This window comes from Dactylosporangium sp. NPDC006015 (assembly GCF_040614215.1).
Classification (GTDB): domain Bacteria; phylum Actinomycetota; class Actinomycetes; order Mycobacteriales; family Micromonosporaceae; genus Dactylosporangium; species Dactylosporangium maewongense.
The window spans coordinates 15,608-73,278 of the sequence record NZ_JBEXUD010000024.1 but is presented as its reverse complement, the minus strand read 5'-3'; the positions used below and the strand labels follow the sequence as shown (position 1 = coordinate 73,278).

The window sequence follows — 57,671 nt, the reverse complement described above, 5'->3', positions numbered from 1 at the left end:
CTCGCGCAGCTCGGCGCCGCGCAGGTCACGCTGGGCCTCGCGGAGCTGCCCGCCCAGCTCCAGCAGCTCCTCGACCAGGTCGGGCCGCTCGTGGGCGAGCAGGTTGACCAGCCACGCGGCGACGGTCGGCTTGCGCAGCGCCCCGATCTCCTTCGCCAGGCGGGTGTCGCGCGCCTTGCGGGCCTTCGCGACCTCCTCGGACCGGATCGCGACGAAATCCTCCGGCGGCGCCGAGTACAGCCTGGCCACCGCGGCGGCGAGCGCATCGTCCACCATCCGATCGTAGGATCAGCGGATGCGCGCGGACGTCTATTTCTCCCTCGATGTCGAGGCCGACGGCCCGATCCCGGGTCCGTACTCGATGGTGAGCGTCGGCCTGGCCGTCGCCGGGCGGTCCGACGGGGAGTTCAGGGCCGCGGACCCGGCCGCCGAGACCTTCTACCGGGAGCTGCGCCCGATCAGCGACGACTTCGTCCCCGAGGCGCTCGCCGTGTCCGGCCTCGACCGGGCGGCGCTGCTGCGCGACGGCGCCGACCCGGCCGCGGCGATGGGCGAGCTCAGCGACTGGGTGACCCGCACGGCGGGCAAGGGGCGGCCGGTGATCGTGGCCTATCCGGCCGTGTTCGACTGGATGTTCCTCTACTGGTACCTGCTGCGCTTCACCGGCAGCAGCGTCTTCGGCCACTCCGGCTGCCTGGACATCAAGACGCTCTACGCAGTCCGCGCGGGCGTCCCGATCGGCGCGGCCGTGAAGAGCCGCATGCCGGCGCACCTGCTGTCGAAGCGCCGGCACACCCACCACGCGCTCGACGACGCGATCGAGCAGGCGGAGCTCTTCGCCAACCTCATGAACTGGGAGCCTTAGATCGACGTGCCGGGTTCCAGCCTGGTGTACCGGGTGCCGGACAGCCTCGTCATGTGCCCGGTGACCATCTGCTGACCGGCGTCCACGAGCAGGCTGTCGTGCAGCGCGTAGGCCCGCTCCGGCGCGACCGCCCGGGTGAAGTCGATCGCCTCGGCGAGCTTCAGCCACGGCGCCGACACCGGCACGAAGAGCGTCGCGATCCGCTCGTCGGGCACGTGGAACGCGTCGCCCGGGTGGTACAGCGGGCCGTCTGGGGTGTCGATCACGAAGCCGATGTTGGCGATCCGGGGGATGTCGGCGTGGATGACGGCGTGCCGCCCGCCGTGCGCGCGGACCGTCATCCCGGCCGCGACGAACGTGTCACCCGGCTCGACCGCGTAGATGTCGGCGTCGAGGTCGCTCAGCTGCGCCTCGACGTCGGCGTGGGTGTGCACGGTCAGCTCGGGCCGCTTCAGGGCCCGCAGCGCGTCGATGTCGACGTGGTCCATGTGCTCGTGGGTGATGAGCACGGCGTCGGCGCCGTCGAGGGCCTCCGCCTCGGTGAAGACGCCCGGGTCGATCACCAGCACCCCGCCGTCGTGCTCGATCCGCAGGCAGGCATGGGTGAACTTGGTGATGAGCATCGGTCCGTCTCCCGTCGGTCTCCGTGCTTTGTCGTTGCTTCGCTGTGTCACAACCGTGACTGTCCGCCCGGGAACCGGAGCGGCGCCCGGCTGCGTCCCAGGGTGCAGTTCGATCCCTCCGATCGACCCTACCCAGGAGGCGTCATGTCAGTCAGGCGCACCAGACTGTTCCTCACGGCGGCGGGTGCCGCGCTACTCGTCGCGGTGAGCGGCTGCGCGGCCGACAAGAGCGACTCCGCCAGCACGAGCTCGGCGGACCGCGCGGTCGCACCCGCGGCCGGCGGCATGGCGCAGGAGGGCGGCGGGCCCGGTGCCGGCCCCGCGAAGCAGCCCGTCCAGGACCCCAACGCCAACAAGGCCCCCGACAACATCGACGTCGAGGACCGTTCGATCATCTACGCCGGCACGATGACCGTCCGCGTCGACAACGTCGACGACGCGGCCGCGAAGGCGATCGCGCTCGCCACCGCAGCGGGCGGCTTCGTCGGCGGCGACAACCGGCGCAGCGACGACCGCCGCTCCACGGGCACGCTGGTCCTGCGCGTCCCGGCGCCGAAGTTCACCACGACGCTGGAGCAGCTCAAGGAACTCGGCGACGAGGAGAGCCGCACCGTCAACGCGCAGGACGTGACCGACCAGGTCGTGGACGTCCAGGCGCGGCTGGACAACGCCTCGGCGAGCGTCGACCGCATCCGGGCGCTCCTGGCGAAGGCGACCACGATCGGCGAGATCACGTCGCTGGAGTCGGAGCTGTCGCGCCGCCTGTCCGACCTGGAGTCCCTGCAGGCCCGCAAGCGCAAGCTCGACGGGCTGACCGCGCTGTCCACCATCACGCTGCAGCTGCTCGGGCCCGAGGCGGCGATCACCCGCGACAAGGACGAGATCGGGATCGTGGCGGGCTTCAAGGAGGGCATGAAGGCGTTCCTGGCCTCGCTGCAGGTCGCGCTGACGGTGCTGGGCTGGCTGGCGCCGTGGGTCCTGCTGCTGGGGGTGCCGCTGTTCCTGCTGGTGCGGCTGGTCCGCCGGTTCCGTCCGAAGCGGCCGGCGCTCGCGCTCGCCCAGCAGGGTGGCCCGCTGCCGGGCTGGAGCCCGCCGGCGCCGGCCTTCCCGGTCGCGCCGCGGCCGGCGCCTGGGCCCGCCTCCGCCTCCGGGGCGCCCGGTGGCGCGGTCGTGACGGGTCGTGGTCCGGTCTCCGCGCCGCCCGCCGCCGGTCCCGTGCCCGCGCCGCGCGCCGCCAGCCCTGTCACCGCGGCGCCGGCCGCCGGTCCTGATTCGGTGTCGCCCGCCGCCGGTCCCGTGTCCGGGCCGCCTGCGGCTGGTGCCTCCTCTGGCGCGGAGTCCGGGTCGCCGTCAGGGTCGCCGGTGCCGCCGTTCCCGGCGCTGTCGAAGCGGGACGAGGACGACCCGAAGGACAGCTGAACGTCCTTCGCCAGGTCTCAGGACGCGGACACCGGCGGGTTGGCGACCGTCGGTGTCTCGTCCGAGCCCTCCGACAGGACCGCGACGAGCCCGGTGACCGCGGCGCCGAAGGCGGGGCGCAACTGGTAGCCGGAGTGGCCGTCGACCTTGGGGAACACCGTGTCACCCGCGGCGATGTCGAATCCCGGCGGGTCGGCCAGCCGCACATCCCGTGCGGTGGGCGACTGCACCGGGCCGCCGATCGGATCGGTGTCCCGCCAGAGGTTGACCCAACGGGGGCTGTGCTGACCCGCATCGAGGACGCCATCCTCCGCGCGGGCCAGCACCGCGCCGATCCGTCCCAGCACCGCGTCGTTGACGTAGGCGGGGAAGAACCTCGCGTACAGGCGGCGCAGCGGCGAACCGTAGGTCAGCAGCGTGGTCCTCGCCTGCGCCTCCGGGGGCAGCTGCAGGACGGTCGCGGCGGCCAGGACGCTGCCCTGGCTGTGCCCGGACAGGATGACCCCGCCCTGCTCGGCGGCGAGCCACCCGGCGCGGCGGGCGAGCTCCGGCACGACCCGCTCGGCGTAGCAGGGCGGCGCGAGGGGGTGCGCGGACCGGGGCCAGAACGTGCCGAGGTCCCAGAGCACGCCGACGATCCGGCGGAAGCGCTGATACCGGTACGCCAGCACACCGATGAACACGAGCGCGAACGCGGCCAGGCCGATGAGGTAGGTGCCCAGGTTGACGACGGCCGACATCACCTCGGCGGCCACGGACCCTGAGTCCGCGAGCCGGATCGGCCGCCTTCCGAGCAGCGCGAACCCGGTCGCGACGACCGCGGCCGCGGCGGTCGGGACGAACACCCAGACGAGCATGCGGCCGACGTGGTCGGTGACGAGGGCGTCGGCGACGGCGGTGTCGATGTGCCTCGCCCGCTCCGGGTCGCGCTGCCGCCCGCCACGGAAGTCGGCGTCGGTGACGACACGGGCGTACCGGCGCAGGCGGCGCACCAGCGGCACCCCCATGACCAGCCCGACGAGCACCGCCAGCACGAGCAGCAGGACGAAGCCGGCGGCGGCCCACTCGTACGCGGGCGGCGGCTCCAGCAGCAAGGGTGTCTCGGCGTAGTCGGCGGTGGTGGCGAGGGCGCGCCGGTTGAGCAGGTCGGCGACCCGGTAGGCCATGGCGGCCGCGAACGCGGCGGCGACACCAAGGCCGGTGCTCGCGATCAACGGCCCCGCGAGCCCCTGCAGGAACGTGCCCCGTGGCCGCGTCGCGAGGACGACCCCGCCGAGCACGAGCATGAGCAGGACCTGCACGGCGAAGAGCACGGTGACGGTGCCGCTGAACACCGGCATCCGGCCGCTCGCCTGCCACGGGTCGCGTCCGAGGCAGCTGTACGCGAGGACGAGGCCGGTCAGCACGACCGCGGCGTGGCTCATGACCCTGGTGAACGGCTTCGCCCAACGGGCGGGCGCGTCGCGGTGCACGACGGCGGTCAGGGTCACCGCGACGAACGCCGCCAGCAGGATCACCGCGGTCGCGGCGGCGAGGGCGTAGCCGGCCGGGTGCCGGTCGTGCGGCACGAGGACCCCGAGCAGCACCGCGTCGAGGGTGCCGAACGCGACCGCGATGTGCAGCGACCGGAGCCGGCCGACGAGGGGCCGGCCGTTCCAGAAGCACGGGTGGGCCAGCCCGTCGCCGTCGCCGTCGGTCGTGACCGGGAACGCCTCGTAGCGGGCCCAGGTGCGCCGGCCGAGAAACCACAGGAACGCGATCGCGAGGGCCGGGACCAGGGCGGTGACCGCGAGCCGGCGGCTGGTCGTCAGGTCGACGAGGACGGCCAGGTAGCCGCGGCCCTCCAGGCACCGGGCCTGGGCCGCGCACTGCCAGCCGACGAGGTCCATCGAGATCTCGATGAACGACAGCACGAACGACGCGGTCATGGTCAGCGCGAAGACGCGGGTCAGGGCGCGGATCGTCGCCCTGGCCCGGACGCCTACGTCGGGGCGCAGCCAGATGGCCACGTTGGCGAGCATGAACGGCAGCAGGAGCAGCCAGAGCGCGCGGGCGGCGGCGCCGGCGGTGAGGTTGCCCCAGCGGTACGCCTCCAGCGTCACGCCGCCCGGGCCGGTGACCGCGCCGTACTCCGCGCGGGGACGGAAGAACCCGGCCTCGGTGTCGCCCGCGACCCGCCGCAGCAGCGGCCTGTCGAGGACGTCCTCGGCCGGGGTACCGGTGACGCCGTGCACCCGCAATTCGGTGACCACGGCCTATGGCTACCGCTTGCGGGCCGCTGTGTCTAGAAGGCTCCCGCCCCGAGTGCGGCCAGTGCGGTGTGGACCATGACGCGGACGCCGTAGCCGATCGAGCGCTCGTCGACGTCGAACGCCGACTGGTGGATGTCGAACTTCTGGTCCGACCCCGGCACGCCGACGCCGAGACGGATCATCGAGCCGGGGACCTCGTCCAGGTAGAACGCGAAGTCCTCGCCGCCCATGCTGATCTCGGCCTCGACGACCCGGTCCGGGCCGAGGGCCGCGCCGGCGGCACCGGCGACGACCGCGGTGGCGAGCCGGTCGTTGACGACGGGCGGCACGCCGCGGGTGTACTTGACCTCGACGTCGGCGCCGGTGGGCGCGATGACGTCGTGGACGAGCTTGGTGACCAGCTCCGGCACGTCGCGCCAGGCGTCGCGGCTGAGCACGCGGATGGTGCCGCGGGCGACGCCCTCGATCGGGATCGCGTTGGCCGCCTCGCCGGCCCGCACGGCGCCCCACACCATGGAGACCCCGGCGCGGGCGTCGAGCTTGCGGTCCAGCAGCGACGGCACGTCGACGAGGATCCGGCCGAGCGCGTGGACGAGGTCGGCGGTCAGGTGCGGCCGGGCGGTGTGCCCGCCGCGGCCGGTGAGCCGGACCTCGATCTTGTCGGCGGCGGCGGTGAACGGCCCGGAGCGGACCCCGACCAGCCCGACCGGCAGCTGCGGCGCGCAGTGCAGCGCGTAGATCGCGGCGACGTCCTTCAGGCCGCCGGCGGCGATGACCTCGGGCGCGCCGCCCGGCATGGTCTCCTCGGCCGGCTGGAAGAGCAGCCGCACGCGGCCGGGCAGCTCGTCGCGCTCGGCGAGCTGCGCCAGGGCGAGGCCGACGCCGAGCAGGATCGTGGTGTGCACGTCGTGGCCGCAGGCGTGGCAGACGTTGTCGACGGTGGAGCGGTAGGGCACGTCCTTGGTGTCGGGCAGCGGCAGCGCGTCGAGGTCGGCGCGCAGCGCGATGACCCGGTCGCCATAGCCGATGTCGCACATGACGCCGTTGCCCTTGGGCAGCATGCGGGGCGAAAGACCGGCGCGGGTCAGCTCGCGGGCGACGAGGGCCGCCGTCTCGAACTCCTGGCCGGAGAGCTCCGGATGCGCGTGAATGTGACGTCGGACGGCTACGAGCTCGGCACCCCGGGAGGTGAGCCAGCGGTCGAGCTGACCGGGCAGCGGATCGGCCCCGGGTGGAGTCTCGGGCCAGGACGACGTCAACTTGCTGACCCGGGCCGCCGCGGCGGCTGGATCGGGCAGCGTCAGCGCTCTCGTCACGGTGAGTTCTCTATTTCGGTCTAAAGGAGCGGCCCGCCCCATGCGTGCCACGGACAGACTAACTGGGTCAAGGTGACGGAGCGCAACATCATTCTCGTGATGCTGGGATAGCTGAGCGTCACTTGATTGGAACTGGAGGCGTAAAGATGCTGGCCTCGTCGGAAGTGAGCGTTCCGCTTCAGCCAAGAACCCCTCACCTCCTACAACGGGTGACAGGCGCCACGGTCACGTGGTGTCGCGAGTAACTTTTCGCTTCGGTGCCGCGTCCAGCGTTGCCACAGATCAACGCACAGTGACGGAAGACGTCGCAGAGTGGCATGAACCAAGGGGCCGGCGCCGCACCGCGCGTCCGTCCAACCCCTCTGATCGGCAGGCGCACCCGAAAGTCCAGGGAAACGTAGTCCCCCGATGTTCCAGATGCGTTTCTGTCCCCTGCGTAGACGCTCCTCCGTCCCCTTCGGGTTCCCAGAATTCGAAGATTCAACCCAACCGTTTCAGTAGCGCGACATGATCAACACGGAGCGTTGCTCTCAGGTCACGGTCCGGTGAAGGGGAGGACCCCACCTTTCTTAACTGGCGAGCAGCACGCAAGATAGGGGGTGACCGCGGTCGTACAGCGAGAAAGTCATCTCCCCTCCATGACGACGGTTTACTGCCTGTGACTCAGCTCCCGACGTGGCACGGCGAGCCTCTGCCACCCACCGGCGCCCTGGCCTCCGCCGGAGCCGGGCGTGATCCTGCGCGCGGCCCCGAGCAGCGGGAGCCCCGCGAGCCTGGCTCCACGAGCATGCCCGTGCCCGGGCAGCGCGCCGCCCCGGGCGTGGTGATCGGTGGGCGCTATGCGCTGCGCACCGCCATCGGTCACGGCGGCATGGGCACCGTCTGGCGCGCCAGCGACACGGTGCTGCGCCGTGACGTGGCGGTCAAAGAGGTGATCCTGCCGCCCAACCTGGCACCCAGCGACCGCGACTCGATGTATCAGCGGACGCTGCGCGAGGCCCGCGCGGCGGCGGCACTGTCGCACCCGGCCGTCGTCCAGGTGTATGACGTCGTCACCGAGGCCGGCCGCCCATGGATCGTCATGGAGCTGCTCCAGGCCCGCAGCCTCGCCGAGATGATCGTCGAGGACGGCCCCCTCGCCGCCCGTGCGGTCGCCAAGATCGGCATCGCGCTGCTCGGCGCGCTCGAGGTCGCCCACGCCGCCGGCGTGCTGCACCGCGACGTCAAGCCGGCCAACGTGCTCATCGCCGGCGACGGCCGCTGCGTGCTCACCGACTTCGGCGTGGCCCGCATGCCCACCGACAGCGAGCTGACCACGCCCGGCATGGTGCTCGGCTCGCCGCACTTCATCTCCCCCGAGCGGGCGATCGGTGCCAAGTTCGGCCCGCCGAGCGACCTGTTCTCCCTCGGCGTGACGCTGTACACGGCCGTCGAGGGCCGTCCGCCGTTCGACCGGCGCGACCCCTTCGAGACGATGCGCGCGGTCGTCGAGGAGCCGCCGGCCCAGGCGGTCCGCGCCGGCCCGCTCGCCGGCGTGCTCTATGGCCTGCTGGAGAAGGATCCCGCCCGCCGGTGGAACGTGGAGACCGCCCGCGCGGTCCTGCGCGACCTGCTCGCGGGTCCCCTGGCCAGCAACGCGCCGGCCCACATGACCGACCCCTATGCGGTGGTCCGGCCCACGCACCAGCCGACGGTCGTGACCCCGCAGCACACCCCGACCGGCCAGATCGGCGGCCGGGCCATGATGGCTCCCGGCGAGACGGTCAGCGGCGCCCTGCGGCGCATGCACTCCGGCGGCGGCGCCCCCACCCAGGGCGGCGCGCAGCACGAGGCCGAGCTGGAGCGCACCGACGCCAGCCGCTTCGCGGCCTACCAGGACGGCCCGCTCGGCACGACCGACTGGACCCAGGCCCCCGCCGAGCCGCCCAAGCAGCCCGGCACCGACCTCAAGCGCATCGTCACCCAGGCACCGACCTGGGCGAAGATCACCGTCGCCGCGGGCGTCGTGCTCGTCCTGATCCTGGTGGTCTCGATGTCCGGGCTCTTCTCCGGCGGCGGCTCCGGCGACCAGACCGGCAAGGGTCCGACCACCGCGTCGAGCGGCCCGGCCAAGCCCCTGCTGGATGTCGAGGCCTTCTCCCACCCCGGCGGCATCACGGTCAACGTCCCGAAGGGCTGGACGCGGAAGGAGCTGGGCGCCGCGACCGCGCCCTACTTCGACATCACCGACCCGGCCGACCCCAACCGCCGCATCCGCGTCAACATCGAGAAGGCGTCCAACACGCCGCGCGCCTTCCTGCAGAGCGCGGAGAACCGGCTGAAGAACACCCCGGCCAGCTGCGCCGCGCCGTACAACCACGTCGACATGACCGACAACAAGCTCGACGGCCACGACGCGGCGGTCCTGGAGTACACCTGCGGCTCCGGCGACCAGCAACGCCACGCCCTGTGGAACGCCGTCGTCCTCGGCGGCAAGAGCTACCACTTCTTCGTGACCGTGCCCGAGGCCAAGTTCGCCGAGAGCAAGGTCATCTTCGACGAGATGGTCCACTCCTTCAAGCTGGCGGCCGCGTCCCCGGGCTCCTCCACCGGCCAGTAACCGAAGCGGGCGCCGCCTCCACTTTCCCGGAGGCGGCCGCCCGATCCGGTTCCCCCTTCGCCCGCCCTTCCCTGCCGGGCCAGCCAGGCGAGCTTCGTCCTGATCTTCTTCCACGGACCACGCGTGCCTCAGGAACCCGCACTTACCACGTGCACCTTTTTTTCCCAAGGACCCGGGCATACCGCACACGCTTCTCCGAGGGCTCAGGCACGCCGCATGCGCTTCTCCGCCATGCGCGCTGGCCCGCCGGCCCCACTTCCCACAGGCGCCCCACGAAGTCCACTGCCCACCGACCGCCGCCATCATGATCGAAGGCCGAATCCGGCCGCCCGCACGACCAGAACCATCCTTGGATCACGACGGCGGCGCCGGCAACCTGGCAGACCCCAAGGCGAACCTCCACCGCAACCAATCGGACACAGCAGCTAAATCCGGATGAATACGCCCATCGCCACGGACACCGCTCCTTCGCTGCCATGATCCAAGGACGAATCCGGCCGCCCGCACGACCAGAACCGTCCCTGGATCACGACGGCGGCGCCGGCAAACCTGGCAGGCCCAAGGCGGACCTCGATCACGGCCAACTGAACACAACAGCCGAAACGGGATAAACACGCCCATCCCATGAACGGCGCAGCCTCGGTGCTGTGATCGAAGGACGGACCCGGCTGCCTACACGACCAGATCTGTCCTTGGATCACTACGGCGACGGGCACCGCGCCGCTGGACCGCGGCGGAGTGCCCTGGTCGTCTCGCTCAGCCGGACCTGGCCACCACGCCCACGTGGCTGGCGTCCCGCTACGGATGATCGAAGGACGGATCTGGCTGTGCGCACGGCCGGGACTGTCCTTGGATCACGGTGGGGACGGATGCGGTGCCGATGAGGGCGGAGGGCGACCACCGGATGCGGCGCGGACGCGCCGCTTGGTCTGCCACGCGTCTCGGCGCGGGCAGTGCGTCGCGGAGCGGCGCGTTGGGGTGCGGGTGAGAATCCCCGCCGGGACCCGCCGCGAAGCGGTGGGGCGGAAGCACAGCGGTCGGGTGAGAATCCCCGCCGGGACCCGCCGCGACAGCGGTGGGGCGGAAGCCACAGCGTGCTAAGAACGACGGATGAGTGATCTGCGCGCCGAAGCGGAGGCCTGGCTGGCCGACGACCCCGATCCTGAGGGGCGGGAGGAGCTGCGGGCGGTGCTCGACGACGAGCGCGAGCTGCGGGAGCGGTTCGCGGGGCCGTTGACGTTCGGGACGGCGGGGCTGCGGGGGCCGTTGCGGGCGGGGCCCAACGGCATGAACCTCGCCGTGGTCCGCGGGGCGGCGGCGGGGCTGGTGCGCTGGCTGGCGGAAACGGGGGCTGAGGGGCCGCTCGTCGTCGGGTACGACGCCCGCCACGGCTCGAAGGCGTTCGCCGAGGAGACCGCCAGGGTGGCGACGGGCGCCGGGCGGCGGGCGCTGGTGCTGCCGGGGCCGCTGCCGACGCCGGTGCTCGCGTTCGCGGTGCGGCACCTGCAGGCGGCGGCCGGGGTCATGGTGACCGCGAGCCACAACCCGCCGCAGGACAACGGCTACAAGGTGTACCTGGGCGACGGGTCGCAGATCGTGCCGCCCGCGGACAAGGAGATCGAGCGGGCGATCCGGGGCGTCGGGCCGCTGCTGGACGTGCCGCTGGGCGACCCGGGCGAGACGCTGGGTGAGGACGTCGTCGACGCGTACGTGGACGGGGCGCTGCGGACCGTCGACCCTGAGGTGCCCAGGGACCTCGTCGTGGCGTACACGCCGATGCACGGCGTCGGGAAGGACGTCTTCGTCAGGGCGGTCGTCGAGGCCGGCCACCAGACGCCCGCGATCGTCCGGGAGCAGGCCGAGCCCGATCCCGACTTCCCGACCGTGGCGTTCCCCAACCCGGAGGAGCCGGGCGCGACCGACCTGCTGCTGGCGCTCGCCGACGACGTGGACGCGGACATCGCGATCGCGAACGACCCGGACGCGGACCGGTGCGCCGTGGCGTACAGGGACGGAAACGGCTGGCGGCTGCTGCGGGGCGACGAGGTGGGGGTGCTGCTCGCCGACCACCTGATCCGCCGGGGCGTCAAGGGCCGGTACGCGACCACGATCGTCAGCTCCAGCCTGCTGTCGCGCATGTGCGAGGCGCACGGACTCCCCTACGGCGAGACGCTCACCGGCTTCAAGTGGATCGTCAGGGCCGGCGACGACCTGGTCTACGGGTATGAGGAGGCGCTGGGGTACTGCGTGGCGCCCACCCACGTCCGCGACAAGGACGGGATCACCGCCGCGCTGCTGGTGTGCGAGCTGGCCGCGGGGCTGAAGTCCGAGTTCAAGCACCTCGGCGACCGCCTCGACGAGCTGGCGCTGCGGCACGGTGTCCACGCGACGGACCAGCTGAGCGTCCGCGTCGACGACCTCGCCGACATCGCGGCGGCGATGGCCACGATCCGGCTGAAGCCGCCGGCGGCGCTGCTCGACGAGCCGGTCCACGCGGTCGAGGACCTGCTGCCGGACGCCGACGTGCTGATCGTGCGGGCCGGCACGACGCGGGTGGTGGTGCGGCCGTCGGGGACGGAGCCGAAGCTGAAGGCGTACCTGGAGGTGGTCGTCCCGGTGACGGGCGGCGACATCAGGGCCGCCCGCGAGACGGCCCGGGCGTCGCTGGCCGCCCTGCGGACCGAGACCGCCGCCGCGCTGGGTCTATAGCGTCACCGAGAAGACCGTCGACGAGGCCAGCTTCTGGAACTCCTGCAGGGCCGCCTGGGAGCTGTCCGGCCGCGTGTCGCCCTTGGGGGCGTTCGGCGAGTCGAAGTAGACGAGGGCCTTGATCGCGGGGAACCGTCCGAGCTGCTGGCGGACCGTCGAGTAGATCCAGGCCTTCTGCGCGGGGTCGGCGGCGTGTTCGTACACACCCCACTCGGCGATCATGAGCGGCTTGTTGCCGTGGGTGCGGGTGACCCAGGTGTAGAAGCCGGGCCACCTCGCCGGATCGGAGGTGCGGTCGACCAGGTAGGCGAAGTCGCCGTGGCCGTAGCCGCCGGGCTTGGCGAAGAGGTACGGGTCCATGCCGACCCAGTCGACGACGTCGTCCCCCGGGTACAGGTCGCCGAACCACGGCTGCACGCACCACGGCTCGTACGCCATGTAGACCATGACGAAGACGACGTTGGTGACGCCGGCGGCGCGCAGGCGCTGGACGGTGTGCCGGAACATGGCGGCGTAGTCGCGGGCGGTCATGCCGCCGCCGGCGCGCACGTCGTTCTCCGGCTCGTGGTGCAGGGCGACGAACAGCTTGCCCGGAAACGCCTTCAGCCTGGCGGCGGCGCGGTCGATGCGGGCGTCCTGCCCGCCGGCGGCGACGTCGGCCCAGGTGGTGCCCCAGGCGACCTTCCAGTTGGCGAAGAGGATCCGTTTGCGTGACTGCTGCACCACGGCGATCTCGTCGGCGGTCGGCCAGACCTCGTCGCCGCGGTGGTAGGAGTGCAGGATGTCGGCGGGGCGGCCGGTGGTGCGCTCGAAGTTGGCGAGGGCCTTCGACGACGACAGGTCGGTGAAGGCGCCGGGCGCGACGCCCCACAGCAGGCCGCAGCCGGGCACCAGCTTGGCGCTGAGCGCGCAGCGGTTGGCTTCGGCGGCCTTCGACGCGGGCGGCTTGCTCGAAGGCGCCGGCGTGCCCGGCGAGGACGGCACCGCGCCGAGGCCGGCCTTGTCGGCGTTTTGCGGCGTCTGTACTGATGCCGCCCGCGGCTCGGGTCGCCTGGCGGCCGTGGCGGCGAGCGCGCCGGAGCCGACGAGGACCCCGACCGTGACGGCGACGGCGAGGACTGGATGGGTGCGCAGGAACGAGCGTCGGTGCTTCATCGCCGGTCACCGTAGGCCGACGCTCAGCTCCTGGGGCAATGCCTGACCAGCGGGAATCCCCCGATCCGGCGACGAGACTTAAGGCGCGCCTCAGAAACGGGGCATGCCGCCGAACTGCCGGTCGCCCGCGTCGCCGAGGCCCGGGACGATGTACATCCGCTCGTTGAGCTTCTCGTCGATCGCGGCGGTGACGAGCCGGATCGGCAGCCCCGAGTCGGCGAGCCGCTCGATGCCGGCGGGCGCGGCGAGGACGCACAGGACGGTGATGTCGGTCGCACCCCGGTCGACGAGCAGCCGCACGCAGTGCTCCAGGGAGCCGCCGGTGGCGAGCATCGGGTCGAGGACGAGCACCGGGATCCCCTTGAGGTCACCGGGCAGCGACTCCATGTAGGCGCGCGGCTCGAAGGTCTCCTCGTCGCGGGCCAGCCCGACGAACCCCATCGACGACTCGGGCAGCAGGGCGAGGGCCGAGTCGGCCATGCCGAGGCCGGCCCGCAGGACCGGCACCAGCAGCGGCGGGTTGGCCAGGCGGGTGCCCTCGGCCACCGCGACCGGGGTCTGCACCGGGAACTGCTCGGTGGCGAACGACCTGGCGGCCTCATAGACCAGCATCGTGGTGAGCTCGTGCAACGCGGCACGGAACTGGCCGTTGTCGGTCCGTTCGTCACGCATCGCGGTCAGTCGCGACTTGGCCAGGGGGTGATCCACCACGAGTACGTCCACAGGGACTGAGCTTAGACTCAGGCCATGACCCTCACCGCCGAGGTCGCGCGCTCAGAAGGCGCCCTGCGGACCTTCCTGCACGGTTTGCCCGGTGTCGACCAGGTCGGCGCGGAGCAACGCGCCGCCATGTTGGGCACCCGGTCGATCAAGACGACGGCGAAGGCGCAGGCGCTGGACCTGGCGATCCGCATGGTGGACCTGACCACCCTCGAAGGCTCCGACACCCCCGGCAAGGTCCGGGCGCTGTGCGCGAAGGCGGTCCGGCCCGACCCGGCCGACCCGACGTGCCCCAGCGCCGCCGCGATCTGCGTGTACCCGTCGATGATCGCCGTCGCCGCCGAGGCGCTGCGCGGCAGCGGGGTGCACCTGGCGAGCGTCGCGACCGCGTTCCCGTCGGGGCAGGCGCCGCTGGAGGTCAAGCTCGCCGACACCCGCGCCGCGGTCGCCGACGGCGCCGACGAGATCGACATGGTGATCAAGCGGGGCGCGTTCCTCGCCGGGCGTTACGCGGAGGTCCACGACGAGATCGTGGCGATCAAGGAGGCGTGCGGCGACGCGCACCTCAAGGTCATCCTGGAGACCGGTGAGCTGGCGACGCTCGACAACGTGCGGCGCGCCTCCTGGCTGGCGATGCTGGCCGGCGCCGACTTCATCAAGACCTCGACCGGCAAGATCCAGCCGGCCGCGACGATGCCGGTGACGCTGGTCATGCTGGAGGCCGTCCGCGACTTCCGGGCCGCGACCGGCCGGACCATCGGCGTGAAGCCCGCCGGCGGCATCCGCACCGCCAAGGACGCGATCAAGTACCTGGTCATGGTCAACGAGACCGCCGGCCCCGACTGGCTGGACCCCGACCTGTTCCGCTTCGGCGCCTCCACGCTGCTCAACGACCTGCTCATGCAGCGCACCAAGCTCACCACCGGCCACTACGCGGGCCCCGACTACTTCACCCTGGACTAGGCGATGGACTTTCAGTACGCACCCGCGCCGGAGTCACGCTCGGTCGTCGACATCCGGTCCTCCTACGGCCTGTTCATCAACGGCGCCTTCGTCGACGGGCGGGGCGAGTCGTTCAAGTCGATCAACCCGGCCACCGAGGAGGCCCTGGCCGACATCGCCACCGCCTCCTCGGAGGATGTCGATGCTGCGGTACGAGCCGCGCGCCACGCCTTCGACACCGTCTGGGGCCCGATGCCCGGGCGGGAGCGCGCCAAGTACCTGTTCCGCATAGCCCGGATCATCCAGGAGCGGGCCCGGGAGCTGGCCGTGCTCGAGTCGATCGACAACGGCAAGCCGATCCGGGAGTCCCGCGACGTCGACGTCCCCCTCGTCGCGGCCCACTTCTTCTACTACGCCGGCTGGGCCGACAAGCTGCCCTACGCCGGGTTCGGCCCCGACCCGCGGCCGCTGGGCGTCGCCGCTCAGGTCATCCCGTGGAACTTTCCGTTGTTGATGTTGGCGTGGAAGATCGCGCCGGCGCTCGCCGCGGGCAACACGGTCGTGCTGAAGCCGGCCGAGACGACGCCGCTGACGGCGCTGCTCTTCGCCGAGATCTGCCAGCAGGCGGACCTGCCGCCGGGCGTGGTCAACATCGTCACCGGCGCCGGCGACACCGGCCGGCTGCTCGTCGAGCACGACGGCGTCGACAAGGTGGCCTTCACCGGCTCGACCGAGGTCGGCCGGGCCATCGCCCGGGCCGTCGCCGGCACCCGCAAGCGGCTCACCCTGGAGCTCGGCGGCAAGGCCGCCAACATCGTCTTCGACGACGCGGCCGTCGACCAGGCGGTCGAGGGCGTCGTCAACGGCATCTTCTTCAACCAGGGGCACGTCTGCTGCGCCGGCTCCCGGCTGCTGCTGCAGGAGTCGATCGCCGACGGGTTCCTCGACGCGCTGAAGCGGCGGATGGCCCAGCTGCGGGTCGGCGACCCGCTGGACAAGAACACCGACGTCGGCGCGATCAACTCCTCCGCGCAGCTGGCCCGCATCCGGCAGCTGTCGCAGATCGGCGAGGACGAGGGCGCTGCCCGATGGTCCGCGCCCTGTGAGCTGCCCGACCGCGGCTTCTGGTTCGCCCCGACGATCTTCACCGGCGTCACGCAGGCGCACCGGATCGCCCGCGAGGAGATCTTCGGTCCCGTCCTGTCGGTGCTGACGTTCCGTACCCCGGACGAGGCCGTCGAGAAGGCCAACAACACGCCATACGGGCTGTCCGCCGGGGTGTGGACCGAGAAGGGGTCGCGCATCCTGCACGTCGCGGACCGGCTCCGGGCCGGCGTGGTGTGGGCCAACACGTTCAACAAGTTCGACCCGACGTCACCCTTCGGCGGCTACAAGGAGTCCGGCTACGGCCGCGAGGGCGGCCGTCACGGGCTGGAGGCCTACCTTGAGCACTGAGTCACCGGCGCGTCTCGCCGTCCGTAAGACGTACAAGCTCTACATCGGCGGCGCGTTCCCCCGCAGCGAGTCCGGGAGGTCCTACCAGGTGCACTCCGCCTCCGGCGACTTCCTCGCCAACGCCGCGCTCGGCTCCCGCAAGGACGCCCGCGACGCGGTCAAGGCCGCCCGCGCGGCGGCCGGCAAGTGGTCCGGCGCGACCGCCTACAACCGCGGCCAGATCCTGTACCGGGTCGCCGAGATGCTCGAAGGCCGCCACGACCAGTTCGTGAGCGAGGTGAAGGCGGCCGAGGGCGGGTCACGCAAGGAGGCCGCCGCGCAGGTGGACGCCGCGATCGACCGCTGGGTCTGGTACGCGGGCTGGTCGGACAAGCTCGCACAGGTCCACGGCGGCGCCAACCCGGTCGCCGGGCCGTACTTCAACCTGTCCGCGCCGGAGCCGACCGGCGTCGTCGCCGTCGTCGCGCCCGCCGCGTCGTCGCTGCTGGGCCTGGTCAGCGTGATCGCGCCGGCGATCGTGACCGGCAACACCGTCGTGGTGATCGCCTCGACCGACCGGCCGCTGCCGGCGGTCACGCTCACCGAGGTCCTCGCCACCTCGGACCTGCCCGGCGGGGTCGTCAACGTGCTCACCGGGAAGGTCGCCGAGATCGCGCCGTGGCTGGCGGCCCACATGGACGTGAACGCCGTCGATCTCACGGGTGTGACGGACGCCACCCTCGCGAAGGAATTGGAAGTCGCGGCGGCGGAAAACCTGAAACGGGTGATCCGACCTGCGGACCCGGACTGGACGGCCGATCCGGGGGTGTCCCGCATGGTGGCTCTCCTGGAGATCAAGACGGTCTGGCACCCCAAGGGGGTCTGACCGTCGCCAACCGGGCACACTAGGGTGTTTGTGCGCGAGGCCATCTCAGTGAGCAGTGTGCCCGCACGCCGAGCCGACTACGGAGGTCACAGTGGCCCGCCAGTCTTCCCGTCCGTCCTCATCACGTCCGGCGTCGTCGCGCCCAGCGGCAGCGAAGAAAAGCACGCCGGCGCCCGCCGTCACCGAGCCTGAGGTCTCGGACACGACCGAGACGGCCGACGTCATCGACGACGTCGACGACGTCGACGCGGTCGAAGCCATTGAGGCCACCGAGGACGACGAGGTCGAGGCGCTGTCCGACGACGACTCCGACGACTCCGACGCCGACTTCGACGAGGAGGAGGGCGGCAAGGAGCGCTCCGCGCAGGCCGACGCGATGTGGGAGGACGTCAACGTCCAGCCCGTCGAGATCGCGCTGCCGAAGGGCGTGGGCTACACGCTGCGGGCCTACCGGCTGTCGACCGAGCTGACGCCGACCGAGCTGGACGAGGAGGAGGACGACTTCGCGATCCTCCACCGCCGCGAGGCGGACGTCGACGAGGACGAGGTCATCATCCTCGACGAGAACGCGGAGCTGTTCGAGGAGGAGCCCGCGCCGGCCGCCTCGCTCGCCAAGAAGAAGGCCAAGGACGACTCGGACTCCGACGACGAGGACGACGTCCTCGCAAAGGACAAGTCCGACGATTCGGACGAAGATGAGGACGAGGACGACGAGACCGACGAGGCCGACGTCATCGCCGACGAGGCTTCCGAGGAAGAGGACGACGAGGACGAGGAGGAGCCCGAGGAGGTTCCCGCGTTCCTCGGCCACCGCGGCAAGCTGCTGCTCTTCCGCAGCGTCGAGGGGCTCGTCGAGTTCGTGAAGTCCGACGCGGAGCACGACCTGCGCCAGCTCGACACCTGGGACAGCCTGCAGACCCGGATCACCGCCTCGTCGGTGGTGCCGAAGGACGAGGACCGCTACGAGCTGGACCTCGTCGTGGAGAACCTCCGCGGCGGCCAGGACGCGTGGGACGGCGACCTGCTGATCGCGGCCGGCGAGGTCGCCCGTGACCTCGCGTATTCGCTCCGGCTCGAGCCCGTCCGCACCGCCCTCTCCCCGGGCTCCCCGCTCGACGACCTCGACGAAGCCCTGCGTGCGGCGGCCGGCGGCGGCGTCAGCGGCTTCTTCGCCAAGCGGCGGCTCAAGAAAATCGGGGCACAACAGGCAGCGCTCGGCTGGCGGACGATTATTGGCAAGATTTCTGCCGCCACGGACTGGCGTGATTGATTTGTGACCGACAGGATCTAAGCCGTGAGCATCTTGGCGCGGCGGGCGAGACCCGGCCTTTGACCGGACGGGTGGCGGCGGTGCGCGACGATCAGCCGAGAACGGCATTCAACCGAAACGGCTGATCGCGTCACCCGCCCGCAACCTGTTTAGTAGAGGTCGTTCAGTTTGACCTGCGGTAACACACGGCGGGGCGTCGGGACACGTCCCCGCCGACGTGGTGAAAGCTCAACTGATGTCCCGAGAGGAGGACGACGCGGTGGCGCTCGTTCGGGTGTACTGCGGTCTGGCGTCGGCTGATCTCGCCGAGCCGCAGTCAAGCTCCGAAATCTGGTTGACCGTCGCGGTCGTCGACGACGCCGGCCGGCTCATCGACATCTGCGAGGTGAGCGACGACGCCGGCGGCTACGCCGAGCTCAGCGCGCTGCTCGCGCAACGCTCCGGCGGCCAGTCCGCCGTCGCGGTCGCGGCCGAGAGCGACGATCACGTCGTCACCCAGCTGCTCACCGCCGCCGGGCGCAACCTCGCCTTCACCGACGACGACTCGGCCGACGACTACGCCGAGCGCTTCGCCGACGACGAGTCGCCTGAGGAGATCCAGTCCAACGCCGCCGAGCGCCGCGCCGTGGGCCTCGCCCGCGCGCTGCAGGCCGGCGTGCTCTCCGCCGTCGGGCAGTCCCCGCCGCGCGACATGCTGCCGCTCAAGCCGGTCCTCGCCGCGCACGCCGCGGTCGTGGCCGGCCGCCAGAGCGCCGCGGCGACGCTGCGCGAGGTGCTCCGCGAGCTGTACCCGGCCGCGCTGCGGGCCTACCCGGACCCCGCCGAGGCCATCCCGCTGGCGATCCTCGACGCGCTGCCGGAGCCCGGCATCCTCGGCGGCGGCGCCGCCGGCCGTAACCGCGACGCCCAGGTCGCCAACGATCTCGCCGCGAGCGGGGTCGCCGACGCCGACACGCTCGGCGAGGCCATCACCGCGCTGCGGGTCGCGATCGCCGAGACCCCCCGCCGCACCGGCGTCAACCGGGCGCTCACCGCCGCGGTCGCCGAGACCATCCGCCAGTCCGTCGCCGCCGTCCGCGCCTGCGACGCCGCGGCCGCCTCGCTCGTCGGTGTCCTCGCCGACAAGATGAGCCCGTCGCGCCTGCCCGGCCGCCAGCGCACCGGCTCGCCGCTGACCCCGGTCGTGCCGCTGCGCAGCACGCCGGCCGCGCCCGCCGGGCCGCTCTCCGGGCCCCCCGCCGCCGGCTCGCACGGCGCCGTCGCCGCCGTCGGGCAGGACGCCGCGCCGACCCGCACCCGGGTCGCCGCACGGGCCGCCGAGGCCGCCCGCGCCGCCGAGTCGATCGCCGCCAAGGCCGCGCCGGCCGCGTTCGGCGCCCAGCCCGCGACGACCGGCCGCACCAACGCCGCACAGGCGACCGGCGGCCGCCGCCGCGCCCAGACCGCACCCGCGCAGGCCCAGCCGCCGGCCGTCTCCGCGCCGCCGGCCGCGTCCGTGCCCTCCGCCCCGCCGTCGGCCCCCGGGTATCAGCCCGCGGCCGCGTCGTTCGGGCAGCCGGTGCCGTCGGCCCCGCCATCGGTGACCTCGACGCCGCCCGGCTTCGGGCAGCAGGTCCCCTCCGCGCCGCCCGCCGTCACGTCGACCCCGCCCGGCTTCGGGCAGCAGGTCGCGTCGGCCCCGCCGGCCTACGGGCAGCCCGTCACCTCCACGCCGCCCGGCTTCAGCGTCGCGGCGCCGCAGGGGGTCACGTCGACGCCGCCCGCGTACGGTGTGCCGTCCACTCCTCCCGCGTACGGCGTGCCCTCGACGCCGCCCGCCTACGGGGTCCCGTCGGCGCCGCCGTCGACCGGGGTCACGTCGACGCCGCCCGCGTACGGGGTCACCTCGACGCCGCCCGCGTACGGGGTCACGTCGACGCCGCCCGGTTACCAGCCGCCGGCCGCGCCGCCCGGCTACACGCCGACCTTCCCGGGCGCGTTCGAGAGCCCGGGCACCGGGGCGCCGACGCCGCCGTACCAGCCGGCCGCCTACCAGCCGCCGACGCCGACCTACGCGCCCGCGCCGCCGATCCCGCCGACGTACCAGCAGCAGCCGGTCCCGGCGTCGATGCAGTCGATCCCGGTCCCGCTGCAGCCGGCGCCGCCGCAGCCAGTGCCGGTCGCGCCCCTGCCCGTCGCGCCCGCCCCGGTCGCGCCGCCGCCGGTCGCCCCGGCCCCGGTGATCCCGCCGCCGGCCGCGAGCGAGCAGCCCACGTTCGCGTCGCTCATGCCGACGCCGCCGCCGGGCATCGCCCCGCTGCTGGCCGACACCGGCTTCGACTTCACCCGCCCCTCCTCCGCGCCGCCGGCGGCGGCCGCTCAGGAGAGCGACAGCGGCTCGATCCGGCTCAGCGACCTCAGCGCGCTCGGCGAGCCGCCGACGATGGACCCCGGCACGCCCGCGCCCGGCTCGCGGAGCGGCTGGCCGCTGGGCGGCCCGGTCACCAGCGACGCGTTCGACGGTGACCCGCTGAACATGACGACCTCGGCGTTCGCGACGGAGAGCACGCCGCCCGCGTCGTCCTTCTCCTCCGATCTGAGCAGCCTGCCGCGGCTGAGCGACATCCCGAAGCCGCCGGCCGAGCTGGAGGCCGAGGAGGACTTCGGCCGCCGCTCCTCGCGCGGCTCGCGCGCCGAGCGGTCTGAGCACTCCGAGCTGCTGAACCGCTCGGAGCTGAGCCGGTCCGAGCGCAACAGGGCCGACCGCAACCGCTCCGACCGGGACCCGCTCAACCGCTCCGACCTGTCGGCCTCCGCGGACGTCGAGGCCGAGGCCGCGGCGGAGCAGACGCGTGGGCGGCGCGCCAGTCGTACCGACGACGAAACGACCGCCGGAAGGACGGAAGGCCGCAGGTCGGCGCGGGCCGAGGAGGCCGCCGCCGCCACGCCTCGCGCCTCCCGCACGGAGATCCCCCGCTCGGAGCGGGCGCGGACGGAGATCCCGAGGTCCGAGCGGGCCCGCACCGAGATCCCCCGCAGCGAGCGCTCCCGGGCCGAACGCCCCGTCGAGCTGCCCCGCCAGCGCGAGGGTCGCGTCCCGCCCCCGTGGCAGACCGGCGACCTGCCGGCCGAGCCGGCCGGGCTGCGCCTGGTCGAGCCGGCCCCCGTGCCGGACCCGGCGCTCACCGGCTACTCCGACGAGCTCAGCGGGGAGTACAGCGGGGAGTTCCGCTTCGAGCCGCCCGCGCTGCGCCTCGTCGAGGACCGGCCCGCCGCCGAACGGGCCACGGCCCGCAGCAGCGGCACCGGTGCCGGCCGCAGCCGTCGCGCCGCGGCCGCCGAGGCATCCGCGCTGGCTTCGGGTCCGGCTCCGGCCTCGACCTCGAAGTCCGACGAGGCGGACGGTGACCTGTTGATATTCGCCGCGGCACGCTCCGCGTGGTTCACCGACTGGGACGCCGACAGCGAGTCGGAGGCCGCCGCCGAGCGCCCCGCGGTCAGCTGGGAGAACCAGAACGACTCCGCCTGGCGCGCCGCCGAGCAGGCCAGCCAGCCGAAGCTCGGCGACGAGACGTCCACCGGCCTGCCGCGGCGCGTGCCGCAGCAGAACCTGGTGCCCGGCGCCCCCGTCAACTCCCCCGAGCGCCCGCTCCGCATCGTCCGCGACGCTGCGCAGATCGCGGCGCACACCACCGGCTACTTCCGCGGGTGGCGCCGGGGCCAGGAGGTCGGCGGCTTCTCCGTCGGCGGCCGCCCGGGCCGCGAGGCGGCAGGCGGCTGGGACTTCAGCCGCGAACGCGAGGCCAGCCGCGAATACCAGGAGCGCGAGTTCGAGTACCGCTCAGCCCGCCGCTGACCCTCCACCGGCAATCAGGGCCGCCCGTCTTTCGGGCGGCCCTTTGCTTTGCCCAACGTCGTCGCTGTACGTGACGCCCCGGTGATCGAGCGTCGACTTCACCGGGCGCCGCTGGCGTCGGTCCGCGGCATGCCGGGAGAATTGGGGGGTCTCAGATGGACTGTGAGCCTTCGATTCCCGCCGAGGAGGTCCTCGGTGTGACTTGCGGGGCGCACGGGCGTCTCAGGACACGCCAGGACCGTCTCGCGGGCGGTCACAGCTCGTAGGGGTAGAGGGCAACCTGCGCGCGGGCGCCGTCGAGCTCAACGAGGATGCCCGCCAGCTCCAGCACTGCTTCGCCGTCAACCGTCCTAAGGAGGGAGCCCTCGCAGGATGACGCAGTCCCATCGCCAATCCCGGCCGCCGCCGGCACTTCGGCCGGCACTTCGGCCGGCCTGAGGTCGCCGAGCCAGGTGAGCGGAGCGTCGACCGTCCACTCCACGTAATACGTCCCCGCCGGCGCGCCGGCCGGCCCCGCCCACGGCACGGCGATACCACCGACGGCGGTCCGGATCGCCGCCACCGGCAGCGAGCTCCACCCGACCCGCCGCAACTCCTCCACCGCCACCAACACACCGCCCAACACGCCCACCGCCGGCCCTGTCTGCGCCAGCCGCCCCGTTCACGACTCCACCTCGCCCCCACCGGAGGCCCCATCGAGCCCTGCCAGGGCGCTAGACACCTCGAAGCGCACCCCCGCCGTCATCGAAGGACGGACCTGACCGCCACCACGCCCCGATCCACCCTCCGATGCCCGAGGGATGGACACCGCCGCGCATGAGACGCAGCAATCGGGGCCGCAGGAAGAACCGCAGCCATCGGCCGAGCCGGCACGCCCCGTCCAGACCGCGATGCGGACCGATGTCATGGCGCCGCCCGCGCACAGGCCGCCGAGAGGCACCACACAAACTCGCCCACCAGACCGCCGAGCTGCCCACCCGCCGAGCCGCCGCGCGACCTTCCCGCCACGCCCAGGCCACCACACGACCCGCTCACCAGACCGCCCACCAAACCGTCAAGCTGCCCACATCGCCGGGCCGCCGCGCCGCCGCGCGTCCCGACCGCCAGCACCCAGGCGACCGCATGCCCACCGACAGACCGCCGCCTGACCCGCCCGCACGACCCAGGCCACGCACAACTCGCCCACCAGACCGCCGACCTGTCCACCCGCCGAGCGGCCCGCTCACCAGACCGCTCGCCAGACCGCCGGGCACCCACCCGTCAGAGAACCCAGGCCAACGCATTCCCACCGGCAGACCGCCACGCAACCCGCCCACCACGTCCAGGCCACCGCGCAACCCGTCCACCACGCCGAGCTGTCCGCCCGCCAGGGCACCGAACCGCCGGACGATCCCCACCCGCCGCGTCCAGGCCACCGCGCAACCCGTCCACCACGCCGAGCTATCCGCCCGCCAGGGCACCGAACCGCCGGACGTTCCCCACCCGCCGCGTCCAGGCCACTGCACGACCTTCGCACCAGACCGCCATGCGAGCTGCCCGCACGACCGCAGGCCAACGCGCGCCCCTCTCAGAGCGCCCAGCCATCGCACGCCCTGCCCGCCAGACCGCCGCGCGGTCCGTCCGCACTGGCCCGGGGCACCGCGTGGCTTCCCCGCGCAGGGTGGCCGACGGATCGTCCGCTGGGGCGTCGAGCTGGTGGGTGGGTGGAAATGGCGCGCGCACCGTGGCCGCCCTGCTGAGGAGGCGGCGACGGTGCGCGCGGTGAGGTGCTGGAGAGGGGGGTGGTGCGTTACGCGGGGGCGGTGGCCCGGGTGCGGCGCATCGAGAGGACGTACTCGACGAGCGAGATGAGGACGTTCTTCGTCGACTCGCGGGAGCGGGCGTCGCACGAGACGACCGGGACATCGCTGGAGATGGCCAGGGCCTCGCGGACGTCGTCGGCGTTGTGGTACTGCACGCCGTCGAAGCAGTTGATCGCGACGAGGTACGGCAGGCGCCGGTGCTCGAAGAAGTCGATCGCGGCGAAACAGTCGGCGAGGCGCCGGGTGTCCACCATGACGACAGCGCCGATGGCGCCCCGGACCAGTTCGTCCCACATGAACCAGAAGCGGGTCTGGCCCGGGGTGCCGAACAGGTACAGGATCAGGTCACGGTCGATCGAGATACGACCGAAGTCCATCGCGACCGTGGTCGTCGTCTTGCCGGGGACATTGCGGGTGTCATCCACACCGACGCCGGCGGACGTCATGATGGCCTCGGTGGTCAGCGGCGTGATCTCCGAGACCGAGCCGACCAGTGTGGTCTTGCCCACGCCGAACCCTCCGGCGATGACGATCTTCGCTGACGTGACCCGCCCTGGGCGGACTGCCACGTCAGAGCCTCCGAAGTCCACTCAGCACCCTCTCAAGCAGTTCTGTGCCCACCGACTCGTTTTCGTCGAGCGAGGTCGGCTCGTACACCGCGACGAGTCCGTCGGCAGCCATGTCCGCCACAATGACCCGCGCGACACCCAGCGGAAGCTGCATGCGCGCCGCGATCTCAGCGAGAGACTGCAGGCGACCGTCGCAAAGCGTTGAAATGTATTGCTGTTCTTGTCCGTGAGCGCCGCCCGGCCGAGAGTTGGCCGCGCGACCCCGCACGGTGGTCTCGACCAGCGCCTCGATCGCGATGTCCAGCTTGGGCCGGGTGCGACCTCGGGTGACGGCGTACGGCCTGACCAACGCGCCGGTTGGTTCATCGCGCTCGGCCATGGTCGCCGTTCACCTCCTCACTCGTCGGGCCTCGTCAACAGCGTCAACAGTTATTGCGTCATGCGCTAAAGCGGAAAGCACCTAGTTCAGTTTCAGCCGAGCATCGATGCTGTCGGCCGGGGTGGCGGCGTCAATGCGTCACCGACCCGGTCGACCAGCAGCGCCATCTCGTAGCCGACCTGACCGACGTCACACGCCCGGGCCGCGAGGACCGCGAACGAGGAGCCGTCGGAGATCGACATGAGGAAGAGGAAGCCGTTGTCCATCTCGACGACGGTCTGCAGCACCGCCCCGCCCTCGAAGCAGCGGGAAGCGCCCTGCGTGAGGCTCACCAAACCGGAGGCGATCGCGGCGAGCTGGTCGCCACGGTCGCGCGGCAGGTCACGCGAGGCGGCCAGCAGCAGACCGTCCGCCGAGACGGCTACCGCATGGGCGACGCCCGGCACCCGGTCTGCGAAATTGGCCAGTAGCCAACCGAGATCCTGCGTAGATGTCATGCCTCTTGCTCCTTGCCAACCTGCGAGTTTTGAGGCCCGGCCGAAGTGGGCTCCGGGGTTTTCGAGTCGTCGGACCGGGTGCGGCCGCGCTGAACGCCTCGGTGATAAGCGGACAACAGACCACGCACGGACTCCGGCGTGCGCCGGTGGACCGTGGCGGGGTTCTTCTCCACCCCGCCCGGGACCAGTTGCGCTTGCGGCACGCGTTTTGGCAAACCCGTGTCGGTCTTCGCAAATTCCTGCTCCTGGGCGAGTGCGGCGGCCGCCTGCCATCCTTCGTCTGCCGCAGTCTGCCAGTTTACCGCCGAACCGCCGGTCGCCCGGTCGGCCGAACCTCGCGAAGCTTCACCCGGAACCCGGGTTTCAAATCGCTGCGGAGGCACGTATGCCGTGTCGCTGTAGGTCACCTCGACCGGCCGCGTCGAAGCGCCGTTGGACGCCGGTGCCGGCGCGGCGGGCGCGGCCGGGGCGGCGGCGACAGGCTCGTCGTCGAAGGTCGGGCGCTTGCTGGTGCTCTGGAACCAGGCCGACTCCAGCTCGCGGAAGATCGGCAGCTCCATCGTCTCGTCGACGAAGCGCTGGCGGGAGTCGCCGGCGTCGCTTTCGGAGGACGCCGGGTCCCAGTCGAGCCGGACCCGCGGGATCTCCGCCGTCATGTCCACCGGCGCGTACGGCTCGGCGGACGCGGCCGCGGGAGCCGGAGCGGGCGGCTGCGCCGCGAACCGGTCGGACTGCTGCTGCGGGCCCGACGAGACCGGCGGCCAGGCGGGCGGTGCCGCCGCGGCCGGGGGCGGGCCACCGGCGGCGTACGCCGCGGGGACGTCATAGCCGCGCGGGTCGGACGCCTCGGGACGCTGCCGCGGGATCTGGCCGCTGACCTCTTCCTCGGCGACCTCGCCCTCGACGGTCCAGTTCTCGTTGGCGCGGCGCTGCGGCAGCGGGTTGAGGTCACCGGGCGTCCGGCGCTCCTCGGACTGCTCGCCGCCCACACCGGTCAGGTCCGACCAGGCGGGCAGGCTGCGACCGGCACCGGGACCCTGCTGGGCCGGCGGGCGGGGGCCGAAGCCACCACCGTCGCGCGGACCGGGACCGGCGTCGCGCGGGTCGATGCGGGGGAAGGCGCCGCTGGGGCCGCCGGCGAAGCTGTCACGCGGCGGCGGGCCGGCGGGGTTCGCATCACCGAAGCTGTCGTGGAACGCGGCGGGGGGCGTCTCGCGGCGCGGCGGGGTGCCGTTGGCGAAGCCGTTGACCGTCGGCCGCTCGCCGGTGTGCGGGCCGGAGCCGAAGAGGCCGCTGCTGGTGAGCGTGCCGAAGCGCGGACCGCCGCCGTTGCCGCCGCCGGCTGGGCCGCCCACGGTCGTCGGCCCGCTCTCCAGGGCGAGCGGCGAAGCGAGCGGGGAGCGCGGCGCGGGCGTCGACGGGATCGGCCGGGCCTGGACCATGTCGTTGGGGCCGACGGCGGGCATGCCGGCGGTCGGCATGCCGGCGTTGGCGCGGCCGGACAGGGCCCGCGGCACGAGGACACCGGCGGGCAGCGTCATGTCGGCGATGGTGCCGCGCTCGCGCGCGGCCCGCAGCTCGACCTTGACGCCGTGCCGGGCGGCCAGCCGGGCGACCACGACGAGGCCCATCATCCGGGAGACGGCCACGTCGACCATCGGCGGGTTGGCGAGGCGCTCGTTGAGCTCGTTGAGCTGCTCGGGCGAGACGCCGATGCCGTGGTCCTCGACCAGCAGGACGGCACGGTCGCCGACGCGGCGGGCCTCCACGATGACCGCCGAGTCCGGCGGGGAGAAGGCCGTCGCGTTGTCGAGCAGCTCGGCGACCAGGTGGACCATGTCGTTGACCGAGTGGGCCGCGATCTCGATGTCCCGGTCGATCATGCCGAACTCGATGCGCGTGTAGTGCTCGACCTCGGACTGCGCGGCGCGGAGCACGTCCATGAGCGGCGCGGGCTCGCGCTGGATACGGGTCGAGTCGGCACCGGCGAGGACCAGGAGGTTCTCGTCGTTACGGCGCATCCGGGTGGCGAGGTGGTCGAGCTGGAAGAGCTCGGCCAGCCGGTCCGGGTCCTCCTCGCCGCGCTCCAGCCGGTCGAGGTGACCGATGAGCCGGTCGACCAGGATCTGGGAGCGGCGGGCGAGGTTGACGAACATCGTCGCGACGCTGGCCCGCAGTGCGGCCTGCTCGGCGGCGGTGCGGACGGCTTCCAGGTGGACGGCGTTGAACGCCTCGGCCACCTGGCCGAACTCGTCGCGGCTGCGGACCGGTAGTGGCTCGGCGATCTGCAGTGCCAGTTGATGCGGCGACATCTGACCGGCCAGGGCGGGGTCTCGCAGTCGCTGCACGGCCTGGGGCAGCCCGTACTGCGCGACGGTCAGCGCGCCGTGGCGCAGCTCCCGCAGCGAGCGGGCCATGGACCGGGCCACGATCCAGGCGAAGAGGATGGCCAGCAGCAGCATGCCGAGCAGGGCGCCGGCGGTGACGAGCACCTGGCGCTGCAGGTCGTTGCGGTGCGCGGTCGCGCTCTCGATGTTGTGCTCGTCGAACTCGACCTCGATGCCGCGCAGCAGGTTGGCCTTGTTGACCATCGAGTTGTCCCACGCGGCCGCGGATGGCAGGCCGGTCTGGGGCAGGTCCTCACCGGTGAGCGGGGTGAGCTGGCCCTCGAACTTCGCGGCCTCGCGCAGGTCGGAGCCGGCGATCTTCTTGTCGAACAGGTCGCGGTGCCACGGCTCGGAGACGACCCGGAACTGCTCCTCGGCCTGATCCTGGCCGTTGAGCGCGGCGTCGAACTCCTTGCGCAGCTGCGGCGTGAACTTCCTGGTCGTCAGGACCCGCAGCACGACGACCCGCTCGAGGGAGACCTGCTCCTTCATCTCGGAGATCGCGGCGGCGGCGCGCATGTCGGCGCCGAGGGCCGGGTTGTTGGACAGCTCGGCCGCGGCGTCGCGGATGCTCAGCAGGTCGTCGATCAGCGTCCGGTACCGGCTGACGACGGTGCTGGCCAGGATGTCCTTGCCGCCTTCGGAGATCTGCTTGCGCATCCCCGGCAGGTCGAGCAGCTGGGTGTCGATCGAGGCGAGCTGCTTGCGGAAGTCCTCGGGCGGGTCGGCCAGGCCGGACCGGGTGAGCCGGTATTCCTTGCTCGTGTCCTCGGTCTTCTGGATCTGGCGCTCGAAGGTGGCGCGGGCCTCGACGTTGCCCTGCTGGTCGAGCACGCCGAGCAGCAGCGCCGCGTTGGCGCGCTCGCTCTGCAGCTCGTGGACGAGCGAGGAGGCCTTGGCTGACAGCCCCGACAGGGTGCGGGCCCGGTCGGCGTCGTTGGCGTCACCGATGTTGTCGACGAGACCGTTGGTGCCGACCACGATCGTCGCGATGATCGGGACGATCATGATCAGGCCGAGCTTCGACCAGATCGGCAGGTCTCGGAGCCGGCCCACCGGGAGACGCAGACGCGACGAGACCGGCTCCCGCGTCGTTGGCCGTTTGCTCACTTCACCGCCCTCCGAACCGGGGCCTTGCGAATCAGCAGGCACCCGCGACCGGCCGACCCTACTGGGCCAGACCTCCGAGATTCCACCATGTCCCGTCGCAAGAAGAAAGCCCAGGCCTCCCGCTAGCCGTTATGTTCCGCATGAAGAAAAAAGTCCGTTTGACGGTAAGTTCAGCCGATCATCCCCCTACGCTGGGCGATTTACCCGATGCACGCAGATGATGACGGCTGACATATCGGTACAAAATTACGACATCAACTTCGCGTATGCGGGCTTGATCACCTCGTTGATCAACGCCAGCCGCTCATCAAACGGAATAAAAGCACTCTTCATTGCATTCACCGTGAACCACTGCATTTCGGACCAGCCGTAGCCGAAGGCCTCGACCAGCAGGGCCATCTCGCGGCTCATCGAGGTGCCGCTCATCAGCCGGTTGTCGGTGTTGACCGTGACCCTGAAGCGCAGGTCACGCAGCAACCCGATCGGGTGTTCCCGGATCGAGGCGGCGGCGCCGGTCTGGACGTTGGACGACGGGCAGAGCTCGAGCGGAATGCGCTTGTCCCGCACGTACGCGGCGAGCCGGCCGAGGGAATTGTCGGCCGCGACGTCGTCGACGATGCGCACACCGTGTCCGAGCCGGTCGGCGCCGCACCACTGGATGGCCTGCCAGATCGACGGCAGGCCGAACGCCTCACCGGCGTGGATGGTGAAATGCGAGTTCTCGCGCTGGAGGTATTCGAAGGCGTCGAGGTGCCGGGTGGGCGGGTATCCGGCCTCCGCCCCGGCGATGTCGAAGCCGACCACACCCGCGTCGCGGTACTGCACCGACAGCTCGGCGATCTCCATCGAGCGGGCCGCGTGCCGCATCGCGGTCAGCAGCGTGCCGACCCGGATCGGGTTGCCGGCAGCCGCCGCCTCGGCGGAGCCCTCGCGGAAGCCGTCGAGGACCGCCTCCACCACCTCGGCCAGCGCGAGGCCCTGGGCCAGGTGCTGCTCCGGCGCGAAGCGCACCTCGGCGTAGACCACGCCGTCGGCGGCGAGGTCCAGGGCGCACTCCCGGGCGACCCGGACCAGGGACTCCCGGGTCTGCATCACGGCGACCGTGTGGGCGAAGGTCTCCAGGTAACGCTCCAGCGACCCGGAGTCGGCCGCCGCGACGAACCACTCCCCGAGGCCCTCCGGGGTCGCGGCGGGCAGCTCGTGGCCGATGCCGGCGGCGAGGTCGAGGATGGTGGCGGGACGCAGGCCGCCGTCGAGGTGGTCGTGGAGGAGGGCTTTCGGCGCGCGACGGATCTCGTCGTAGGTGGGTGCAACCATGGAACGACACTAGTAGCGTGCACGCCTCCGTCATCACACATCTGCGGTGTCCGGTCTGCGCCGGCCCGCTCACCGCCGCCGATCGGGCGCTGCGCTGCGCCGCGGGCCATTCGTTCGACATCGCGCGGCAGGGTTATGTCGACCTGACCGCGGGCCGGTCGGTGCACACCGGCGACAGCGCCGAGATGGTGACCGCCCGGGAGGCCCTCCTGGAGGCCGGACACTTCGACGTCGTGTCCGACGCCGTCGCGGCAGCGGCGGCAGGTGTACCGGGAGCGGGCCTGATCGTCGAGGTGGGGGCCGGGACCGGCCGCTACCTGGCGCGGGCCCTCGGTCCGGACAGGGTCGGTCTCGCCGTGGACGTGTCGAAGGCGGCGCTGCGCCGCGCGGCCCGGGCCGACCCCCGCATCGGCGCGGTGCGCGCCGACGTGTGGCAGGGTCTGCCGGTCCGCGACGCGGCCGCCGATGTGATCCTCGACATCTTCGCGCCGAGGTCGGGCGCGGAGTTCGCCCGCGTGCTGCGCCCCGGCGGCGTCGCCGTGGTGGTCACCCCCGCGCCCGGGCACCTCGCCGAGCTGGTGGCGGCGCTGGGCATGGTCGGCGTCGACCCGGCGAAGCCGGAGCGGCTCGCGGCGAGCCTGCGCCCCTGGCTCACGCAGGTGGACGAGGTGCCGCTGCGGGCCACCCTGGCGCTGGACCGCGCGGCCGCGGCGGCCCTGGTCGGGATGGGTCCGAGCGCGTGGCACACCGACCCGGCCGCGGTGACCGCCACCCTGGCGGGCATGCCCGAGCCGATCACCGCGACGCTGGAGGTGCGCCTGAGCACCTGGCGCTCAGGCGGATAAGCCAGCGCTCAGGTGGATAGGCCGGCGCTCAGGTGGATAGGTCGACCTCTTCCCATCCGGGCGGGTCGCCGTGGTACGGCCCGGTGAAGACCACCGCCCACTCCAGGGCCCAGCGGCGCTGGCCGACGGCGTTGGAGTCGAGCTGGCCGGGCAGCGGCAGCCGCCGCCGCTCCGCCTCCAGATAGGACCAGTCCAGGCAGTAATAGAGGTCGAGCTGCGCCGCGGCGTCACCCGCACCGCGCGGTGCGGCCAGGGTGCGCTGCCGCCACGCCGAGAAGGTCTCGCCCTGCGGCAGGTTGGGCAGCCGCTCCATGAGCCCGTCGGCGGAGGGCAGCAGCGGATCGAGGTCCATGGCGATGCCCAGCAGCCAGGCCAGCGCGAAGAGCGCCTCCAGGTGCAGCGCGAAGGACCGCTCGTCGCCGTCGCCCTCGGCCACGAACTGCCACTCCGGCCCGGTCAGCCGGTCCTGCAGCCCCGACCGGTCCAGCCAGTGCGTCGCGAGCTCCGGCGGCATGCCGGCGACCCGGGCGAGCACGACGTTGAGGATCGCCGCGCGCACCTCGATCTCCGCACCGGGACGCAGCTCCACCAGGTCGCCGGGCTCCCAGGCGAGCGGGAAGTTGGGCGGTGGTAGAGGGAGCCGCAGGCGGTGCAGCTCTTCGAGGCTCGCCTCCCGCACCCGCTGCGGATCCGGCGACGTCACGGTCACCCGGGCACTGTAGCCGCCGGATCCAGCAGTGTCTCTAGGAGTCGCCCTCAGGATCCCGGCGGGCGAGGTCGGGGGCGAAGGCGGGCAGGCAGACCGCGACGTACTCGGCGCCGTCCGCGGTGGGGGTGGTGTACCTGACGCGTTCCCCCGCCCGGGTGACGATCGCCTGACCTGCGGTGACGTCGAAGTGGCCGCCGTCGTGCTCGACCCTGACGGTGCCGCGGAGCACGATCGTGAACTCGTCGAACTCGGGCGTCTGGAACGGCTCGGTCCAGCCGCCCGGGGCGATCATCTTGGCGATCGACGTCGCGGACTCGCCGGAGTTGACCCGGCCGACGTACTCGTCGATGATCTTGCCGCCGGGGACGGGGATCTGGGTGGGGGCCTTGATCAGTTCGGGCATCAGGAGATCCTGTCGAGAATCAGCGGTCGGGAGGGTGGCGGCGTGTCCGACAACGTGACCGCGTCGCGGGCCACGGCCAGCGCCGCCGGGAGCTTGCCGGCGTCCTCGGCCCGCAGCTCCATGATCACGTCACCGGCCCGGACCGCCTCGCCGGGCTTGCGGTGCAGGATGATGCCGGCCGACGCGCTGACCGGGTCCTCCTTGCGGGCGCGGCCCGCGCCGAGGCGCCAGGCGGCCACGCCGACAGCGTAGGCGTCCATGGTGGCGACGAAGCCGTCGGCGTCGGCGGTGATCGTCTCGACCTCGTGCGCCACCGGCAGCGGCGCGTCCGGGTCGCCGCCCTGGGCCCGCACAAGGGCCCGCCAGGAGTCCATGGCCCGCCCGCCGGCGATCGCGGCCTGCGGGTCGGCGTCGCCGAGGCCCGCCGCGTCCAGCATCTCCCGGGCGAGGGCCAAGGTCAGCGCGACCACGTCCTGCGGCCCGCCGCCGGCGAGCACCTCCAGGGACTCCTCGACCTCCACGGAGTGCCCGACGGTCCGGCCGAGCGGCACCTCCATGTCGGTGAGCAGGGCGACGGTGGTCACGCCGTGGGCCTTGCCGAGCTCGACCATGGTGCGGGCCAGCTCGCGCGCGTCGGCGACCTCGCGCATGAAGGCACCGGAGCCGAACTTCACGTCCAGGACCAGCGCGCCGGTGCCCTCCGCGATCTTCTTGCTCATGATCGAGCTGGCGATCAGCGGGATCGCCTCGACGGTGCCGGTGACGTCGCGCAGCGCATACAGCTTCCGGTCGGCGGGCGCGAGGCCCTCCCCCGCGGCGCAGATCGCGGCGCCGACCGTGCGCAGCTGCTCGACGAACGCCTCGTTGGACAGCTTGGTGCCGAACCCGGCGACCGCCTCGAGCTTGTCGAGGGTCCCGCCGGTGTGGCCCAGCCCGCGGCCGGACAGCTGCGGCACCGCCGCGCCGCACGCCGCGACGAGCGGGGTCAGCGGCAGCGTGATCTTGTCGCCGACGCCGCCGGTGGAGTGCTTGTCGACGGTCGGGCGGCCGACCCCGGACAGGTCCAGCCGCTCCCCCGACGCGATCATGGCGGCGGTCCAGCGGGCGATCTCGCCGGCGGTCATGCCGTTGAGCAGGATCGCCATCGCCAGGGCCGACATCTGCTCGTCGGCGACGACACCCTTGGTGTAGGCGTCGACGACCCAGTCGATCTGCTCGTCGCTGAGGATGCCCTTGTCCCGCTTGGCGCGGATGACGTCCACGGCCGCGAAGCTCATGCCGCACTCCAGTCCTGCTCGATGCCGGCCGGCCGGGGAGCCTCCCCGGCCCATCTGGCGGTGCCCTGGGCGTCGACGACGATCACCCGCGACGTGCGGACCCGGCCCCAGGCGACCCCCTCGTCGGCGGTGGCCCAGGTCGGGCCCTCCTCCAGGATGCCCGCCGGCTCGCTTTCCGCGGCGCCGGACGAGCGCTCCCAGTAGGCGGTCCAGACCTGCCTGCCGTCGGCGATGTCAGGGTGTACGAACACCGTGCCGGCGCCGACCTTCAGGGCGAGCGCGGCCGGGACGGAAGGACCAGCCGGGGCGATCCGCCCCAGGTCCGTGTCGTCGAAGGCATGCGGCAGCAGCGCGGTCATCGGCAGCGGGCCGTCGGCGTGGTCGATGAGGCAGTCCGCGCCGCCGTGCTCCCACAGCAGCTGCCGGCACCGGCCGCACGGCATGAGCGGCCGGCCGTCGCCGTCGACGCACGCCAGGGCGATCAGCCTGCCACCGCCGGTGACCTGCAGGTTGGAGACCAGGCCGCACTCGGCGCACAGGCCGAGGCCGTAGGAGGCGTTCTCGACGTTGCAGCCCACGACGATCCTGCCGTCGTCGACGAGCGCCGCCGCGCCCACCGGAAACTTCGAGTACGGCGCGTAGGCGCGCGCCATCACGGTGACCGCCGCCTCTCGCAGCGCCACCCAGTCGACGTCCGTCACGCTCAGCCTCCCCGCCGGAACGGTTTGCCGTCCGCGGCCGGTGGCCTGAGTCGTTGCGCCGCGAGCGCCAGCACGACCAGCACGGTGATGTAGGGCGCCGCCTGCACCAGCGCGGTCGGGATCTTGTCCACGGAGAAGAACAATACGTAGGAAAGGACGCCGAGGACGGCGGAAGCGACCGCCACGAGCCGGTTGCGCCGGATGAACTCCCACACCGCGAGGGCGAGCAGCAGAGCGCCGACCAGGATGAGCAGGGCGTGCACGGACTCGCTGCCGCGCCGCAGCTGCAGCGCGTCGGTGTAGCCGAACAGGGAGGCGCCCACGGCGAGGCCGCCCGGCCGCCAGTTGCCGAAGATCATCGCGGCGAGGCCGATGTACCCGCGGCCGCCGGTCTGCCCCTCGCGGTAGATCGCGGAGGTGACGGTGGACAGGTACACGCCGCCGAGGCCGGCCATCGCGCCGGAGATGACCACACCGTAGTACTTGTAGCGGTAGACGTTGAGGCCGAGGCTCTCCGCCGCGTGCGGGTCCTCACCGACGGAGCGCACCCGCAGGCCGAACGAGGTGCGCCAGAGCAGCCACCAGGTCAGCGGGATCAGCAGCACGGCGAGGATGGTCACCAGCGACACCTCGTAGAGCAGGCCGCGCAGTACCCCCGCGACGTCGCTCACCAGGAACCACTCGTGCTCCTCGATGCCCTTGAGACCGTTGATGCCGGGCACCGAGATCCTGGGGATGTGCGGCACCTGCGGGGACTGCGTGGCGCCGGCGCTGCCCCAGGTGATGTAGGACAGGTAGCGCACGACGCCGGGTGCCAGGATCGTCATCGCGACGCCGGAGATGATGTGGTCGACGCCGAAGGTCACGGTGGCGACGGCGTGCAGGAGCCCGCCGATGGCGCCGCCGAGGATGCCGATGAGCAGCCCGACCCACGGGCCGAACTCCAGGCTGCCCCACGCGCCGAACCAGGTGCCGAGGATCATCTGACCCTCGAGGCCGATGTTGACCACGCCGGCGCGCTCCGCCCACAGGCCGCCGAGGCCGGCGAGCCCGAGCGGCACCGCCGCCTGCAGGGCGGCCTGGATGGCGCCCGACGAGGTGACGTCCGGGGCGTTGGCGAGCTGGTGGACCAGCGACAGGCCGATCAGCGCACCGGAGATGATGAGCATGATCATCCAGCTCGACATCCGCCGGCCCTTGGTCTTGACCGGAGGCTGCGCCGCCGCCTCGGAGAGCATCGTGTCGGTGCTCACTTCGACTCCTCCACTACCGGGACGGGCGCGGCGGTGGCGGTGGCCACGCCGACCCGGCGCTGCTGGGCCCGGCGGCCGATGCGGGCGGCCAGCTCGTAGGCGATGACGACCGAGAGGACCGTGACGCCCTGCATGATCAGGACGATCTCTTTGGGGATGCTGTCGATGTCGAGGATGATCTGCGAGCTGGCCAGGAAGCCCCACAGGATCGCGGCGAGCGCCATGCCGATCGGGTGGTTGCGGCCGAGCAGCGCCACCGCGAGGCCGGCGAAGCCGATGCCGCCGAAGCCCTCGGTGTAGGTGTGGCTCTCGCCCAGCATGCGGGGCAGGTTGACCAGGCCGGCGATCGCGCCGGAGATCAGCATCGCGGTGATCACCATGCGCTTGGCGTTGACGCCGCTGGCGACCGCCGCGAACGGGTTGTAGCCGGTGGCCCGCAGGTCGAAGCCGAAGCGGGTGCGGTTGATCACGAACCAGTACGCGGCGCCGAGGACCACCGCGACGGCGAAGAAGCCGAGCACCTTCTGGTCGGTCCCGGAGATGATCGGCAGGCCGGGCATCCACGAGTCCTCGCTCAGGATGCCGGTGGTCTTGATCTGCGCGCCGGGCTCGGTGACGCCCCAGTGGTCGTTGAGCAGCCAGGTGATGACCAGGCCGCCGATCGCGTTGAGCATCAGCGTGGAGATGACCTCGCTGACCCCGCGCTGGGTCTTGAGCAGCGCGGCGATCGACGCCCACGCCGCGCCGACGATCATCGCGACGACGATGATGAGCACGATGCGCAGCCCGCCGGGCATCCAGTCCATGAACGACGCGCTGGCCAGGGCGCCGGCGAAGAACGCGCCGACCTTCGACTGGCCCTCGACGCCGATGTTGAACAGGCCCATCTTGAAGCCGAACGCGACGGCGACCGCCGCGATGTACAGCTCGCTGGCCTTGTTGAGGATCTCCACCTTCGTGTCCGGCAGCATGCCGAACTCGTACATGTGCTGGAACGCCAGCAGAGGGTCCTTGTCGCTGATCAGCAGGGCGACCGACGAGATCGCGGCGGCGATGATCAGCGCGGCGACCGGTGCGATCAGCTGCGGCAGCAGCTTGCCGATGTCGATGCGCCGGACCGCGGCGACAGCGCTCATGCCGACGCCTCCGCCTCGCCGCGGCGCCGCCACGAGGCACGCGGAGCACTGAGCCGATGATGAACGGCTCCTCCGCTGCACTCCAAGCCGTTCATGAAGGGATCTCCTCACCTGTGGCGCCGGTCATGGCGACGCCGAGCTGCTCGGGGGTGACGGTCGACGGGTCGGCGTCGGCCACCAGCCGACCACCGTAGATCACCTTCAGCGAGTCGGACAGGCCGATCAGCTCGTCGAGATCGGCGGAGATGAGCAGCACGCCCATGCCGGCGATCCGGGCGTTGCGGATGTGGTCCCAGATCGCGGCCTGGGCACCGACGTCCACGCCGCGGGTCGGGTGGGCGGCGATGAGCACCTTCGGCTGGTGGCTCATCTCCCGGCCGACGATGAGCTTCTGCTGGTTGCCGCCGGACAGCGCGACCGCGGCGACGTCGATGCCGGGCGTGCGCACGTCGTACTCGGCGACGATGCGGGTGGTGTCGCGGCGGGCGCCGCCGACGTTGATGAGGAAGCCGCTCGCGTTGGGCCGCTCGGTCTGGTGACCGAGGATGCGGTTCTCCCACAGCGGCGCGTCGAGCAGCAGGCCCTGCCGGTGCCGGTCCTCCGGGATGTAGCCGATGCCCGCCTCGCGGCGCCGGCGGGTGGGCCAGTCGGAGACGTCGTCGCCGTCGAGGGTGACGGTGCCGGTCGTGGCGCGCATGCCCATGATCGCCTCGGCGAGCTCGGCCTGGCCGTTGCCCTCGACGCCGGCGATGCCGACGACCTCGCCCTTGTGGATCGTGAACGAGGCGTTGTCGACGATCGGCCGCCCGTCGGCTGCGCGGACCGTGAGCCCCTCGACGACCAGGACGGGCACCTCGGTGACGGTCGACTCGCGGGCCTCGGGGCTGGGCAGCTCGCTGCCGACCATGAGGGTCGCCAGCTGGCGGGCGGTGACCTGGTCGGGCTTGACGGACGCGACGGTCGTGCCGCGCCGGATGACGGTGATGTCGTCGGCGACGCCGCGGACCTCGTCCAGCTTGTGCGAGATGAACAGCACGGTCAGGCCCTCGCGGATGAGCTCGCGCAGGTTGCCGAAGAGCTCGTCGACCTCCTGCGGGACCAGCACCGCGGTCGGCTCGTCGAGGATGAGGATGCGGGCGCCCCGGTAGAGCACCTTGAGGATCTCGACCCGCTGGCGGTCGCCGACGCCGAGGTCCTCGACCAGCGCGTCGGGGTCGACGTCCAGCCCGTACCGCTGGGAGATCTCACTGATCTTCTGCTTCGCCCGGGCGCCGATGCCGTGCAGCTTCTCGGCGCCGAGGACCACGTTCTCCGTGACCGTGAAGTTGTCGGCCAGCATGAAGTGCTGGTGCACCATGCCGATGCCGGCCTCGATCGCGCGCTGGGGCGACGGGAACCTCACCGGGCTGCCCTCGATGAGGATCTCGCCCTCGTCCGGCGGCTGCATCCCGTAGAGGATCTTCATCAGGGTCGACTTGCCGGCACCGTTCTCACCGACGATCGCGTGGATCGTGCCCTTGCGGACGGTGAGGTTGACGTCAGAGTTCGCCACGACGCCGGGGAACCGCTTGGTGATCCCCTTCAGCTCGACGGCGGGTGGGTCCGCGGTCACGAGATGCTCCTTCAACAAGTGATGGCGGGGGACCGGATCACAGTCCCCCGCCTCACGTCCAGCTCTGGATTACTTGGTCGGCACCGTGATCTTGCCGGAGACGATGTCGGCCTTGAACTCGTCGAGCTTGGTCTTGATGTCGTCGACCTGGCCACCGGAGGTGGCGTAGCCGACGCCGTCGGCCTTGAGGTCGAAGACCGTCGGGCCGGCCTTGAACTTCTCCTCGCCGAAGTCCTTGACGAAGTTGAACACCGCGTTGTCGACCCGCTTGAGCATCGAGGTCATGATGACCGTCTTGAGCGAGGCGTCGGTCACGGTGTTGTACTGGTCGGAGTCGACGCCGATGGCCAGGGCGTTCTTGGCCTTGGCGGCCTCGAAGACGCCGGTGCCGGAGCCGCCCGCGGCCGCGTAGATGATGTCGGCCTTCTGGTCGTACATACCGGTCGCGGCGGTCTTGCCACCCGCGGGGTCGTTGAAGCCCTTGCAGGCCTCGGCCGGGGTCGACAGGTAGTTCGTCAGCACCTTGACGTCGGCCTTGGCGGCCTTGGCGCCGGCGGCGAAGCCCGCCTCGAACTTCTTGATCAGGTCGACCTGGCAGCCACCGATGAAGCCGACCGTGCCGGTCTTCGTCTTCAGCGCGGCGGCCGCGCCGACCAGGAAGGAGCCCTGCTCCTCGGCGAAGACGAGGTCGGCCACGTTGTCGGCGGTGGTGCCGCCGTCGACGATGGCGAACTTGGTGTTCGGGCAGTCCTTCGCGGCGCGCGCGAGCGGGCCGTTCTTGGCGTCCGCACCGTCGTAGACGAAGCCGACCGCGATGACCGGGTTGTAACCCGTCGTGCAGAGCAGCTTCAGTCGCGCGTACTTGTCGTTCTCGCTCTCGCCGGCGACCGCGGCCAGGTCCTTGACCTCAAGGTTGAGCTCGCTCTTGACCCGGTCGAGGCCCGCTGCGGCGGAGTCGTTGAACGACTTGTCGCCCCGGCCGCCGATGTCGAACGCGAGGCCGACCTTGACGTTCTTCTTCGCCGTGGTGCCACCGCTGCTCGAGCTGCCCGGGTCGCTGCCCTTGTCGTCACCGCAAGCGGCCATGGCACCCAACGCGACAATCGCCACCGCGGCGGCCGCGAGAACCTTCATCCCACGCACTCGGCGCAAGACGGTCTCCCTTCACCAATGCACCGCCCCAACGCGGTGAATCCCAACGGCGGGAGCGTACGCCCTCAGACCGACAGTTCCGCAGTTTGCTGCCGGGTTGGGAGGAGTGCGTTATAGGGCCGTGACGTGCCAGAGGTCCCTCCAGCGTACCGGCATCGATCTTGCACCGCCCCGCTTGCTACCAAAAGACGGCAACGGCGGCGTTAACGAGCGTTAGCCCCACCAAAGCCAGGAAATGCCCGCGGTTGACCTCCTCGCGCTTGCGCGAGAAGAAGGTCATGGCGAAGATCGCCAGGCCGATGAGCCCCTTGACGACCAGCTTGGCGGTGGGCGGCTCATGGCCGTCGCGCAACGGCGCGGACAGCGCGATGCCGGTCACCACCTGGACGATCGCACCCCACAGCATCGCGTTGTTGATCCGCAGCTTGCCGGTGAGGTACTGGGTGACCGACCCGCCCAGCAGCAGCGCGAAGCCGATCAGGTGGGCATAGAGGAGGATGAGCCGCAAAGGTTCCACTGGCGCAAGGTAGCGCCTCCTTGACTCTCCAGCAGCTGGAGGGTCCACGATGGGCCGCATGAACATCGGCGAGCTGTCCAGGCTGTCCGGGCTGCCGGTCAAGACGATCCGCTACTACTCCGACGTCGGCCTGGTCCCGGAGGCGGAGCGGTCGCACGCGGGCTACCGGCGCTACGACCACGACTCGCTGGTCCGGCTGGAGTTCGTGCGCACCCTGCGGGAGCTCGGGCTGGACATCGCGACCATCAAGCGGGTCCTGGACCGGGGCGAGGACCTGGGCGCGGTGGCCGCCGCGCACGCGGAGGCGATCGGCGTGCAGATCCGGGTGCTGCGGCTGCGCCGGGCGGCGCTGCGCGCGGTGGCCCTGCACCCGGAGCGGGGCGGCCCGACCCCCGCCGAGCTGGACCGGATGACCCGGATCGCGCAGGCCAGCACCGACGAGCGGCGCCGGATCGTGGACGAGTTCTTCGACAGCATCTTCGCGGAGCTGCCCAGGGCGGAGGAGTCGCCGGAGGCCGCGCAGTTCAGCGCGCGGATGCGCAGCGTCTCCCCCGACCTGCCCGACGACCCCACCGACGCGCAGATCGACGCCTGGATCGAGCTGGCCGGGATGCTCCGCGAGCAGGACTTCCGGGCCCGGCTGCGGGAGATGGGCAAGCGGAGCTTCGCCACGGACGAGCGCCGCCTGGTGCCGACCGACATGTCAGAAATATCGTGGTTCACCGGTCACATCGCCGAGCACATGGACGCGGGCGTCGCGCCCGGCAGCCCGCAGGCGGTCCCCGTGGTGGCCGCCGTCCTGCGGCGGTGGGGCGTCGCCGAGGAGGACCTGGACGTCCTGGTCGACCAGCTCACCCTCGCCGTCGACCCGCGCGCCGAGCGGTACTGGCAGCTCATGGCCGTAATCAATGGATGGCCGCCGATCCCGGCGACAATGCACAGGTGGGAGTGGTTCCTGAACGCCCTCCGGGCGGGCCACGGCCCGTTAGCGTGACTCTGTGGAGTGGTGGCGGCACGCGGTCATCTACCAGGTCTACCCGCGCAGCTTCGCCGACAGCGACGGCGACGGCGTGGGTGACCTGCCCGGCATCACCGACCGGCTCGGCCACCTCGCCGACCTCGGGGTGGACGCCCTGTGGCTGTCGCCGTTCTACCGCTCCCCCATGGTCGACGGCGGCTACGACGTCAGCGACTACCGCGACGTCGACCCGGTCTTCGGCACGCTCGCGGACTTCGACGCCCTGCTCGCGGAGGCGCACCGGCTCGGGCTGCGGGTGATCGTCGACATCGTGCCCAACCACACGTCGTCGCGGCACCCCTGGTTCGTGGAGGGCCGGCGCGACCGGTACATCTTCCGCGACACGCCGAACGAGTGGCAGTCGCTCTTCGGCGGGCCGGCCTGGACGCAGGTCGCGGACGGGCAGTGGTACCTGCACCTGTTCGCGCCCGAGCAGCCCGACCTCAACTGGCACAACCCGGAGGTGCGGGCCGAGTTCGACGACATCCTGCGCTTCTGGCTGGACCGGGGCGTCGACGGCTTCCGGGTCGACGTCGCCCACGGGATGATCAAGGACCTGGCCGGCGTGACGTTCTTCGACCACGAGGACGTCCACGAGATCCACCGCGGCTGGCGCAAGATCCTCGACAGCTACCCGGGCGACCGGATGGCCGTCGCCGAGGTGTTCGACACCGCGCCGGCCCGGGTGGCGCGCTACGTGTCGGTGGGCGAGCTGCACCAGGCGTTCAACTTCGACTTCCTGGAGGCGCCCTGGGACCCGGCCGTCCTGCGCCGGATCATCGACGGGTCGCTCGCCGCCGCGACGCAGGTCGGCGCGCCGCCCACCTGGGTGCTGTCCAACCACGACCGGCGCCGGCACGTGACCCGCTTCGGCGGCGTCCGGCGGGCCCGCGCCGCCGCGCTGCTCATGCTGGGCCTGCCCGGCAGCGCCTACCTGTACCAGGGCGAGGAGCTCGGCCTGCCGGAGGTGCTCGACCTGCCGGACGAGGTGCGCACCGACCCGCAGTGGGTCCGCTCCGGCGGCGCCGAGCTCGGCCGCGACGGCTGCCGCGTGCCGCTGCCGTGGTCGGGTGACGCGCCGCCGTTCGGCTTCGGGCCGGACGGCTCCTGGCTGCCGCAGCCGGCGGACTGGGCGGCCGTCACGATGGAGGCGCAGCGCGGGGATCCGCACTCGACGCTGTCGCTCTACCGGGACGCGCTGCGGCTGCGCCGCCCGTCGACGACGCTGCGCTGGCTGGACGCGCCCGACGGGGTGCTGCGCTTCGAGACGGAGACCATGCGGGTCGCCGCCAACCTGACGGCGGAGCCGGTGAAGATCGAAGAGCCGGCCACCCTGCTGCTGAGCAGCAGCGAGATGGCCGGCGAGCTGCCAGGCGACACGACCGCCTGGTGGAGCGTCTAAGCGGTGAGCTTCGCCGCGATCCGGGCGAAGCCGGCGCGGATCTCCTCGATCGACGGGGCTTCGTGCGTGTGGTCCGGGTCGTCGTGGTCGTGGTGGTGGTGGCCGTGGTCGTCGTCGTAGTCGGCGAGCTCCTCGTCGAGCGCCGCCGTCTCCAGGTCCTCGTTCTCGGCGGCGAGGCGGGAGGCGGCGATGTCGCCGAGGATCTGGTCGGCGGTGACGTGCGGCTGGAGCGGCTCGACCACCGCCATCAGCTCCTCGTCGGCCACGACGGCCTCGGCGAGGGCGAGCGCGTGCGCCCGCTCATAGGGCCCGCACACGACGGGCTCCCACTCCTCGTCTTCGTTCAACGGGCCGAAGGTGATGATCCACGGCAGGGTCAGCGCCGGCGCGTCGGCCGGCAGGTCCAAAGTCACAAGTGCACCCACGGCGCCCATCATGACGCGTCGCGCGGCTCCGGTGGCGCTGAACCGCCGGACGGGGCGATCCGGCGCGCCATGTCGGCGGCGACCGCGACCGACTGGGGATCGGCGGCGGTGCCGGCGGCGGAGGGCTCCGGATCCGCGGCGCCGGCCAGCGGCGGGTGGTCGGCGCGCACCTCGGCGGCGACCCGCTGGGTGGTCTCCGCGGCCTGCTCGACCAGCTCGGCCGCCCGCAGCGCCGCCTGCACGTCGCTGCGCGGCGCGCCGCCGGCCAGGTCCTTGGCACGCCCGTGCGTGTCGGTGGCGGCCAGGGCCGCGGCGAAGAGCAGCAGCTGGTGCAGCAGGTACATGTAGAGCAGCAGCCCGATCGTGCCGGCGACCAGCTGGTAGGCCGGGTTGTCCTCGATCCGGGTGATGTAGAGCTTCCCCAGCGTCTTGAGCAGGCCGAGCCCGACCGCGAAGAGCGCCGCCGAGGGCAGCAGCCGGCGCAGCGACATCCGCAGCCGCGGCACGCCGGCCAGCAGCGCCATGCCCAGCACCAGGTCCACGATGCCGGACAGCAGCGTCGACGTGCCCCGCAGCGCCACCCGGACGGGGTCCTGCTCGAAGTCGCCGGCCAGCCAGTACAGCAGCTCCTGGACGCCGGCGAAGATGCCGATCGACACGATCAGCAGCAGGCCGAGCGCCACCAGGACGGCGAGGTCGACGAGCCAGCGCACGAAGTAGTTGCCGGGATGCTCCTGCAGGTGCCACAGGGCGCGCTGCGACGAGCGCAGGTTCTCCACCCAGCCGACGCCGGCGATGATCAGGCCGATCATCGCGATCAGCCCGATCTGCTGGCTGCCGGCGAAGATCTGGTCGGAGTGCAGCTGCGGCAGGTTGACCGCCAGGTAGGCCTGGACCCTGGCGACGACGGCCTCGTTGCCGCCGAGCACCCGGCCGAGGATGAAGAAGGCCACCACGACCATCGCGAAGACGGCGAAGAAGCCGTAGTAGGCGGTCGCGGCGGCGAGGCGGGCCGCGTCGACGTCGAAGTAGCGCTCCTGGGCCCGCCACACGTGGTCGAACGCGCGGGAGCGCCGGCGGCCCCCGGCCACCGCCTTGTCGAAGCCGGCCTCCAGCCGGTCCAGCAGGCCCACCTCTCTATCGTCGCTGATCGACCGCGGACCGGCGCGGCGACAGGCGGTACTGCGCGTACGGCTGCCATCGACCGCTCTCGTCGTGCTCGAAGAGCGCGAACCCGTCCACGTCGAAGACCGCCTCGTAGCCGGCGAGGTCGGCGAAGGCCGCGTCGAGCCGCTCCGGCGCCACGTTGTGCGCGACCGTCACGTGCGGGTGGTACGGGTACGACGCCGCCGCCTCGATCTCGGTCGCCGCCTGCACCGCCTCGTGCAGCCGCTCGCACTCGCCGATGCCGGCGGCGACCGCCACGAAGACGACCTGCGTCAGCGGGCGGAACGTGCCGGTCCCGCGCAGCCGCACGGTGAACGCCGCGTGCCGCCCCGCGACCTCCGTGAGGTGCCGGTCGATCGCGGGCAGGTCGGCGGCGGCCACGACGGTGGGGCCGAGCAGGGTCACGTGCGCGGGCACGTGCGCCGCGGCGGGGTCGCCCGCGGCGAGCCGGGCGGCGGTCAGCTCGCTGCCCCACGGGTCGGGAAGGTCGATCGCGACGCCGATGGTGGTCTGCTCGCGAGCCACGTCAGTGCGCAGCACCCGGTGCGAGGAACCCGATCCGGTCGTAGACCGTGCCGAGGGTGGCAGCGGCGACCGAGCGGGCCTTCTCGGCGCCGATCGCGAGCAGCTTGTCCAGCTGCGCCGGGTCCTCCAGGTAGGCGTTGGTGCGCTGCTGGATCGGGCGCAGGAACTCCACCACGACCTCGGCGAGGTCCTTCTTGAGGTCGCCGTAGCCCTTGCCGTCGTAGGCGGCGACCAGGTCGTCGATGCTCCGGCCGGTCAGCGCCGAGTAGATCGTCAGCAGGTTGGCGATGCCGGGCTTCGCGGCCTGGTCGAAGATGATCTCGCGGCCGGTGTCGGTGACCGCCGACTTGATCTTCTTCGCCGCCTTCGCCGGGTCCTCGAGCAGCTCGACCAGGCCGGCCGCGGTCGACGCCGACTTCGACATCTTCGCGGTCGGCTCCTGCAGGTCGGTGATCTTCGCCGTGTCCTTGATGATGTACGGCGCCGGCACGGTGAACGTCTTGCCGAAGGTGGTGTTGAACCGCTGGGCCAGGTCGCGGGTCAGCTCCAGGTGCTGGCGCTGGTCCTCGCCGACCGGCACCGCGTCGGCCTGGTAGAGCAGGATGTCGGCGGCCTGCAGGATCGGGTAGGTGAACAGCCCGACGCTGGAGCGGTCGGCGCCCTGCTTCTGCGACTTGTCCTTGAACTGCGTCATCCGGCTGGCCTCGCCGAAGCCGGTGATGCAGCCCATCACCCAGCCGAGCTGCGCGTGCTCCGGCACCTGGCTCTGCACGAAGAGGGTGCACCGGTCGGGGTCGAGCCCGACGGCCAGCAGCTGCGCCGCGCTCACCCGGGTCCGCTTGCGCAGCAGCGCCGGGTCGTGGCCGGCGGTGATCGCGTGCAGGTCGACGACGCAGTAGAAGGTGTCGTGCGTGTCCTGCATCGCCACCCAGTTACGCAACGCGCCGAGATAGTTGCCCAGATGGAACGAGTCGGCGGTGGGCTGGATCCCGGAGAGCACCCGAGGACGGTCGGTGCTGACGGACGGCGACATGCGCGTCATTCTGTCAGCACCACCACAGCGGTGGCGCAACCGGGAGCGAGTCATAGCGGTCTTCAACGGTGAGGGGGTGACGGGGTGGGTGAAGAGCTCGAGGCACGCGAGGCCGTCCGTGACGCGTACGAGGCGCATTACCGGCGGCTGGTCGCCGCCCTCTACGCGCTCACCGGCGACCACGCCGAGGCCCAGGACCTGGTCCAGGAGGCCTACGCGCGCGCCCTGGCCCGCCCGCGGCAGTTCCTCGACGTCGCCGACCCGGAGGCGTGGTTACGCACCGTCGCGATGAATCTGGCCCGGACCCGCTGGCGGCGCCGCCGGCTGTTCGACACCCTGGTCCGCAGCGGCCGTGTCGCCCGTCCGGTGGAAAGCGTGCCCGGCGTCGACCCCAACCGGGTGGCGCTCGTCGCCGCCCTGCAGCAGCTGTCGCAGGCGACGCGCGAGACGATCGTGCTGCACCACCTGGCCGACATGTCCGTGCACGAGGTCGCCGACGCCCTGGGCGTGCCCGTCGGCACGGTGAAGGCCCGCCTGTCGCGGGGCCGCGCCATGCTCGCCGCCCTGCTCAGCGACGCCGACCCCGACGCCGCCGGCCCGCGCCGCCGCCCCGCGGTCCTGCCCCAGCGGGACGTCCAGGAGGTGCGCGATGCGCCCTGACCTGGACTTCCGCACCCTCCGCGCGCAGATCGAGTCGGCGACGTGGATGCCCGACTTCAGCCTGCTGTCCCGCCGGGCCGGACGGGTCCGCATGCGCGACCGGATGGCCGTCGCCGGCGCCCTGGTCGGCACGCTCGCCGTGTTCGCGCCCGTCGCCCTGGCCGGCGTGTTCGGCCGCCCCACGCCGGCCGCCCTCGGCCCCAACCCGGACATCGGCGACCCCTGGAGCCCGCAGCCGTCGGCGTCGGCGCCGGCGAGCGGCACGTTCGAGTCGACCCGGACGATCCGGGCGGCCGCCGGCGACCTGCCCGACGGCGTGGTCGCCGCCGTGGACGTCTGCGTCGAGGTGCCCCAGGCCCGCCGGTGCAACCTCCAGGTGGTCGTGCTGCGGGACGGGTCCGCGCAGCGGCGCGGCCCGTTCCTGATGGACGCGCTGCGGCAGAGCCCGCTGGACAAGCTCGACCACATCGAGCTGGCCCGGATCTCCCCGCAGACGTTCATGCTCAGCGGCGAGGTCAGCGGCGGCTCCCGCACCAGCGTGAAGTTCCGCCTCGACGACAAGCCCGCCACGCCGGTCATCGGGCCCGAGACCCGCGAGGCTCTCGGACCCGCCGACCGGGCGCTCCAGCTCGCCCAGTACGGCGACCTCTTCGGCGTCCGGCAGGACACCGGGGGGCTGAGCCTGCTCGTCGACCAGCCGCCGATGGCCCGCCGGTCCCTGGTGGGCGACGTGCCGGTCGCGGCCGGCTGGTGGGTCACCGGTGCGGACATCCACTCCGGCGCGCCCGCTGTCGCGGTCAGCACCGACCAGGGCCGGCACTGGCAGGCCGTCACGCTCCCCGCGCCCACGGGCATCGACGCGCCGACGCTCGTCACGCTCGACGGCGTCACCGCCCACGCGTTCATCCGCTACAGCAAGGGGATCCGGCACTTCCGTACCCGCGACGGCGGCCACACCTGGCAGGAGGTGACCACCAAGATCGAGCTGCCGGCGCCGCTGAACAACGACGGCGCGCTCAACGGCCGCGCCTTCGGCGTGCTGGCGCGCCTCGACCGCTCGCTGGTGCTGTGGGTCCAGGGCGACTCCGAGATCGCCTACCTGCAGAGCCTCGACGGGGAGCACTTCGAGATCGTCGCCGGCCCCGGCGGCCCGCTCGACGCGCTCGACAACGGCTACGCCTCGCTCGGCGACCCGCCCAGGCTCTCCCTGGACGGCCGCAACTGGCAGTCCGCCACGCTGTCGGCGACCGTCCTGCCGGACTGACCGCGGGTTCCCGGAAAAGTGGAATTCCCGGGAACCGAAGGAGGCGGCCGGGGATCGTGGCCGGTGTGAGCGAGCTCGAGGGGGTCTACCACGCCTGCTACCGGCGGCTGGTGACGCAGCTCTACGCGTTCACGACCGACCTCACCGAGGCGCAGGACGTGGTCCAGGAGGCGTTCGCCCGCGCCGCCGCCCGGCCCGGCGGCTTCACCGGCATCGACAACCCCGAGGCGTGGCTGCGCACCGTGGCGGTCAACGTCGTCCGCCGCCGCTGGCGCCGGCGGAAGCTGCTCGACCTGATCATGCTCCGCGAGCGCGCCGTCCAGCGGCACGTGGAGGCCGGCCCCTCGCCCGAGCGCACCGACCTGACCGACGCCCTCGACGCCATTCCCCGCACGTACCGGGAGGTCATCGTGCTGCACTACTACGCCGACCTCAGCGTCGAGGAGATCTCGGCCACGCTCGGCGTGCCCGGCGGGACCGTCAAGTCGCGGCTGTCGCGGGGGCGGGCCGCCCTCGCCGAGCGGCTGCCCGGCTATGCGCCCACGGAGGTGCGTCATGCCTGACGAGCTGGAGACCCTGCTCCGCGCCCAGCGGCTCGACTTCACGCAGCCGCCGCTGGCCGCGATCACCGCCCGGGCCCGCGTCCTGCGCCGCCGCCGGCGCGCCGCCCAGGTGGGGGCGGTCGCCCTGGGGCTGCTCGTCGCCGCGTCGTTCCTGGTCCCGCGCCTGATCCCGCGCGAGGCGCCACCGCCGCAGGTGGCCGCCTCGCCGTCCGCCGCGCCCGGCGCCGTCTACACGGGCGGCGGGATCACGATCAACGGGCTGCCCGCCCTCCCCCGGGACCTCCCCGGGAAGATCCAGGACGCCGAGTTCATCGACGCCGACCGTGGGTTCCTGCTCACGGTCGACTGCGCCGCCGCCTGTACCGCGTGGGTCAACGCCACCCTCGACGGCGGCCGGACGTGGAGCACCGCCCAGGCACCCGGCGCCTTCCGCTCGCCCCCGCGCGGCGCGCTGCCGTCGCTGGTGGTCACCGGGTCGCGGATCACCCTGCTCGGCGCGGACGGCGCCCGGGCCAGCAGCACCGACGGGGCCGACTGGGACACCGACTCCCAACCGGCCACCACCGTCGACGCACTGCCCGGCGACGCCCGCTTGGTCCTGCGCGACGGGCGGCTCATGGCGCTGCTGCACGACGGCACCACGCTGGTGCAGCCGCCCGCCCAGCCGCCGCTCGGGTTGGCGTGGGTCGCTCCCGTACGCGCGGGCGACGGCTCCTGGTGGGTCGGCGGGGCGGACGGCGGCCACCCGGCGGTGGCGGTGTCCCGCGACGGGGGCGTCACGTGGAAGCCGACGACGTTCCCCGGCGGCGGCACGGCCCAGGTGTCGTTCCTCGGCCGGGACGTCTACGCGGCACTGACGGACCCCACCACCACCCCGCCCACGCTGCTGGGCGTCGCCGCGTCCTCCGACGGCGGCGCCGGCTTCGGCCAGCCCCGCCCGCTCACGGCGACCACCATCGGCGGCGACCTGGTCCCGCTGCTGGACGGCCGCCTCGTCATCGTCGACGGCGACAGCCACTGGCTCGTCTCCACCGACCGCGGCGCCACCTGGCAGCGGGTCCAGGGCCTGCACCCGACGAAGCGGCTGTCCCGGACGCAGACCGGCTGGGTCGCCTACGAGATGTCCACGATCTACACCGCGTACTCGGTCGACGGCACCACCTGGCAGAAGCTCGACGCCCAGTAGCGCCCGCCCTGGATAGAGCCCTGTCAGCCCCGGATGAGGTCCCAGGCGTCCTGGACCATCGTCGACAGCTCGGTGTGCCGCGGCGTCCAGGACAGCTCCCGCTTCGCCTTGTCGGAGGCGGCGACGAGCCGCTCCGGGTCGCCCGGGCGGCGGGGCGCCATCTCGACCGGGATCGGGTGGCCGGTGACCTCGCGGACCACGTCGACGACCTGCCGGTTGGAGAAGCCGGTGCCGTTGCCCAGGTTGTACACGCGGTGGCCGGGGCCGTCCATGGTCGCGAGCGCCAGGAGGTGGGCCTCACCCAGGTCGGCGACGTGGATGTAGTCGCGGATGTTGGTGCCGTCGGGGGTGTCGTAGTCGTCGCCGAAGAGCTGGAGCTTCTCCCGGCGGCCGAGCGCGACCTGCAGCGCGATCGGGATCAGGTGCGTCTCGGGGTCGTGCCGCTCGCCGATGATCGAGCCGTCCGGGCGGCGCAGCGCGCCGGCGACGTTGAAGTAGCGCAGGCTGACCGCGGAGATGCCGTGGCCGACGGCCTCACCCGTGAGCGCGTGGTCGGCGGCGAGCTTCGAGGTGGCGTACGGGTTGGGCGGCCGCACCGCGGCGGTCTCCGGGATCGGCACGACGTCGGGGTCGCCGTAGACGTTCGCCGTGGAGGAGAAGACGAGGCGGCGGGTGCCGGCGGCGCGCATGGCGTCCAGCAGCAGCAGCGTTCCGACGGTGTTGTTCTCCCAGTACTTCTCCGGCTTCTGCACGCTCTCGCCGGCGGCGATGAACGCGGCGAAGTGCAGCACGCCGTCGAATCCGGCGTCGCGGGTCAGCACGTCGCCGATCGCGTCGTGGACCCGGCCGCGGACGAAGACGGCGCCCTGCGGCACCGACGACTCGTGGCCGGTGGAGAGGTCGTCGAGCACTGTCACGTCGTGACCGGCGTCGAGCAGCAGTGCGGTGACGACGCTGCCGATGTAGCCGGCGCCCCCGGTGACGAGCAGTTTCACGGCGTTCCTCCAAAAGTCATCAGGAACCAACAAATTTACACGTCAGAGGTGAACGGCATAGTGCCCGGCACCTACAATTTCGGGCATGTCGCAGCATGGCGCCGGGACCTTGCGACAGGCTGTGGCGGGTCTGCTGAGCCGCTTGGCGCACCGGCTGCACACCGCCGACGAATCCACGGACGTCAGCGAGGCGGAGCTGCGCACGCTGATCGCAGGCGGCACCGGCACCGGCCACGTCCGTGAGGTGATGGTGCCGCGGACCGAGGTGCTGTTCCTCGACGCGGGCCTGACGGTCGCCGAGGCGGTGACCGTCGTGCGGGCCACCCGGCACTCCCGGTTCCCGGTGATCGACGGCGACCAGGACGACGTGCTCGGCTTCGTCCACGTGCGCGACCTGACCCTGCTGCCCGCGGTCGACCCCTGCCTGCGGCTGCGGGAGCTGACCCGCGAGGTGAAGCGGCTGCCGGCCAGCAAGCGGGTCCTGGCGGCGCTGTCGGAGATGCGGCGGGAGGGCCACCACCTGGCGGTCGTCATCGACGAGTACGGCGGGACCGCGGGCATCGTGACCCTGGAGGACCTGATCGAGGAGCTCGTCGGCGAGATCCACGACGAGTACGACCTGCCGCCTCTTGAAGAGAAGACCGCCGAGGTCGACGGGCGCCTCAACCTCGCCGACCTCGCGGAGCGGACAGGGCTGACACTGCCCACCGGCCCGTACGAGACCGTGGCGGGCTTCGTGATGGCCCGTCTCGGGAGGCTGCCCCGTTCCGGCGACGAGGTGCGGCACGACGGCTGGCACCTGCACGTCAGGACGGTGGAAGGCCGCCGGGTGGCGCGGGTGTCGGTGATCCGCCCGCGCCAACCGTAAGCGGATGTTCAGCCGGCCTCGATGATCATGCCGGCGCCGACGGTCCGGTTCGTGGCCTCGTCGATGATGATGAAGCCGCCGGTGGTGCGGTTGCGCCGGTACTGGTCGGCGAGCAGCGGCACCGTGGTGCGCAGCTTCACCCGGCCGATCTCGTTGAGGCCGAGCGACGTCGCCGACTCGTCGCGGTGCAGCGTGTTCACGTCCAGCCGGTACTGCAGGCCGCGGATCACGGTGCGGGCCGAGCGGGTCGTGTGCTTGATCGAATACTTGGCGCCGACGGTCAGCGGGCGGCTCTCGTCCATCCAGCAGATCATCGCCTCGATGTCCTGGGCGACGGCCGGCGCGTTGTTCGGCCGGCAGATCAGGTCGCCGCGGGCGATGTCGATCTCGTCCGCGAGCCGGATCGTCACCGACATCGGCGGGTACGCCTCCTGCAGCGGCCCGTCGGCGGTCTCGATGTGCGTGATCTTCGTGGTGAAGCCGGACGGCAGGACCATCACCTCGTCGCCGGGCTTCAGCACGCCCGAGGCGACCTGGCCGGCGTAGCCGCGGTAGTCGGCGACCGTGGTCGACTGCGGGCGGATCACGTACTGCACCGGGAACCGCACGTCGACCAGGTTGCGGTCCGAGGCGATGTGCACGTGCTCCAGGTGGTGCAGCAGCGACGGCCCCTCGTACCACGGCATGTTCTCCGACCGGCTGACGAGGTTGTCCCCGTGCAGCGCCGAGATCGGGATGACCGTCAGGTCGGGCGCCTCGAGCTTCGCCGCGAACGACGTGAACTCGTCGGCGATCCGCTCGAAGACCTCCTGCGAGTAGTCGACGAGGTCCATCTTGTTCACGCAGAGCACCAGGTGCGGCACGCGCAGCAGCGAGCACAGGAAGGCGTGCCGCCGGGACTGCTCGACCAGGCCCTTGCGCGCGTCGACCAGGATCAGCGCCAGGTCGGCGGTGGAGGCGCCGGTGACCATGTTGCGCGTGTACTGGATGTGCCCCGGCGTGTCGGCGATGATGAACTTCCGCCGCGGCGTCGCGAAATACCGGTAGGCCACGTCGATCGTGATGCCCTGCTCGCGCTCGGCGCGCAGGCCGTCGGTCAGCAGCGCGAGGTTGGTGTACTCGTCGCCACGCGAGCGCGACGTCGCCTCGACCGCCTCCAGCTGGTCCTCGAAGATCGCCTTCGAGTCGTAGAGCAGCCGGCCGATCAGGGTCGACTTGCCGTCGTCGACGGAGCCCGCCGTCGCGAACCGCAGCAGGTCCATCTGCCGCTGGGCGGGCGTCTCAACAACCGCGGTCATCTTAGAAGTACCCCTCACGCTTGCGGTCTTCCATGGCCGCCTCGCTGACCTTGTCATCGCCGCGGGTCGCGCCGCGCTCGGTGATGCGGGTCGCGGCGACCTCGTCGATCACCTTGTCGATCGTGTCCGCGTCGCTGCGGACCGCCGCGGTGCAGGAGGCGTCGCCGACGGTGCGGTAACGGACCCGCTCCACGAACGGCTTCTCGCCGGACTTCAGCGGCAGGAACTCGTTGATCGCGTAGAGCATCCCGTTACGGTCGACGACCTCGCGGTCGTGCGAGTAGTAGATGTCGGGCAGCGGGATGCCCTCGCGGGCGATGTAGTGCCAGACGTCCAGCTCGGTCCAGTTGGACAGCGGGAAGACGCGGATCGACTCGCCGGGCGCGATGCGGGCGTTGTAGAGCGCCCACAGCTCGGGCCGCTGGTTGCGCGGGTCCCACTGGCCGAAGTCGTCGCGGAAGCTGAAGACGCGCTCCTTGGCGCGGGCCTTCTCCTCGTCGCGGCGGGCACCGCCGAACAGCGCGTCGAAGCGGTACTTCTCGACGGCCTCCAGCAGGACCGGCGTCTGGATCCGGTTGCGCATGCCGTCGCCGGACTCGCGCACCAGGCCGCTGTCGATCGCCTCCTGGACGCTCGCCACGATGAGCTGCACGTTGAGCTCGCCGACGCGGCGGTCCCGGTACTCGAGAACCTCGGGGAAGTTGTGCCCCGTGTCGACGTGCATGACCGGGAACGGGATCCGGCCGGGCGCGAACGCCTTCTCCGCGAGGCGGAGCATGACGATCGAGTCCTTGCCGCCGGAGAACAGCAGGACCGGTCGCTCGAACTCGGCGACCACCTCACGCATGATGAACAGGCTCTCGGCCTCGAGAGCGTCCAGATGCGAGACGCGGTAGGGCGCGCGGCTCATGGTTGGCGGAAACCTTTCCCTAGGAAGCGACGGACGCGCTGATCGCGGCCAGCAGCTGAGGCGCCAGTGCCTTCCGACACACCACCAGGTCAGGCAGCCGTGGGTCGGGCTGGTTGTATTCCAACGTAGTCCCGTCGATCCGGGAAGCGTGCAGACCCGTGGCGACCGCCACAGCGACCGGTGCGGCGGAGTCCCACTCGTACTGACCGCCGGCGTGGACATAGGCGTCGACGGCGCCGTCGATCACCGCGGCGATCTTCGCGCCGGCGGATCCCATCGGCACCAGCTCGATCGGCAGCCGCTCCGCGAGCGCGGTCAGCAGCGCCGGCGGGCGGGTCCGGCTGGCCGCGAGGCGGATCGGCTCGCCCTGCACGCCCGGCATGGGCGGGAAGGGCGGCGGGGCGTCGGTGCCGAGCACGCAGTGCTGCGCCGGGAGGGCGACCGCACCGGCCAGGAGCCGGCCCCAGCCGGCGGCGCGCTGCGGCTGCGGGGTGCCGTCGCCGGCGTACTCGGTGATCCGCGCGGACGTGCGGCCCCACAGGGCGACGTGGACCGCCCAGTCGGCGCGGCCCTCCTCACCGAACTCGCGGGTGCCGTCGAGCGGGTCGACGATCCAGACCCGGTCGGCGTTCAGCCGGGTGGCGCTGTCGGCGCCCTCCTCGGACAGGACCGCGTCGGCGGGGCGCCAGCGCTCCAGCTGCGCCACCAGCAGCTCGTGCGACTGCCGGTCGCCGGCCTTGCGCAGGGCGGCCGGGTCGGCGTACCCCATCTCCTCGCGGAGTTTCAGCAGCAGGTCGCCGGCGCGCTGGGCGAGCCAGCGCGCGAACCCGCCGTCGGTGGCGGGTGGCAGATCGGTCATCAGTACGCTCCAGCCCCTCGGGTCACCGCGCTCAACGTCCGCAGCATGATCACCAGGTCGAGCGACAGCGACCAGTTCTCCACATACTGCAGGTCGAGGCGGACCGCTTCGTCCCACGATAGGTCCGACCGGCCGGACACCTGCCAGAGGCCGGTCATCCCGGGCCGCACGGCCAGCCTGCGCCGGGCGTCGTCCGGATACACGGCGACCTCCTCCGGCAGCGGCGGGCGCGGCCCGACCAGTGACATGCTGCCTCCGAGCACATTGAGCAGCTGGGGCAGCTCGTCGAGCGAAAACTTGCGCAGAAACCGTCCGACGCGGGTGACCCGTGGGTCGTTGCGCAGTTTGAACAGCGCGCCGTCGACTTCGTTGAGGTGCCGGAGCTCGGCGAGGCGGGCTTCGGCGTCCGTGTGCATGGTGCGGAACTTGACGATCACGAACTCACGACCGTCTTTTCCAACCCGTACTTGACGAAACAGTACCGGCCCTTTGGACTCCGCGCGAACCGCGAGCGCCAGACCAGCCAGAAGGGGACTCAGCACGACCAGCAGGACTACGGCGCCGACCCGGTCGACGACCGCCTTCAGCACGCGCCGCGCGCCGGTCAGCGTGGGGTGCTCGACGTGCAGCATCGGCAGGCCGTCGACGGGCCGGATGGTCGTCCGGCTGCCGGCCACGTCGATCAGCGTGCTGGCCACGATCAGGTCGATGTCGTCGCGCTCCAGGCGCCACGCGAGCCGGCGCAGGGCGTGCCCGTCCAGCTCGGGGCACGACAGCACCAGCACCGTGTCGGCCCGGGCCCGGCGCACCGCACCGGCGATCTCGTCGAACGTGCCCAGCACCGGCACGCCCGGCACGCTGCCCTCCTCGGCGAGGCAGGCCCCGACGACCTTCAGCCCGTGATACCGCTCCCGGCACAGCTGCGTGGTCATCGCCTCGACCGCCAGCCCGTGCCCGACCACCACGACCCGCCGCATGCAGGCGCCGCGCGTCTTGCGGGCCCGGTGCAGCAGCTGCCGCAGCACGAACCGCGACACCAGGCAGCCCGACGTGACCAGCGGCAGCGCGACCGCGAACCAGCCGCGGGCGATCTGGATCTCCGCGGCGTAGGCGCCGACGATGGTCGCGGCGGTCAGCCCCAGGCCGGCGCGCAGCACCCGCTGGTATTCGTCGGTGCCGACGAAGAGGTACCGCTTCTCGTACGCGCGGTTGGCGGCGAGGGTGGCGGTGAAGGCGACCGGCAGGAGCGCGGACAGCAGCGCGTAGCGGGTGTTGTAGTTCGTCAGCACCGAGCCGAACCGCACCTCGAACGCGACCAGGCCCGCGAGCACCCCGATCACCGAGTCGATCAGCAGCAGGGTCCGCAGGTAACGCCCCTCCCACGCCCAGCGGGCCCGGTGCCGCGGCGTCCTGGCCGGCTCGAGGTGCTCTTCCTGCGGTTTCGTCGCCGGTACGAACGTTGCCGCCCCTCCGACGGCATCCTCGACGGCGGCCTCGAGCTGGGCCGACACGAGGGCGGGCGGGACCGGTGGGCCGGGGGCCGGCGACACGGGGGCGGCGGCTGTGCGGGCGGCGGCCGACGGGAGGCGTTCGGGGTGCCCGGCGCGGCGGCCAGTGGTGGCACCCATGGGGCTGGGCCGGCGCCGTACCACCTGACGCTCGACGGTCTCCGTGCGCTGGACGGTCTCCGTGCGCTGGACGGGTTCTGTGCGCTGGACGGGCTCTGTGCGCTGGACGGGCTCTTTGGCCACCGCGGGTGGCGGCGCCGCGGCCGGTGGCGTGGACTGCAGGGCGTTGCTCTGGCGTTCGGGGCGCCGCAGGCCGCCGGAGCGCTCCTGGCGCGCACCTCCCGGCCGCTCCTCCCACCGCAGGCCGGCGCGGTGCTCACGCCGCTGGACGGCGCCGGTGCGCTCCTCGCGGCGCAGCGCGTTCGTGCGCTCCTCGCGGCGCAGGCCGCCGGGGCGGTCCTCGGGGCGGAGATGTGCCGGGCGGTGGAAGCCATCCCGCGCTCGCCCGCTGTCGACCGCCACGCACGCCTCCTTGAGTCCGCCTTCTTTGCAAAAGGTGCGACTTGGAGTACAACGTGCAACTCGGACATGCGTCACGGCGACACACGGACCCGCATGGAAGGTTCGGACCGGACGGACGATGGACAGGCAGGCCGTTACGACGCGTGATACTGGTTCTGCGCCGGCTCCAGGCCGCGCTCGATTACCATCTCCACCGCGTCCGCGGCCCGGTCGACGAAGAAGTCCAGCTCCTTGCGCTCGACCGCGGAGAAGTCCGACAGGACGAAGTCGGCCGGGTTCTGCCGCCCGGGCGGCCGGCCGATGCCGAACCTGACCCGCACGTAGTCCTTGCTGCCGAGCGAGGACGACATGGACCGCAGCCCGTTGTGGCCGCCCTCCCCACCGCCCTGCTTGAGCCGCAGCTGCTCGTACGGCACGTCGAGCTCGTCGTGCACGGCGATCACCTGAGCCACCGGCACCTTGTAGAACTGCGCGAGGCCGGCCACCGGCCCGCCCGACAGGTTCATGAACGTCAGCGGCTTCACCAGCACGATGCGCGGCCCCCCGACGCGCAGCCGCCCCTCGGCCACGTCGGCCGCGACCCGGCGATGCTTCGAGAACCGCAGCCCCGCCCGCTGCGCGATCAGGTCGGCAATCATGAAGCCGACGTTGTGCCGGTGTCGCGCGTACTCCGGGCCGGGGTTCCCCAGCCCCACGACCAGCCAGGGCGCGGTGTCCGTCATCAGGTCCCCTCACAGCGGCAAGGCCACGACCGCCACCAGGCGTCCGAGCCCCGAGTCTCCACGAAGCGCCGGTCGAGCGGCCGGCTAGAACTGTCGTACCTCGCTGCTACCTTCATCACGTCGAGCTCGGCGAGATGCAGGCGCGGGAGGCGTCCGCGGCCAAGTCTCGCAGCAACGCCCCGGTCCCCGCGAGCCACCGGTCGCGACCGCCGGCCACGTCCAAGCCGCGCCCACGGCCCGACTCGCAGCCACGGCCAGGTCTCGGCGGACCGCCAGCCGTGGCGACCGGCAGCGGCCACGGCCCGGTCCGGCAGCCACGACTGGCCCTCCGCGAGACCCCCGTCGCGAGCGCCGGGTGCATCCACGGCCAAAGCCGCAGCCAGAGCCGGACCCGCAGCACAGCCTGGTCTCGGCAGGCCGCCAGTCACGGGCGGCGGAAGCGACCACAGCCAGCCACCCACGCGCCAAAGTCCCACAGCCACAGCCACAGCCCGGTCCCGCAGCCACGGCCAAGTCTCCCCGAGACGCCGGTCGCAGGCGCCGGATGCGTCGACGCCAAAGCCGCAGCCACGACCGGACTCGCAGCACAGCCTGGTCTCGGCAGGCTGCCAGTCATGCGCAGCGAAACGTCCACAGCCAGCCATCCACGGCCGCAGTCCACAGCCCGGCCTCGTCGCCACAGCCAAATCCCGCAGCCACGGCCAGGTCTACGCGAGACGCAAGTCGCGACGCCAGGTGCAGCCACAGCCAGACCCACAGCCACGGCGGGCTGCCGGTCACGAAACGCTGAAAGCGTCCACGGCCAGCCACCCACAGCCGAGTCCCACAGCCACAGCTTGGACTCGCAGTCACGCCCAATCCCGCAGCCACGGCCAGGTCTACGCGAGACGCAAGTCGCGACGCCAGGTGCAGCCACAGCCAGACCCACAGCCACGGTCACGGCGGGCTGCCGGTCACGAAAACGCTGAAAGCGTCCACGGCCAGCCACCCACAGCCGAGTCCCACAGCCACAGCTTGGACTCGCAGTCACGCCCAATCCCGCAGCCACGGCCAGG

General features: G+C 72.2%; 48 protein-coding genes (1 of these 48 cut by a window edge). 17 read left to right on the top strand and 31 right to left on the bottom strand.

The annotated features are described in order from the left end of the window. Nucleotides 1-273, bottom strand: partial view of a TolC family protein gene (locus ABZ321_RS34385; RefSeq protein ID WP_354899127.1) — the 5' portion only. 522 nt of this gene lie to the left of the window's left edge; the window shows 273 of its 795 coding nt (coding positions 1-273); it begins with the start codon at nucleotides 271-273; its stop codon lies off the left edge, out of view. 22 nt (nucleotides 274-295) lie between these two features. Here ABZ321_RS34385 and ABZ321_RS34380 point away from each other — a divergent pair, with 22 nt between their 5' ends. After that, a complete protein-coding gene (locus ABZ321_RS34380; RefSeq protein WP_344503820.1) occupies nucleotides 296-865 on the top strand; it encodes an exonuclease in 570 nt (189 codons plus the stop codon). Here the strand turns inward: ABZ321_RS34380 and ABZ321_RS34375 are convergent. Next, nucleotides 862-1,488, bottom strand: a complete 627-nt coding sequence (locus ABZ321_RS34375; protein WP_344503821.1) for an MBL fold metallo-hydrolase — start codon at nucleotides 1,486-1,488, stop codon at nucleotides 862-864. The two genes, ABZ321_RS34380 and ABZ321_RS34375, sit on opposite strands and share 4 nt — an antisense overlap. A 144-nt stretch (nucleotides 1,489-1,632) precedes the next feature. Between ABZ321_RS34375 and ABZ321_RS34370 the strand changes: the two genes are divergently transcribed. Then, nucleotides 1,633-2,907, top strand: a complete 1,275-nt coding sequence (locus tag ABZ321_RS34370) for a DUF4349 domain-containing protein (RefSeq protein WP_354899123.1) — start codon at nucleotides 1,633-1,635, stop codon at nucleotides 2,905-2,907. A gap of 17 nt (nucleotides 2,908-2,924) precedes the next feature. Here the strand turns inward: ABZ321_RS34370 and ABZ321_RS34365 are convergent, their stop codons facing one another. Then, complete coding sequence (locus ABZ321_RS34365; protein ID WP_354899121.1) at nucleotides 2,925-5,159, bottom strand: hypothetical protein; 2,235 nt, start codon at nucleotides 5,157-5,159, stop codon at nucleotides 2,925-2,927. A 32-nt stretch (nucleotides 5,160-5,191) separates the two neighbouring features. After that, entirely contained in the window at nucleotides 5,192-6,475 is a 1,284-nt protein-coding gene (locus tag ABZ321_RS34360) for an amidohydrolase (protein WP_344503824.1), read from the bottom strand. Nucleotides 6,476-7,133: 658 nt separating this feature from the next. Here ABZ321_RS34360 and ABZ321_RS34355 point away from each other — a divergent pair. Then, nucleotides 7,134-9,074, top strand: coding sequence for a serine/threonine-protein kinase (locus ABZ321_RS34355; protein ID WP_354899118.1), 1,941 nt, complete (start codon nucleotides 7,134-7,136; stop codon nucleotides 9,072-9,074). 1,110 nt (nucleotides 9,075-10,184) lie between these two features. Next, on the top strand, nucleotides 10,185-11,783 hold the full coding sequence (locus ABZ321_RS34350; protein ID WP_354899115.1) for a phospho-sugar mutase: 1,599 nt from the start codon (nucleotides 10,185-10,187) through the stop codon (nucleotides 11,781-11,783). Here the strand turns inward: ABZ321_RS34350 and ABZ321_RS34345 are convergent. Beyond that, a complete protein-coding gene (locus tag ABZ321_RS34345; protein WP_344503828.1) occupies nucleotides 11,778-12,938 on the bottom strand; it encodes a glycosyl hydrolase in 1,161 nt (386 codons plus the stop codon). The genes ABZ321_RS34350 and ABZ321_RS34345 overlap by 6 nt on opposite strands. Before the next feature lie 90 nt (nucleotides 12,939-13,028). Further along, entirely contained in the window at nucleotides 13,029-13,661 is a 633-nt protein-coding gene (gene upp, locus ABZ321_RS34340) for a uracil phosphoribosyltransferase (protein ID WP_344503829.1), read from the bottom strand. Between the two features lie 24 nt (nucleotides 13,662-13,685). Between upp and deoC the strand changes: the two genes are divergently transcribed. The 5 genes from deoC to ABZ321_RS34315 all read left to right on the top strand — a co-directional run bounded on the left by deoC (nucleotide 13,686) and on the right by ABZ321_RS34315 (nucleotide 22,025). Then, on the top strand, nucleotides 13,686-14,621 hold the full coding sequence (gene deoC, locus ABZ321_RS34335; protein WP_354899110.1) for a deoxyribose-phosphate aldolase: 936 nt from the start codon (nucleotides 13,686-13,688) through the stop codon (nucleotides 14,619-14,621). Nucleotides 14,622-14,624: 3 nt separating this feature from the next. Next, nucleotides 14,625-16,055, top strand: a complete 1,431-nt coding sequence (locus tag ABZ321_RS34330) for an aldehyde dehydrogenase family protein (protein ID WP_344503831.1) — start codon at nucleotides 14,625-14,627, stop codon at nucleotides 16,053-16,055. Beyond that, on the top strand, nucleotides 16,045-16,920 hold the full coding sequence (locus ABZ321_RS34325) for an aldehyde dehydrogenase family protein (protein ID WP_354899107.1): 876 nt from the start codon (nucleotides 16,045-16,047) through the stop codon (nucleotides 16,918-16,920). The genes ABZ321_RS34330 and ABZ321_RS34325 overlap by 11 nt, the downstream gene beginning before the upstream one ends. A gap of 91 nt (nucleotides 16,921-17,011) precedes the next feature. Further along, nucleotides 17,012-18,190, top strand: coding sequence for a DNA primase (locus ABZ321_RS34320; RefSeq protein WP_354899104.1), 1,179 nt, complete (start codon nucleotides 17,012-17,014; stop codon nucleotides 18,188-18,190). A 235-nt stretch (nucleotides 18,191-18,425) separates the two neighbouring features. Beyond that, nucleotides 18,426-22,025 (top strand): hypothetical protein, encoded by a 3,600-nt coding sequence (locus tag ABZ321_RS34315; protein ID WP_354899101.1) that lies wholly within the window; start codon nucleotides 18,426-18,428, stop codon nucleotides 22,023-22,025. Between the two features lie 253 nt (nucleotides 22,026-22,278). Here the strand turns inward: ABZ321_RS34315 and ABZ321_RS34310 are convergent, their stop codons facing one another. The 6 genes from ABZ321_RS34310 to ABZ321_RS34285 all read right to left on the bottom strand — a co-directional run bounded on the left by ABZ321_RS34310 (nucleotide 22,279) and on the right by ABZ321_RS34285 (nucleotide 30,086). After that, a complete protein-coding gene (locus tag ABZ321_RS34310) occupies nucleotides 22,279-22,632 on the bottom strand; it encodes a hypothetical protein (RefSeq protein WP_354899098.1) in 354 nt (117 codons plus the stop codon). Between the two features lie 1,182 nt (nucleotides 22,633-23,814). Continuing rightward, on the bottom strand, nucleotides 23,815-24,417 hold the full coding sequence (locus tag ABZ321_RS34305) for an ATP/GTP-binding protein (RefSeq protein WP_203848113.1): 603 nt from the start codon (nucleotides 24,415-24,417) through the stop codon (nucleotides 23,815-23,817). Then, nucleotides 24,398-24,775 carry a DUF742 domain-containing protein gene (locus ABZ321_RS34300; protein ID WP_033358337.1) on the bottom strand — a complete coding sequence of 126 codons (378 nt, stop codon included), beginning with the start codon at nucleotides 24,773-24,775 and terminating at the stop codon, nucleotides 24,398-24,400. Before ABZ321_RS34300 ends, ABZ321_RS34305 begins: the two co-directional genes overlap by 20 nt. Nucleotides 24,776-24,867: 92 nt before the next feature. Next, entirely contained in the window at nucleotides 24,868-25,272 is a 405-nt protein-coding gene (locus ABZ321_RS34295) for a roadblock/LC7 domain-containing protein (protein WP_033358336.1), read from the bottom strand. After that, nucleotides 25,269-28,715: a sensor histidine kinase gene (locus tag ABZ321_RS34290; RefSeq protein WP_354899094.1), complete on the bottom strand. Its 3,447-nt coding sequence runs from the start codon at nucleotides 28,713-28,715 to the stop codon at nucleotides 25,269-25,271. The genes ABZ321_RS34295 and ABZ321_RS34290 overlap by 4 nt, the downstream gene beginning before the upstream one ends. 300 nt (nucleotides 28,716-29,015) lie before the next feature. Then, nucleotides 29,016-30,086, bottom strand: coding sequence for an adenosine deaminase (locus ABZ321_RS34285; RefSeq protein ID WP_344503838.1), 1,071 nt, complete (start codon nucleotides 30,084-30,086; stop codon nucleotides 29,016-29,018). Between the two features lie 17 nt (nucleotides 30,087-30,103). Between ABZ321_RS34285 and ABZ321_RS34280 the strand changes: the two genes are divergently transcribed. After that, entirely contained in the window at nucleotides 30,104-30,931 is an 828-nt protein-coding gene (locus ABZ321_RS34280) for a putative RNA methyltransferase (protein ID WP_354899091.1), read from the top strand. A gap of 28 nt (nucleotides 30,932-30,959) precedes the next feature. Here the strand turns inward: ABZ321_RS34280 and ABZ321_RS34275 are convergent, their stop codons facing one another. The 9 genes from ABZ321_RS34275 to ABZ321_RS34235 form a co-directional block, all read right to left on the bottom strand. Continuing rightward, a complete protein-coding gene (locus tag ABZ321_RS34275) occupies nucleotides 30,960-31,640 on the bottom strand; it encodes a DUF4272 domain-containing protein (RefSeq protein ID WP_344503840.1) in 681 nt (226 codons plus the stop codon). A gap of 34 nt (nucleotides 31,641-31,674) precedes the next feature. Beyond that, nucleotides 31,675-32,043 (bottom strand): cupin domain-containing protein, encoded by a 369-nt coding sequence (locus tag ABZ321_RS34270; protein WP_344503841.1) that lies wholly within the window; start codon nucleotides 32,041-32,043, stop codon nucleotides 31,675-31,677. Continuing rightward, on the bottom strand, nucleotides 32,043-33,320 hold the full coding sequence (locus ABZ321_RS34265; protein WP_344503842.1) for a thymidine phosphorylase: 1,278 nt from the start codon (nucleotides 33,318-33,320) through the stop codon (nucleotides 32,043-32,045). The genes ABZ321_RS34270 and ABZ321_RS34265 overlap by 1 nt, the downstream gene beginning before the upstream one ends. Further along, the gene (locus ABZ321_RS34260; RefSeq protein ID WP_344503843.1) at nucleotides 33,317-34,021 is read right to left on the bottom strand and encodes a cytidine deaminase; all 705 of its coding nucleotides are present in this window, start codon (nucleotides 34,019-34,021) and stop codon (nucleotides 33,317-33,319) included. The genes ABZ321_RS34265 and ABZ321_RS34260 overlap by 4 nt, the downstream gene beginning before the upstream one ends. A 2-nt stretch (nucleotides 34,022-34,023) precedes the next feature. After that, nucleotides 34,024-35,274 carry an ABC transporter permease gene (locus ABZ321_RS34255; RefSeq protein WP_344503844.1) on the bottom strand — a complete coding sequence of 417 codons (1,251 nt, stop codon included), beginning with the start codon at nucleotides 35,272-35,274 and terminating at the stop codon, nucleotides 34,024-34,026. Beyond that, nucleotides 35,271-36,410: an ABC transporter permease gene (locus ABZ321_RS34250; RefSeq protein WP_344503845.1), complete on the bottom strand. Its 1,140-nt coding sequence runs from the start codon at nucleotides 36,408-36,410 to the stop codon at nucleotides 35,271-35,273. Before ABZ321_RS34250 ends, ABZ321_RS34255 begins: the two co-directional genes overlap by 4 nt. A gap of 91 nt (nucleotides 36,411-36,501) precedes the next feature. Beyond that, entirely contained in the window at nucleotides 36,502-38,022 is a 1,521-nt protein-coding gene (locus tag ABZ321_RS34245) for an ABC transporter ATP-binding protein (protein ID WP_344503846.1), read from the bottom strand. 69 nt (nucleotides 38,023-38,091) lie between these two features. After that, entirely contained in the window at nucleotides 38,092-39,156 is a 1,065-nt protein-coding gene (locus ABZ321_RS34240) for a BMP family ABC transporter substrate-binding protein (RefSeq protein ID WP_344503847.1), read from the bottom strand. 196 nt (nucleotides 39,157-39,352) lie between these two features. Continuing rightward, the gene (locus tag ABZ321_RS34235) at nucleotides 39,353-39,691 is read right to left on the bottom strand and encodes a hypothetical protein (protein ID WP_344503848.1); all 339 of its coding nucleotides are present in this window, start codon (nucleotides 39,689-39,691) and stop codon (nucleotides 39,353-39,355) included. Nucleotides 39,692-39,749: 58 nt separating this feature from the next. Between ABZ321_RS34235 and ABZ321_RS34230 the strand changes: the two genes are divergently transcribed. Together ABZ321_RS34230 and ABZ321_RS34225 are read left to right on the top strand one after the other, a co-directional pair. Then, nucleotides 39,750-40,685, top strand: a complete 936-nt coding sequence (locus tag ABZ321_RS34230) for a MerR family transcriptional regulator (RefSeq protein ID WP_354899084.1) — start codon at nucleotides 39,750-39,752, stop codon at nucleotides 40,683-40,685. 4 nt (nucleotides 40,686-40,689) lie between these two features. Further along, nucleotides 40,690-42,111 (top strand): glycoside hydrolase family 13 protein, encoded by a 1,422-nt coding sequence (locus ABZ321_RS34225; protein WP_354899081.1) that lies wholly within the window; start codon nucleotides 40,690-40,692, stop codon nucleotides 42,109-42,111. Here ABZ321_RS34225 and ABZ321_RS34220 read toward each other — a convergent pair. From ABZ321_RS34220 to trpS, 4 genes are read right to left on the bottom strand one after another with little or no spacing between them, the layout of a single operon-like run. Then, nucleotides 42,108-42,536, bottom strand: a complete 429-nt coding sequence (locus tag ABZ321_RS34220; RefSeq protein WP_354899078.1) for a hypothetical protein — start codon at nucleotides 42,534-42,536, stop codon at nucleotides 42,108-42,110. The two genes, ABZ321_RS34225 and ABZ321_RS34220, sit on opposite strands and share 4 nt — an antisense overlap. A gap of 8 nt (nucleotides 42,537-42,544) precedes the next feature. Then, entirely contained in the window at nucleotides 42,545-43,669 is a 1,125-nt protein-coding gene (locus ABZ321_RS34215) for a YhjD/YihY/BrkB family envelope integrity protein (RefSeq protein ID WP_344503852.1), read from the bottom strand. A gap of 4 nt (nucleotides 43,670-43,673) precedes the next feature. Continuing rightward, on the bottom strand, nucleotides 43,674-44,243 hold the full coding sequence (locus ABZ321_RS34210) for a 2'-5' RNA ligase family protein (RefSeq protein WP_344503853.1): 570 nt from the start codon (nucleotides 44,241-44,243) through the stop codon (nucleotides 43,674-43,676). After that, on the bottom strand, nucleotides 44,230-45,261 hold the full coding sequence (gene trpS / locus ABZ321_RS34205; protein ID WP_344503854.1) for a tryptophan--tRNA ligase: 1,032 nt from the start codon (nucleotides 45,259-45,261) through the stop codon (nucleotides 44,230-44,232). Before trpS ends, ABZ321_RS34210 begins: the two co-directional genes overlap by 14 nt. Before the next feature lie 84 nt (nucleotides 45,262-45,345). Between trpS and ABZ321_RS34200 the strand changes: the two genes are divergently transcribed. The 4 genes from ABZ321_RS34200 to ABZ321_RS34185 all read left to right on the top strand — a co-directional run bounded on the left by ABZ321_RS34200 (nucleotide 45,346) and on the right by ABZ321_RS34185 (nucleotide 48,934). Next, nucleotides 45,346-45,921 carry a sigma-70 family RNA polymerase sigma factor gene (locus tag ABZ321_RS34200; RefSeq protein WP_344503855.1) on the top strand — a complete coding sequence of 192 codons (576 nt, stop codon included), beginning with the start codon at nucleotides 45,346-45,348 and terminating at the stop codon, nucleotides 45,919-45,921. Continuing rightward, nucleotides 45,911-47,185, top strand: a complete 1,275-nt coding sequence (locus tag ABZ321_RS34195; RefSeq protein ID WP_354899074.1) for a sialidase family protein — start codon at nucleotides 45,911-45,913, stop codon at nucleotides 47,183-47,185. Before ABZ321_RS34200 ends, ABZ321_RS34195 begins: the two co-directional genes overlap by 11 nt. Before the next feature lie 65 nt (nucleotides 47,186-47,250). After that, nucleotides 47,251-47,748, top strand: a complete 498-nt coding sequence (locus ABZ321_RS34190) for a sigma-70 family RNA polymerase sigma factor (RefSeq protein WP_354899071.1) — start codon at nucleotides 47,251-47,253, stop codon at nucleotides 47,746-47,748. Next, nucleotides 47,741-48,934, top strand: coding sequence for a sialidase family protein (locus ABZ321_RS34185; protein ID WP_344503859.1), 1,194 nt, complete (start codon nucleotides 47,741-47,743; stop codon nucleotides 48,932-48,934). Before ABZ321_RS34190 ends, ABZ321_RS34185 begins: the two co-directional genes overlap by 8 nt. 23 nt (nucleotides 48,935-48,957) lie before the next feature. On the opposite strand, the gene galE is transcribed toward ABZ321_RS34185, so the two are convergent. Further along, nucleotides 48,958-49,929, bottom strand: a complete 972-nt coding sequence (galE, locus tag ABZ321_RS34180; protein WP_344503860.1) for a UDP-glucose 4-epimerase GalE — start codon at nucleotides 49,927-49,929, stop codon at nucleotides 48,958-48,960. A gap of 85 nt (nucleotides 49,930-50,014) precedes the next feature. On the opposite strand from galE, the gene ABZ321_RS34175 reads away from it, so the two are divergent. Beyond that, nucleotides 50,015-50,797, top strand: a complete 783-nt coding sequence (locus ABZ321_RS34175) for a hemolysin family protein (protein WP_344503861.1) — start codon at nucleotides 50,015-50,017, stop codon at nucleotides 50,795-50,797. An 8-nt stretch (nucleotides 50,798-50,805) separates the two neighbouring features. On the opposite strand, the gene cysN is transcribed toward ABZ321_RS34175, so the two are convergent. The 5 genes from cysN to pth form a co-directional block, all read right to left on the bottom strand. Continuing rightward, entirely contained in the window at nucleotides 50,806-52,095 is a 1,290-nt protein-coding gene (gene cysN / locus ABZ321_RS34170; RefSeq protein WP_344503862.1) for a sulfate adenylyltransferase subunit CysN, read from the bottom strand. Nucleotide 52,096: 1 nt separating this feature from the next. Next, a complete protein-coding gene (gene cysD, locus ABZ321_RS34165; RefSeq protein ID WP_344503863.1) occupies nucleotides 52,097-53,005 on the bottom strand; it encodes a sulfate adenylyltransferase subunit CysD in 909 nt (302 codons plus the stop codon). 19 nt (nucleotides 53,006-53,024) lie between these two features. Beyond that, the gene (locus ABZ321_RS34160; protein ID WP_344503864.1) at nucleotides 53,025-53,864 is read right to left on the bottom strand and encodes a 3'(2'),5'-bisphosphate nucleotidase CysQ; all 840 of its coding nucleotides are present in this window, start codon (nucleotides 53,862-53,864) and stop codon (nucleotides 53,025-53,027) included. Beyond that, nucleotides 53,864-55,894 (bottom strand): sugar transferase, encoded by a 2,031-nt coding sequence (locus ABZ321_RS34155; RefSeq protein WP_354899065.1) that lies wholly within the window; start codon nucleotides 55,892-55,894, stop codon nucleotides 53,864-53,866. Before ABZ321_RS34155 ends, ABZ321_RS34160 begins: the two co-directional genes overlap by 1 nt. Before the next feature lie 134 nt (nucleotides 55,895-56,028). Beyond that, nucleotides 56,029-56,619 (bottom strand): aminoacyl-tRNA hydrolase, encoded by a 591-nt coding sequence (gene pth / locus ABZ321_RS34150; protein ID WP_344504023.1) that lies wholly within the window; start codon nucleotides 56,617-56,619, stop codon nucleotides 56,029-56,031. Between the last annotated feature and the right edge of the window lie 1,052 nt (nucleotides 56,620-57,671).

Bases quoted from the DNA above. Each gene is read 5' to 3' on its own strand.
- ABZ321_RS34270 (WP_344503841.1), bottom strand. From the start codon at position 32,043: ATGCCCGAACTGATCAAGGCCCCCACCCAGATCCCCGTCCCCGGCGGC.
- ABZ321_RS34370 (WP_354899123.1), top strand. From the start codon at position 1,633: ATGTCAGTCAGGCGCACCAGACTGTTCCTCACGGCGGCGGGTGCCGCG.
- ABZ321_RS34295 (WP_033358336.1), bottom strand. From the start codon at position 25,272: ATGACATCTACGCAGGATCTCGGTTGGCTACTGGCCAATTTCGCAGAC.
- ABZ321_RS34265 (WP_344503842.1), bottom strand. From the start codon at position 33,320: ATGAGCTTCGCGGCCGTGGACGTCATCCGCGCCAAGCGGGACAAGGGC.
- ABZ321_RS34175 (WP_344503861.1), top strand. From the start codon at position 50,015: ATGTCGCAGCATGGCGCCGGGACCTTGCGACAGGCTGTGGCGGGTCTG.
- ABZ321_RS34195 (WP_354899074.1), top strand. From the start codon at position 45,911: ATGCGCCCTGACCTGGACTTCCGCACCCTCCGCGCGCAGATCGAGTCG.
- ABZ321_RS34230 (WP_354899084.1), top strand. From the start codon at position 39,750: ATGAACATCGGCGAGCTGTCCAGGCTGTCCGGGCTGCCGGTCAAGACG.
- ABZ321_RS34380 (WP_344503820.1), top strand. From the start codon at position 296: ATGCGCGCGGACGTCTATTTCTCCCTCGATGTCGAGGCCGACGGCCCG.
- ABZ321_RS34185 (WP_344503859.1), top strand. From the start codon at position 47,741: ATGCCTGACGAGCTGGAGACCCTGCTCCGCGCCCAGCGGCTCGACTTC.
- ABZ321_RS34285 (WP_344503838.1), bottom strand. From the start codon at position 30,086: ATGGTTGCACCCACCTACGACGAGATCCGTCGCGCGCCGAAAGCCCTC.
- ABZ321_RS34315 (WP_354899101.1), top strand. From the start codon at position 18,426: ATGTCCCGAGAGGAGGACGACGCGGTGGCGCTCGTTCGGGTGTACTGC.
- ABZ321_RS34250 (WP_344503845.1), bottom strand. From the start codon at position 36,410: ATGAGCGCTGTCGCCGCGGTCCGGCGCATCGACATCGGCAAGCTGCTG.
- ABZ321_RS34345 (WP_344503828.1), bottom strand. From the start codon at position 12,938: ATGAAGCACCGACGCTCGTTCCTGCGCACCCATCCAGTCCTCGCCGTC.
- deoC (WP_354899110.1), top strand. From the start codon at position 13,686: ATGACCCTCACCGCCGAGGTCGCGCGCTCAGAAGGCGCCCTGCGGACC.
- ABZ321_RS34330 (WP_344503831.1), top strand. From the start codon at position 14,625: ATGGACTTTCAGTACGCACCCGCGCCGGAGTCACGCTCGGTCGTCGAC.
- ABZ321_RS34240 (WP_344503847.1), bottom strand. From the start codon at position 39,156: ATGAAGGTTCTCGCGGCCGCCGCGGTGGCGATTGTCGCGTTGGGTGCC.
- cysN (WP_344503862.1), bottom strand. From the start codon at position 52,095: ATGACCGCGGTTGTTGAGACGCCCGCCCAGCGGCAGATGGACCTGCTG.
- trpS (WP_344503854.1), bottom strand. From the start codon at position 45,261: ATGTCGCCGTCCGTCAGCACCGACCGTCCTCGGGTGCTCTCCGGGATC.
- ABZ321_RS34300 (WP_033358337.1), bottom strand. From the start codon at position 24,775: ATGGCCGAGCGCGATGAACCAACCGGCGCGTTGGTCAGGCCGTACGCC.
- cysD (WP_344503863.1), bottom strand. From the start codon at position 53,005: ATGAGCCGCGCGCCCTACCGCGTCTCGCATCTGGACGCTCTCGAGGCC.
- ABZ321_RS34375 (WP_344503821.1), bottom strand. From the start codon at position 1,488: ATGCTCATCACCAAGTTCACCCATGCCTGCCTGCGGATCGAGCACGAC.
- ABZ321_RS34160 (WP_344503864.1), bottom strand. From the start codon at position 53,864: ATGACCGATCTGCCACCCGCCACCGACGGCGGGTTCGCGCGCTGGCTC.
- ABZ321_RS34350 (WP_354899115.1), top strand. From the start codon at position 10,185: ATGAGTGATCTGCGCGCCGAAGCGGAGGCCTGGCTGGCCGACGACCCC.